Here is a 56689-nt window from a genome sequence, read left to right on the forward strand (position 1 = left end):
CCCGCACGCGGGTGCCCAGCCGCGGCCCCGCCCCCCCCCCCCCCCCGCCCCCCCCCCCCCCCACCCCCCCCCCCCCCCCCCCCCCCCCCCCAACCAACCCCCCCCCCCCCCCCCCCCCCGCGGCGCCCCCCCCCCGCTTCTGCCATCTCGCGGGAGATGGGAGGGGGAGGGGGAGGTGGGGGTGGAGAGGGAAGAGGGAAGGAGGAAGGCTAGGAAATGACGCCGTCCACAATGGCCTTGGCTTCGGCCTGCACCTGGTGCAGGTGTTCCAGGCCCTTGAAGGACTCCGCGTAGATCTTGTAGACGTCCTCGGTGCCGGAGGGCCGTGCGGCAAACCAGGCATTCTCCGTGGTGACCTTCAGCCCGCCGATGGGAGCGCCGTTGCCCGGCGCTTCGGTCAGCCGTGCCGTGATGTCCTCGCCGGCCAGGGTGGTGGCGGTGACGTCCGACGGCGAAAGCTTGGCCAGCGCGGCCTTCTGCTCCCGGGTGGCCGGCGCATCCACACGGGCGTATTCAGGGTCGCCGAACTGCGACGTCAGTTCCCGGTACCGCTGCGAGGGAGTCTTCCCCGTGACCGCGGTGATTTCCGAGGCCAGCAGGGCCAGCAGGATGCCGTCCTTGTCAGTGGTCCAGGCCTTGCCGTCCAGGCGCAGGAACGAGGCACCGGCGGATTCCTCGCCGCCAAAGGCAGCTTCACCGGAAAGCAGCCCCGGAACAAACCACTTGAAGCCCACCGGAACCTCCATCAGGGTCCGGCCCAGGTCCCCGGTCACACGGTCGATCATGGAGGAGGACACCAGGGTCTTGCCCACCATGGCGTCCTTCGGCCAGCCAGCCCGGTTCCGGTACAGGTAATCAATGGCGACAGCGAGGTAGTGGTTCGGGTTCATCAGCCCGGCGTCGGGGGTGACAATTCCGTGGCGGTCGGCGTCGGCGTCATTGCCCGTGGCAATGTCATACTCGCCGGCGCGCGCGATCAGCGAGGCCATGGCGAACGGGGAGGAGCAGTCCATGCGGATCTTCTCATCCCAGTCCAGTGTCATGAAGGCCCACTGCGGATCCACGTTCGGGTTGACCACGGTCAGGTTCAGCTTGTGCTGTTCCGCGATGGCGCCCCAGTAGTCCACGGATGCTCCACCCAGCGGATCGGCGCCGATGTGCAGACCGGACTCACGGATGGCGTCCAGGTTCAGGACCGAGGGCAGGTCCTGAACGTAGTTCTGCAGGAAATCGTAGGTCCCCACGGAATCGGCCAGCCGGGCTTCACCCAGCGGAATGCGCTTCACTCCCCGCAGTCCGTCTTCGAGCAGCTCATTGGCGCGGTTGGCGATCCAGTTGGTGGCCTCGGAACCTGCCGGTCCGCCGGTGGGCGGGTTGTATTTGAAGCCACCGTCCGCCGGCGGGTTGTGCGAGGGGGTGATGATGATTCCGTCGGCCTCCTCGGTGCGGCCGGCATTGTGTTTCAGGATGGCGTGGCTCAGGGCCGGTGTGGGGGTGAACCCGTTCCGCGCGTCGATGAGCACGTTCACCTTGTTGCCGGCGAGCACCTCCAGAGCGGTGTTCTGCGCAGGCTCGGACAGTGCATGGGTGTCCTTGCCCATGAACAGCGGGCCCGTGATGCCCTGCCCGTTGCGGTACTCGACGATCGCCTGGGTGATCGCAGCGATGTGGGGCTCGTTGAAGGCGCCGTTCAGCGAGGAGCCGCGGTGCCCGGACGTCCCGAAGACCACTCGTTGTGAGGGGTTGTTCATGTCCGGTGAGATGTCAAAGTAGGCATCCAGGAGCGCGGTCAGATCAACGAGGTCGGTGGGTTGGGCAACTGTGCCGGCACGATTAGACATACCCCTAAGCATGCCAAATAAAAGCCGTCGACGGCAGAACGTGCGCCGCGAGGTATCCGCGGTGCGGACAAAGCGGGTACCTCCGGTCCGGTTTTTGTGCCGGCCGGCAGGGCTTAAACGCCGAACGACGACGGCGGGAAACCGCCGTCGTCGTCGTGGGCCCCGCGGAGGGCCCGTGGTGGGAGGTACTTAGCGCACGTCGCCCATCAGCTTCTTGATGGCGGGCGTGGCCGCGGCCAGGGCGACACCCAGGACGATGGCGGTGATGCCGCTGAACGCGAAGTAGGTGACTTCGCTCTCGGGATTGTAGAACTGTGCCAGCCAGCCGGCCATGGTGGTGCCCAAGGAAACGGACAGGAAGAACAGGGCCACCATCTGGGTCCGGAACACTGTCGGGGCCAGCTTCGTTGCCACGGATAGGCCGATCGGGGACAGGAACAGCTCGGCGAACGTGAACAACAGCAGGATTCCGGCCAGAGCCAGCAGCGGGGTGCTGCCCGGACCGCCGCCGGAGAACGGAATGAAGGCCAGGAATGCCAGGCCCATCACGGTCAGGCCCATGGCGAACTTCAGCGGCGAGGACGGCTGCTTGTCGCCCATCTTGGTCCACACGGTGGCGAACACTGCGGCGAAAACGATGATGAACACGGGGTTGATGGACTGCACAAAGCTCGGCGGCATTTCCCAGCCGAACAGATTGCGGTCCAGGGACGTGTCGGCGTAGATGGCCACCACGGTGAACTGCTGCTGGAACAGGGCCCAGAAGGCGGCGCTGGCCACGAACAGCGGCATGAAGGAGTAGACCCGGCGGCGCTCAACCTTGTTGACCTTCTTGCTGGACAGGATCACCACGAAGTACCCGACGGAGGCCAGGATGGCCAGGGTGGCCATGACCGGAGCCAGGTTGTCTGCGGTCAGCAGGCCAAAGACCACTGCCAGGACAATCACTACAAGGGCGGCGAGGGTCAGCAGGCTGACCTTCATGAACTGGCTGCGGGGAAGCGGGTTGCTGACTTCATGGGCGGCCTCGGGCAGGTACTTGCGGGTCAGGCCGTACTGGGTGAGGCCGATGGCCATACCCACCGCGGCAAGGCCGAAGCCCACGTGGAAACCGAATTCGTTCCAGGCCAGGCCGGTGAGGATGGGGCCCACCAGGGCGCCGAGGTTGATGCCCATGTAGAAGATCGAGAAACCGGCGTCGCGCCGTTCATCCTTCTCCGAGTACAGGGTGCCCACCAGCGACGTTGCATTTGCCTTGAGTCCGCCGGAACCAAGGGCGATCAGGATCAGGCCGACGGCCAGGCCCACAGCGCCGGGAAGCACCGCAAGCGAGATGTGGCCCAACACAATGATGATGGCCGCGTAGAAAAGCACCCGTTCGGAGCCCAGCAAACGGTCCGCAACCCAGGCACCAAGGATGGTGGAAAGGTAGACGCCACCGCCGTAAGCGCCCACCAGGCCGGTGGCAACGGCGAGGTCGATGCCGAGGCCGCCGTCGCTAACGCTGTAGTACATGTAGTACAGCAGGATGCCTTGCATGCCATAGAACGAGAACCGTTCCCACAGTTCAACGCTGAAGAGGTTCGCGAGCATGCGCGGATGGCCAAAGAAGGACTTGCGGGCCGGCAGAGCGGCTGAGGTGCTGGGATTAGAACTCACAATTGCATGTTCGCACCGGAATATGTGTGTGCCCAAGGGCCTAAGCATGGAATTCAGTGGATTTTCGCGGAAGGCGGCCCCCGTGACGTGTTAAACGTCACGCGCGTTTCGGTCGAAACGTGCACTGTTACGGGGTAAAGCGGGGAACATCCGGAACCGGTGCAGTAGACTTACCGGTCACTTTCCGAGCTGGGCGGCCACGGCGAGCAGCTGGGCTTCCGCACCGGGGCGCCCGATCAGCTGGATTCCCATGGCCAGCCCGGCCTCGGTCATCAGGGTTGGAAAGGTGATGGCCGGCAGTCCGCACACGTTGACCATGGAGGTGAAGGGGGAGTAGCGGCACTGGCGGTCGTAATCCTCCAGGCCGCTTGCATCCCCCTCCGGATTGCTGTCCCAGTACCAGCCCACGGGGCGCGGTGTCATACCCAGCACGGGGGTCAGGATCATGTCATAGGCGCCGTAGGCGCGGATGGTGTCCTCCTCGAAACGGCGCAGGATGTCCATCGCGGAAACCAGCTCCGCTGCGGAGCGCCGGCGGGCGCCGCGGCGGACTGCGGCGGTAATCGGCACGAGCCGCTCTTCGCCGCCGGGCGGCAGCTCAAGTGTGGACAAGCCCGCGGTCCATACGGTTTGGAAGGCCTCCGGGTAGCGCTCGTCGTAGCTCAGCTGCGTGTCCACAACATCGTGGCCGGCCGAAGTTAGGGCATGGATGCCGGCATCCAGTGCATCCACAGCCTCGCGATCCAGGGTGATCTCCAGACGGGAGGAGAACGGTGAGAGGGTGCTTACACCAATTCTGAAGCGGCCCTCGGCGCGTTGGGCGGCGGCCAGAAAGCTCTCCCGGACCGGAGCTGCAGAGGTTGCATGGTAGTTGGGTTCGGCCACCATGGCGTCCAGCAGCAGGGCTGCGTCCGCGGCTGTGCGGGCCAGCGGACCCGCCACCACAAACTGCCCCAGGTCGGTCTGCCCGGACCCGGAGGGAATGCGTCCGCGGTTGGGCTTGAGGCCAACGAGGCCGGTGGCAGCGGCCGGAATGCGCACTGATCCGCCGCCGTCGGTTCCCGGCGCGAAGGGCAGCATGCCTGCGGCCACGGCCGCGGCACTGCCGCCGCTGGAGCCGCCGGGGCTCAGGCTGGTATCCAGCGGGTTGCGGGCGGGAGGGCCGATCAGGTTTTCGCTGTAGCTGCTCAGCCCGAATTCCGGCACCTGGGTCTTGCCCAGGCTAATCGCACCGGCCCGCCGCAGCACGGCGGGCAGCGGGCTGTCCGTGGCCGGAGTGTAGGGCGGCAGCGCCGCGGTTCCCAAAGTGGTGGGGACGCCGGCAACATCGGTCAGGTCCTTGTGGGCCAGCGGCATCCCGTGGAGCAGTTCCAGCGGCTCGCCGCGGGTAAACCGCTGATCCGCTGCTGCGGCTTCCGCCAGTGCTGTTTCGGAGGTGACCAGCAGGAACGCACCCAGTGCCGGATTCAGCTCCTCGATACGGGCCAGGAAATGTGCGGTGACCTCCCGGGCGCTGAGCTCACCGGCGGCAAGCAGGTTCCGCAGCTGCAGGGCCGTGGCCTCGTGAAGGGCGGGCGATGGTGCTGGTGCCGGAACGGATGGCGGGTGAGCGGACATGTGACCTCCGGGAGGGGGAATTATTTTCCGGGCAGGGCTCCCACTATAGGCTGGGAGGAAGTTGAACCCGGGGACAGCGTCCGACAGACCGCCGGAGCCCCCAACAACGCAAGGACAGGAACCGGAAAAATGGAAAACGTATCGGTTGACGCCATCAGTGAGGACGCCAAAATTCTGGATGTGCGTGAAGACTATGAATGGGAAGCGGGCCATATTGACGGCGCCCTCCACATTCCGCTGGATGCACTTCCCGAGCGCCTCGATGCTCTTGATCCGGACCAGGACCTGGCCGTCATCTGCCGCACGGGCGGACGCAGCGCACGGGCCACTGCCTGGCTGGAGTCCCACGGCTATTCGGCAGTGAACGTCAACGGCGGCATGGGTGCCTGGCTGGAGGCCGGAAAGCCGATGGTTGCGGACAACGGACAGGATCCCACCGTCGTATGAGTGCCTCGCAGCGTGCGGCCACCGCCGGCAGGACTGCCGGGGCCATGACCTACACCTATCTGGGCCCCGAAGGCACGTTCACCGAAGCCGCCCTGCTGCAGGTACCCGGCGCGGAAGCCTCTGATCGACTTCCGGCAACCAGTGTCAGTGCCGCTTTGGAGCTGGTGCGGACGGGACGGGCGGATGCCGCCGTCGTCCCCATTGAGAACTCGGTGGAAGGCGGCGTCAGTGCCACGCTGGACGCAATCTCCGCCGGGGAACCGCTGCGGATCCTGCGTGAAATCATGGTTCCCATCACATTTGTCCTGGCCGCCCGCCCGGGGCTGGCCTCGGCCGAGATTCGCACTGTTTCCACTCATTCGCATGCCTGGGCGCAGTGCCGAAACTGGGCTGATAAAAATATTCCGCAGGCGGAATATCTTCCGGCGTCCTCCACGGCTGCCGCGGCTGTGGGGCTGCAGGAGGCTGACCCGGCCTATGACGCCGCCATCTGCTCGCCGCTGGTGGCCCAGCGTCTGGGCCTGTCAGTGGTGGCAGCCGACATCGGAGACATCGCCGACGCCGTCACCCGCTTTGTGCTGCTGAGCCTGCCGACTTCCCTGCCGGCGCCCACGGGGGCGGACAAGACCACCCTGGTGGTGCCGCTGCCGGAAGACCACCCGGGCGCTCTGATGGAAATCCTGGATCAGTTCTCGGCCCGGGGAGTGAACCTGAGTCGGATCGAATCCCGACCCACCGGAATGTTCCTGGGGGATTACTTTTTCAGCATTGACGCCGACGGGCATATCTCAGATGCGCGGATGGCGGACGCACTGAAGGGGTTGCACCGGATCAGCCCGAACCTGCGGTTCCTGGGTTCCTATCCGCGGGCGGACCACCGTGAGCCGGAGGTTCCGCGGCACAACACCGACGAAGCGTTCCGCTCTGCGGACCTCTGGCTTGAGGGACTCCTCGGGGGCTAACCTCACCGGCTCCGCTTTCGAGACCCGCTTTTCTCGTTCCGGTGTTCATAAGTATGCTGATGGTATGCGTGCGGCGTTTTCCGTACAGAAGGTGCAGGGCCGACTACGGGTCCTGTTTCAACGTTCAGGAAGGTAAGCGAATGTCTGAGTACCCCAATGAGGAAGAACAGCTGACCGACCCCAAGCCCAGCGGCCAGTCCACCGGCGATGACAACCTGCGCGGAGATGCCGGCGACCAGGGCAACGACATCCGGTTTGCCGAAGAAGAGGCGCTGATCCGAGAGCAGGCCTCACCGGCGTCCCTGAACCGGGACGAGGAAGGCGAATACACAGACCGTGACGACGCCGACGGCGGACGGCCCGCCAAGGACGAAGGCGGATACACGGACTCCGAGGGCACGCAGGACTAGTTTCACCCTCCAGCCCCGGCCGCGGACCCCGCCGCATGCTGCGGTGTCTGCGGCTGGGGCTGCTGGCTGTCCGGTGACGGCGCCCGGACCAGCAGGGCTGCGGGATTCACCTCCACGCGGACGGTGGTGGCCGCTCCCGCCAGGTCCCCGTCCAGCTGGGTCTGCGTGGGCTGGGCGACGCGGATCTCCACCGTCCGCGCACGGCGGTAGTCGATCACCGGGATCTTCCGCGGGTTCTTGGTGACCACCTTGCCGGCAACCCACAGCCACCCGGCCAGGCTGCGCGGAGACATGATCACCACGTCCAGCAGACCATCGTCCATCCTGGCCTCGGGAATGAAATCGATGCCGGCGGGCAGCCGGCCCAAGTTGGCGATCAGGACGCTGCGCACCTTGCGGATCTTCGGCGCTTCACCGTCCAGGGAAATGCTCATCCGGGTCCGGCGCCCCGGCAGCAGCCGCACTCCGGCCTCGCTGTAGGCCAGCCAGCCAACCCGCTTTTTCAGGTCGTCGCGGGTGGCGGCAATCACCTCGGCGTCAAAGCCTATTCCCCCCATGACGAGGAAGGTGCTGCTGCGCAGTTCGCCGGTGTCAGCGTCTTGAAGGCTGATTTTCCCCATATCGATGCGCCGCTGGTCGCCGTGCAGCGCGGCGCGGATCGAGGCCGGCAGATCCGCCACCGGCAGGCCAAGGTTCCTCGCCAGCAGGTTTCCCGTTCCCAGCGGCAGCAGTCCCAGTGCGGCCGGGGTGTTGGCCAGGGCGCGGGCCACCTCCCGCACCGTTCCGTCCCCGCCGCCGGCGAGGACGACGTCGGCCCCCAGCTGCACAGCCCGGCGCGCCTGTTCGTAACCGGGGGATTGCCGTGTTGTTTCCAGGATCAGCGGAGGGTCCCAGCCGGCCAGCTCGCAGGCCTCGGCCAGCAGTGCCCGCGCCGCCGGAGCATGCGCTTTGACGGGGTTGATGACCATGGCAACGCGTTGGTCACCGGGGGCAAGGGTCTTGATGATCGTCCGCCTCGCGGCCAGCCGCCGTCGTCGTTGAATGACCAGCCACGTTGCAAGGGCCGCCAGGGCAGCAGCCAGCAGTACAAGAAGGACGATCAGCGGCGCGGACATAGTGGTTCCCAGCCTAACCCGGGCCGGCCCCGGTTCCTGCCTGTGCCGGTGCCCGTGGCCGCCCGGGTTTTGGGTACTCTTGAATCGTGATCGATGTAAATGAGCTCCGCGAAAACCCTGAAAAATTCCGAGCCTCCCAGCGCGCCCGCCAAGCGGACGAGTCCCTGGTGGATGCGATCATTGCTGCCGATGCCGCACGCCGTGACTCGCGCACCCGCTTTGAGAGCCTGCGTGCCGAGCAGAATGCCTTCGGCAAGCGCGTCGCCAAGGCCAAGGGGGAGGAAAAACAGGCTCTCTTAGCCGAGGTCAAGGAACTGGCCGGAGCCGTCAAGGCCGCCGGTGTAGAAGCGGACGCTGCCCAGGCCGAGTCCGATGCGCTGCTGCGCCGGATCCCTAACCTGGTGCAGGACGGTGTTCCCGCCGGCGGCGAGGATGACTTTGAGGTCATCAAGACGGTCGGCACGCCCCGCGACTTTGAAGCCGAAGGCTTCACGCCCCGCGATCACCTGGAGATCGGTGAACTTCTGGGTGCCATCGACATGGAACGCGGCGCCAAGGTTTCCGGCTCGCGGTTCTACTTCCTGCGCGGCGTCGGTGCCCGCCTGGAGCTGGCACTGCTGAACATGGCCATGGACCAGGCCGTGCAGGCCGGCTTCGTTCCGATGATCACCCCCACCCTGGTGCGGCCCGAGACGATGGCCGGCACCGGTTTTGACGTGGCGCACGACGCCGAGATCTACCGCCTGGCCGAGGACGACCTGTATCTGGTGGGCACCTCCGAGGTGCCGCTGGCCGGTTACCACGCCGATGAGATCCTGGATCTGAACGGCGGACCCATCCGTTTTGCCGGCTGGTCCTCCTGCTACCGCCGGGAAGCCGGCTCGCACGGCAAGGACACCCGCGGCATCATCCGCGTCCACCAATTCAACAAGGTGGAAATGTTCATCTACACCAAGCCCGAAGACGCCGCGGCCGAGCACCAGCGGCTGCTGGCCTGGGAAGAGGAAATGCTGGCAAAGGTGGAGCTGCCCTACCGGGTCATCGACACCGCTGCAGGCGATCTGGGTATGTCCGCGGCCCGGAAGTTCGACTGCGAGGCGTGGGTTCCCACCCAGAACGCGTACCGCGAGCTGACCTCCACGTCCAACTGCACCACGTTCCAGGCCCGGCGCCTGAATATCCGCGAACGCCAGGACGGCGACGGCAAGGGAACCCGCGCCGTCGCTACCCTCAACGGGACCCTGGCCACCACCCGATGGATCGTGGCCATCCTCGAGCACCACCAGAACCCGGACGGTTCGGTCACCGTGCCGGCTGCACTGCGTCCGTACCTTGGCGGCCTTGAGGTTCTGCCGGTGCTGTAATCCGCGGCTCGTCGCGGCCTCGGCCCTGCGGCTGCCCCGGTCGCTGCCCCGGTCCTCGTTCAGTGTGAGGACCGGGAATGCTCATTTCCACCCTGCAAGCCCGCTGCTTCTTCCACTGTCCGGGAACGCTCATATGTGAGCCGCGTCCTTTCCGGATTTGCAGCCATCTGTTTAAATGAGGCGATGACTACTTTGACTAGTGCCGGCATCGAAGACCGGCAAGATCCTGACCGTAATGCCCATCTGGTAGCCCTGGACGTGGACGGCACCCTGGTTGACCACGACGGACACATGTCCGCAGGAGTCCGTGAAGCCGCTGAGGCTGCGATTGCCGCCGGCCATCACCTGGTGATAGCCACGGGACGCTCCTACGGAGCTGCCCTGCCGATCCTGGAGCGCATCGGCATCACCAAGGGCTACTGTGTGGCCTCCAACGGCGGCGTCACCCTGCGCGTGGATACGTCCCTGCCGGACGGATACGAAGTGCTGGACCGGGTGGTTTTTGATCCCCGAACGGCTTTGGATGCTTTGCGCATCAAGCTGCCCACCGCCAAGTTCGCCCTGGAGGATTCGCACGGCAACTTCCTTTCCACCGAACGCTTCCAGGACGCCAGCTTTGGCGTGGAGGCCCAGGCTGTGGACTTTGAGCGGCTGCGCAGTGCCGAGGCGGTGCGCGTGGTGGTCTTCAGTGTTGACTCCACGGCCGAGGAATTCGGCGAAGCCGTCCGGGCCATCGGTCTGCACGGCGTGACCTATTCCGTGGGCTGGACCGCCTGGCTGGACATCGCCGCCGAAGGCGTCACCAAGGCCAGCGCACTGGAAAAGGTCCGCAGCAGGCTGGGCATTGAGCGCAAACACACCCTGGCCATGGGCGACGGCCGCAATGACATTGAAATGCTGGGCTGGGCCGCCCGCGGGGTGGCCATGGGCCAGGCTCCGCAGGAAGTGCTGGAGGCGGCCACCGAAGTCACCGGCACTGTCTATGAAGACGGCGCCGCCACGATTCTGCGCAGCCTGAGCGCCAGCAGCGCCGGCACGGTTTAGTCAGCCAGCGTCTAGTAAGCCAGCGCGGCTGGCGGCAGGGACACGGGGCCGTAGCAGAGCGAGAGCAGGCGTGCCGCGGCGGGCCTGGTGGCCCACTCCTCCTGCCAATGGGAGCGCACCACTGCCTTGCTGACGGCCTGCGTGGTGATGCCCAGGATCTCGGCAACGTACCTCTGCTGTCCGCGGGCGCCCGGCGTCATCAGATCCAGCACCTTCCATTCGGCATCCGTGCGGCTGGCCACGATCTGCCCCAGAAGCCGCAGGACCGCCTGGGCTTCTGCTGCTATATCCGCGTCGGGGCCGTCCACAGCCAGCGGAATCCGTTCGCCCGTTTTTTGTGCCCGGTCCACGGCCCGGCGGGCATAGACCAGGCCAAAACCGTCATTGTCCAAGATGGTTTGCGTCAGTGGCAGGCGCAGTTCGCCGACGCCGATCCCCACGTTCCAGCGTCGCTGCCGGATAGCAGCCAGTGCGGCGTCTACCGCGGTTGAAGCCTCGGACAGCACGCCCTGCGCTTCGTCGCCCACCGAGCGCTGAAACGGAACGGCAGCCGGCACATGGCGCAGTGAGCGGATGAGCTCCGGAACCAGGTCCCCTGACTCACGTGAATCCCGCTGGTTGATGGTCAGCACAAAATGCATGGCCCCAGCATTGCAGACAGGCTGGTAAAACAACCGAATCCGGTTGCGGCGCGCCTCGGGCTCTTGACCTGGGCTCATCTTGGGCGGGCCCGCCTAATCGAGTGCCGCGATAATGCCGGATTGGGCCCCGCCTCCTTCGTCGAGTGTGGGGATAATGCCGGAATGCGTCGGTGTTAGCGGCATCGTCCCGACACTCGGCGAGGGAAAGCGGCGTTGTCCCGACACTCGAGTTGCCTCCGGCGTATCGACGGTTGTCCTTCCCCAAGCAGCTCCACCCTTTCCGCCTCTCCCAGCCGGGGCGGCAGGTGAGCCTGTCGAGTGTGGGGATAATGCCGGAATGCGTCGGTGGAAGCGGCGTTGTCCCGACACTCGACGAGGGAAAGCGGCGTTGTCCCGACACTCGACGAGGGAAAGCGGCGTTGTCCCGGACAACGCAGGACCACCATCCCAAAAATGACGACGGCAACCAGCCCAAGAACGACGACGGCGGCCGTCCCCGGAAAGGGAACAGCCGCCGTCGGGCGCCTGAATGATCCGAGCCCTGCGCCGGGCCCGGGAACGGACTAGTTGTTCGTGGGGTCGGCGTCCACGTCGCGGCCCTGCGGCTCGTCTTCTTCGCGGTCTTCGCCGAGCGCTTCGAAGCGCTTCAGGGAGGCCTTCACCTCGGCCTCGGCATCTGCGACGCCGGCCCAGTCAGCGGCTTCAACCCACTTGCCCGGCTCCAGGTCCTTGTACTTCGTGAAGAAGTGCTTGATCTCGTCGAGCAGGAAGTCGGAGACGTCCGAGATGTCCTGGATGTGGTCAAAACGCGGATCCACGGGGACACAGAGAACCTTGGCGTCTCCGCCGCCGTCGTCCACCATGTTGAAGACGCCAATCGGGCGGGACTCCACCAGGACGCCGGGCATCAGGTCAAAGTCCTGCAGCATGACCAGGGCGTCCAAGGGATCGCCGTCTTCGCCGAGCGTGTTCTCGAAGTAGCCGTAGTGCGTGGGGTAGGCCATGGACGTGAAGAGAATGCGGTCCAGGCGCAGGCGGTGGGTTTCGTGGTCAATTTCGTACTTGACCCGGGATCCCTTGGGGATCTCAATGGTGACGTCGAGCTTCATGGATACTCCTCTGGCGTGGCACCCGGCGGGCACCACAAAACGGTTCAGGCCGCGGCGGTCAGGAATAACTCGTTGCCGTGAACCTAGGCTGATAAACGCTCCAACAGCCGCAACTTTGTCCGCGTCATAGCGGGCGGCGGCGCCGGTCTAGTCTTAAAGATATATGTCTTGGTCTGTTATCACTGTTTTACCGCAGTGCGGGGCCTCTAGCGGAAAGCAGATGGTGAGGCCATGGCACGGGTATTCTCCGGCCTTCTGTTGACCCTTGCCCTGGCCGTGCTGGTGGTTCCGCTGGCCCTTTACGCCGGACCGCCGGTGCTGGCCGCGTTTGGTGCGCAGCAGCCCCAGCGTCAACTGGTGATCCCGTCCTACCAGGAGGCGCCCTCTTCGCTGGCAGCGCGGGAAACCGAGTTCCCGGTGCCGGCCAACCTGGAATCTCCCCTACCGGATAAGGATGAACTGGCGGTCCTGTTGGACGCCGAGCTGGCGGTTTCCGGCAGCGGGGACTTCCACGGTGCCGTCCTTGATGCGCTGACCGGAGACATCATCTACGACCTCGACGGCGAGGCGGCCGTGACGCCTGCCTCCAGCCTGAAAATACTCACAGCAACCGCTGCTCTTTCCGTCCTCGGCTCGGAAACCCGGTTCGAAACCGCGGTGTACCAGGGCGCCGATCCGGACACCATTGTGCTGGCCGGCGGCGGGGACGTCCTCCTGGGGTCCGGAGAATCCGACCCGGACACCGTGGTGGGGCGGGCGGGGCTCCAGAGTCTGGCCGAGGAAACTGCGGACGCACTGGCTGACCGCGGCACCGGCAAAACGGTGAGCATTGTTGTTGATGACACCCTGTTCACGGGTGCGACCGTCTCGCCGGCCTGGAATGACGAGGACGTGGAAGCGGGGGAGGCCGCCGCCGTATATCCGCTGGCCATTAATTCGGCCTGGGCAGTCGAAGGGCAGCAGTCCGGTCCGCGGGCCGAGGACGCGGCGCTCTCGGCAGGGGAAAGCTTCGCCGCAGCCCTGGACGCGGCTGCCGACAAGCAGGGCTTTGACGTGGATTCCGAGGTCACGCGCGGCACAGCGGACGACGGCGGCGCCCTCCTGGCGTCCGCGTCCTCGGCAACGGTGGCCGAACAGGTGCAGCAGATGCTGCTGACCTCAGACAACTACCTGGCCGAAACGCTGGGCCGGATGACGGCACGTGCAGCCGGCGGCGAAGGCTCCTTTGAGGGTGCGGTATCCGCCGTCGTTTCGGCTGTTTCCGGACTCGGGGTGGACACCGACGGCTTGGTGCTCGCCGACGTTTCAGGCCTGGGCGGCGGAACAGAGATCAGCGCGGTGCAGCTGGCCGGCACCGTTCAGGCGGCGCTCACGTCCACAGACAACAGCGTCCGCGAGCTGGCTTATTCGCTGCCGGTGGCCGGGTTGAGCGGCACCTTGGCCTCCCGGTTCACCCCCGACCCGGCAGGGCCCATCCCCCGCGCGACCGAGACCCGCAACACCGAGACCGGCGACAATCCGGCGGCCGGACTCGTCCGGGCCAAGACCGGCACCCTGTTTGCGGTGACGTCCCTCAGCGGCTTCGTGACCGATGCGGACGGCAGGCTCCTGTCCTTTGCTTTCGTGGCCAACTCCCTGGACGGCAACACGGCGGCCGCCCGCGCAGCAGTTGACGCCGCAGCGGCGGTCCTCGCCGGCTGCGGGTGCCGCTGAGAGTGTTCGGCGTTCAGCGAACCACCCTCCAATTCAGGAAGCCGTGTGTTCTGATGGACGAATGGAGAGCTATCAGCAGCACCGTGCCCCGGCCGCCCCAGACCTGGTGAATTGGGATCTGGCAGCAGGAACCGCGGCCACCCTGGTGTCCGCCGGACCCAAAATGTCCGCGGGCGAGATCCGCAGAGCGGTAGCGGATCTCCGGTCGCTGGCTGATGAAGCAGTCACTCACGTGCACCGGATCACCGGGCTGGAGGCCGCGCGGGACCTGCGCGATTCCCAGGTTCTGGTGGTGGACCGCGCATCGTGGGCCAAAGCCAATTCCCGTAGCTTCGCCGCTCTGATGAACCCTGCCCTCGAGAATCTTGCACGCACGCATCCGGAACAGCTCAGAGGCGCCAATGCGGCGCTCAGCGGTACCCTGACCGGTGCCCAGCTCGGCGCGGTCCTGGCCTTCCTTTCCTCGAAGGTGCTCGGCCAGTACGATCCCTTCGCGGCCCAGACCCCCGGTGGCCCTGCCGGCGGCCGGCTGCTGCTGGTCGCGCCGAACATCATCACCTTGGAACGCGAGCTGAACGTGGATCCCGCGGACTTTCGGCTCTGGGTTTGCCTGCATGAGCAGACCCACCGGGTGCAGTTCGCGGCCGCACCCTGGCTGCGCGGGCACATGGTGGAACAGATCGGCCTGCTCACCAACGGCCTGATGGACAAGGCCCAAACCCTGTCCGAGCGCCTGGGCCAGGCCGCCAAAACCCTCACGTCCCCGGAAGGGCGCGGAGCCGTGACAGGCGGAAACGACGACGACGGCGTCCCCAAGCGTCCGCTGGACGTCATGTCCCTGCTCCAGGACCCTGAGGACAAGGAACGGATGTCCCACCTGACCGCTGTCATGTCGCTGCTGGAAGGGCACGCCAATGTGGTGATGGACGCGGTGGACGCCAGCATCGTTCCCAGCGTCAAGACCATCCGGCAGCGGTTCAACGCCCGCGGCAAGAGTCACGGCTGGCTGGACCGCTTCTTCCGGCAGATCATGGGCATGGACGCGAAGATGCGCCAGTACAAGGACGGGTCGAAATTTGTTCAGTCAGTGGTGAACCGTGGTGGAATGGAAGGGTTCAACCGGGTCTGGGAAGGCCCGGATAACCTGCCCACCGAAGCCGAAATCCATAACCCTGCGCTTTGGATGACCCGGATGGGACTGTAAACCGCACGTGCACATGGACACCGATTCTGATTTTTCTGCTTCAACTTCTACTCCCACCCCGCCCGGCAGGCCGCGCAAACGCCTGAATCCGACGCTCGGTAAGGCCCGAAACATGCTCCGGGACGCCCTGAGTGACGCCAGACTTCAGCCGCGCGGCACAGCATCTTCACCGCCGCCCCTGCTGCTGGTTGCCTGCAGCGGCGGACCCGACTCCCTGGCCCTGGCCGAAGCGGCGTCCTTCTTTGCCCGGCGCGGCGATTACCGGGTGGGCGCTGTGGTCGTGGACCACGCCCTGCAGCCCGGCTCCGCTGAGGTTGCCGCGGAGGCAGCATTAAAACTGAGGAGGATGGGGCTGGATCCGGTCCAGGTCCGCACCGTAACCGTGCCGGCTTCCGGCATGGGACCCGAGGCCGCGGCACGGACAGTCCGTTACGCGGCGCTGGACGCGGCCGTGGAGGAGACGGCAGCCGATGCCGTGCTGCTGGGCCACACCCTCGACGACCAGGCCGAGCAGGTCCTGCTGGGGCTGGCCCGCGGGTCCGGCACCCGATCCCTGGCCGGCATGCGGCCGGTCCGCGGCAAATACCTGCGCCCGCTGCTCGCACTGCGGCGGAGCGAGACCGAGGAAATCTGCTCCAGCGAGGACCTGGACCCGTGGTTTGATCCCAGCAACGCGGATCCGGCCTTCGCCCGGTCACGGGTGCGGGCCGAAGTCCTGCCCTTCCTGGAGGACAAACTGGGTCCGGGAATTGCCGAAGCACTGTTCCGTTCCTCACGTATCCTTGCCAATGACGCCGATTATCTCGACGCAGTGAGTGCCGACACCTTTGCCCGGCTGCGCACGCCGCAGGGGAGAGCTGGCGACACCCAGGGTGCGGATCCGAACACTATCCTGCTGCCCGAAGCGCCGCTTCGCGAGCTCGCTCCGGCGGTGCGCCAGCGCGTGCTGGCCCTCGCCGCCGTCGAACTCGGTGGAGCCCAGCCCAGCTACGAGCGGCTGCGTTCGGTTGAAGCCCTGCTGCGCCGCATTGGCTCGGCCGGGCCGGTGGAACTAGTCGGAAAAGTCAGCGTGTACCGGCAGGTGCGCACTAATCCGGTTCCCCAAGGCCCCTCCGGCTATGGCAATCTTGTCTTTAGGAAAAAGAGCAGCACCTAAAATCCAGCTGCAACATCTCGTACCCGGGAGCCATTCGTGGATTCACACGACGTCCAGTCAGACCTCAAGCACGTTCTCTACACCAAAGAGCAGATCCAAACACGGGTTAACGAACTCGCGGCAGAGATTGACCGTGACTACGCCGGACGCGATGTCCTGCTGGTAGGCGTGCTCAAGGGCGCCGTCATGATCATGGCCGATCTGTCCCGTGCCCTGCACAGCCACGTCACGATGGACTGGATGGCTGTGTCCTCCTACGGCTCCGGCACTCAGTCCTCGGGCGTGGTCCGCATCCTCAAGGACCTCGAAACCGACCTCCTGGGTAAGCATGTGCTGATTGTCGAAGACATTATCGACTCCGGCCTGACCCTGTCCTGGCTGCGCACCAACCTGCAGTCCCGCGGCCCGGCCAGCGTGGAGATCTGCACGCTGCTGCGCAAGCCCACTGCCGCAAAGGTTGAAATCGACGTCAAATATGTCGGCTACGACATTCCCAACGAGTTTGTTGTTGGTTACGGCCTGGACTTTGCGGAGAAGTACCGCAATCTGGACTTCATCGGAACCCTGGCTCCGCACGTGTACGAATAAGCACCACCCGCAGCAGTGGGCACCGGACGACGGCCAGCAGGCCGCCGTCCGGTTCCACATCTGCGATCAGTGTCACGCCGGGCGGCTACGCCCAGAGGGAACTTTCCGGCTATTCCGGACGTGATCCTTCAGAGGACGGTGTATAGCTGGTTGAAGTTATATTTCCGCGCAGTATCAGCGTTGTTGATCAGGAGGGACGGGGCGTCAGCCCTGACGACGAATGAAATCTAAGAACTTCTTCAAGGGGCCGGGCATTTGGATTGTCCTGGCATTGGCCCTTCTTGTGCTCATTCTTCCCACCCTTTCCCCCAACGGGGCCACACAGGTGGATACGAGCAAAGGCCTGGAGCTGCTCAAAAACGGTGATGTAGAGCAGGCCAAGATTTACGACGGTGAACAGCGCGTCGACCTGACGCTGCGGGGCGATGACCCGGATCCGGCCAAGAACGTCCAGTTCTACTTCGGCACGGCCCGCGGCGAGGACATTGTCGACGCCGTTAATGAGTCCGGCGCCAACGGATTCACCGACCAGCCGGTGCAGACCAACTGGTTCACCAGCTTCCTGGGCCTTTTCCTCCCCTTCATCATCCTGGGCGTCATCTTCTGGTTCCTGCTCTCCCGCATGCAGGGCGGCGGCTCGCAGGTGATGAAGTTTGGTAAGTCCAAGGCCAAGCTGACCAACAAGGACATGCCGCAGGTGACGTTCGCGGACGTTGCCGGAGCCGACGAGGCTGTGGAGGAACTGCACGAAATCAAGGAGTTCCTGCAGGACCCGGCCAAGTTCCAGGCGGTGGGCGCCAAGATCCCCAAGGGCGTGCTGCTCTACGGTCCTCCCGGCACGGGTAAGACCCTCCTCGCCCGCGCCGTCGCGGGTGAAGCCGGAGTGCCGTTCTACTCCATTTCCGGTTCTGACTTCGTGGAGATGTTCGTTGGTGTGGGTGCATCCCGCGTCCGCGACCTCTTTGAGCAGGCCAAGGCCAACTCCCCGGCCATCATCTTCGTGGACGAGATCGACGCCGTCGGCCGTCACCGCGGGGCCGGCGTGGGCGGCGGCAACGACGAGCGCGAGCAGACCCTGAACCAGCTGCTGGTCGAGATGGACGGCTTTGACGGCAATACGAACGTCATCCTGATTGCGGCGACCAACCGTCCTGACGTGCTGGACCCCGCGCTGCTGCGCCCGGGCCGCTTCGACCGCCAGATTGGTGTGGAGGCACCGGACATGCAGGGGCGTCTGCACATCCTGCAGGTCCACGCCAAGGGCAAGCCGATGGCCGAGGGCGTTGACCTGGAAACCGTGGCCCGCAAGACTCCGGGCTTCACCGGCGCAGACCTGGCCAACGTTCTGAACGAGGCGGCTCTGCTGACCGCCCGCTCCAACGCCCAGCTCATCGATGACCGGGCACTGGATGAAGCCATTGACCGCGTGATCGCCGGCCCGCAGAAGCGCAGCCGCGTCATGAAGGAACTGGAGCGCAAGATCACCGCGTACCACGAGGGCGGACACGCCCTGGTGGCGGCCGCCCTGCGCAACACGGATCCGGTGACCAAGGTGACCATCCTGCCGCGCGGCCGGGCTCTGGGTTACACCATGGTGCTGCCGCAGGATGACAAGTACTCCATTACGCGCAATGAACTGCTGGACCAGCTGGCCTACGCCATGGGCGGCCGCGTCGCCGAGGAGATCGTGTTCCACGATCCCTCCACCGGGGCTTCCAATGACATTGAGAAGGCCACCTCCACGGCCCGGAAGATGGTGACCCAGTACGGTATGAGCGAGCGGATCGGTTCCGTGAAGCTCGGCTCCGGCGGCGGCGAGCCGTTCCTGGGCCGCGACATGGGCCAGGAACGCAACTACTCCGATCAGGTGGCCTATGTGGTCGATGAGGAAATCCGGCGCCTGCTGGACAACGCGCATGACGAGGCGTACCAGATCCTGACCGAAAACCGGGACGTACTGGACCGGCTGGCCCTGGAACTGCTCGAGCGCGAGACCCTGAACCAGGCCGAAATCGCCGAGGTCTTCCACGACGTGCGCAAGCGGGACGCCCGCGAAGTGTGGCTGTCCAAGCCCACCCGCCAGGTTCACAGCCTGCCGCCCGTCGTATCGGCCAAGGAGCGCCGTGAGGCCGCAGCCAACGGGCAGCCGGATCCGGACACTGTGTCCCCGCAGGACCAGATCGCCGACGCTGACCTGCCTCAGGACTTCGATGTGTCCAGCAACGGGCTCCCGCAGCCCGAGGGCAGCGGATCCGGGCATCCGGGACAGGGCGGCCACTCCGGTTCCGGCGGAACCGCCGGCCGAACTGAGGGCACCGATAACTCCGACCAGAACAACCGATAACCGCAGACGGCGGCCCGGCACGAAAGTGCCGGGCCGCCGTCGTTTGGACCAGTCACGGTAGGATCAAGCAGTGACGGATTTCGACGATGAACTGACTGCGGAGGATCTCTCCGTTTCCCTGGCTCCCGTAGACCAGCCCCGAATCGAAAAGGCGGTCCGCGAGATACTCCTGGCCATCGGTGAGGACCCTGACCGTGACGGGCTGCAGGACACCCCAAAACGGGTGGCAAAATCCTATGCGGAGATTTTCTCCGGCCTGCATCAGGATCCGGCGGACCTGCTGGCCACCACTTTCGCCATCGACCATGAAGAGATGGTCCTGGTGAAGGACATAACCTTCTTCTCCACCTGCGAGCATCATCTGGTGCCTTTCCACGGGACCGCCCATATTGGCTATATTCCGTCCAAGGACGGCAAGGTGACCGGGCTGAGTAAGCTCGCCCGGCTGGTGGAGGTTTACGCCCGCCGACCCCAGGTACAGGAACGGTTGACCACTCAGATCGTGGACGCCCTGATGGAGAACCTGGATCCGCGCGGTGCCATAGTTGTTATCGAATGCGAACATCTGTGCATGTCGATGCGCGGGGTGCGCAAGCCCGGAGCCAAGACCGTCACCTCCGCAGTGCGGGGACAGCTCCGCGAGACCGCTACCCGTGCAGAGGCAATGAGCCTCATTCTCGGACGTTAGGACGCCTGCCCCTCATGGATTCACTTGCCGCCGCACCCGGAACCGGCCCCTCCACCTCACCGCTGAGACTGGTGCGCCCCGCCCGGGCGCCCCGACGTTTCGAGGACCTGCCGGCCGACCGCACGCTGGTGATGGGAATACTGAACGTCACTCCCGATTCCTTCAGCGACGGGGGCCGTTTTGAGGAAACCGGCGCAGCCATTGAAGCCGGCCTAAAAATGCACTACGACGGCGCCGACATCATTGATGTGGGCGGCGAGTCCACCAGGCCCGACTCTGTACGGGTGAGCCCCGAGGAGGAACAGGAACGCATCCTGCCCGTGGTGGCCGCCCTGGTAAAAGCCGGGGTCCTGGTCAGCGTGGACACCATGAACGTGTCTACCGCGGAAAAGGCCGTCGCTGCCGGGGCGTCGCTGATCAACGATGTCTCCGGAATGGCGGTGGACCCCGCGATGCCGGAGCTGGTGGCCCGCACCGGTGTCCATTACGTGCTGATGCACAGCCGCGGCGCCGTCCGCAGCTCCGACCCGCACGCCAGGTACGACGCGGTGGCGGACGAGGTTCTTTCCGAACTCACCCAGCTCAGGGAAACGTTCTACGCGGCCGGAGTATCTTCCGAACAGATCATCATTGATCCCGGGCTGGGTTTTTCCAAAGACGGCAGTGCCAACTGGGAGCTGCTGCGCTCCATGGACCGCCTGACCGCACTGGGACACCGGGTGCTGATCGGTGCCTCACGGAAGCGTTTCCTGGGCTCCCTGCTGACCACCTCCGGCAAAGCGGCTCCGCCGCTGGAACGCGACGACGCCACCGTGGCGGTGACAACCCTGGCCGCATTCCACAATGCGTGGGGTGTGCGCGTACACAACGTTCGCCCCAACGTGGATGCCGTCAAAACCACTGCTGCCTGGAAAGGCTGACACCATGACAGCGAACGACTCCGCCCTCCGCACGGAACTGCGGGACACCATTAAGCTGACGGGCATCACAGCCCAGGGCTTCCACGGCGTGTTTGAGGATGAACGCCGCAACGGCCAGCCGTTTGTGGTGGACGTGGCGCTGCACACCGATCTGCGGCCCGCCGGCATCAGCGACGACCTGACTCAGACCGCCCACTACGGCGAACTGGCCGAGCAAGTGGCGGCGATCATTGCCGGGGAACCGCTGAACCTGATTGAGGCCCTTGCCGAACGCATTGCCGGCGCCGTGCTGGCCAGCTTCCCAGGAGTCGGCGCGGTGGACGTCACCGTGCACAAGCCGCAGGCGCCCATCACAGTGCCCTTCGGCGACGTGGCCGTCACGATCCGCCGGGACCGCTCGTGAACGCGCCCGCCGCAGTTGCCGCCGTCCTGGCCCTGGGCAGCAACCTCGGAGAAAGCCGGGACACGCTCTCCCAGGCCGTGGCCGAGCTGGCTGACCATCCCGGTGTCCGCCTGCAGGCTGTTTCACCGGTGGTGCGGAGCCGCCCGGTGGGCGGGCCCGACCAGCCGGACTACCTGAACCTGGTGGTTTCCGTGGAGACTGATCTTGCGCCGCATGAGCTGCTGGCGCACTGCCAGTCCGTGGAGAACCGGCACCACCGCACCCGCGAGGTGCGCTGGGGGCCGCGGACGCTCGACGTCGACATCATCACCTACGGGGATACGGTGCTCGACGACGAAACCCTCACCCTTCCCCATCCGCGCGCCCACACCCGTGCCTTCGTGCTGCAGCCCTGGGCCTGGATGGATCCGGACGCCGTGCTCTCGGGAACTCCCGTTGCCGACCTAGCCGCCCGGGCCGAGGATCTTCCCGGCCTGGAAATCTTCGAAGGGGACTGATCCTCACTGTGGGAAGCATCCGATACCGCTGGCTGGCACTGATCACCGTTGCATCCGGTGTGATTGGCTGGCTGGTCAACAACTGGGCCACCCGCAACTCCCTGCCCGCACCCGTCCTGAGCGTCTTCGGCCTGTTGACAGTCCTGCTCATTTCCGGTGCCACCCTTTTCCTGGGCCTGAGGGTCCGGCGCTGGCAGCAGGGCAACCGTGACCGCCAACTGGACCCGATCGCTGCCGCCCGGACACTGGTCCTGGCCCAGGCCACCGCCTACGCGGGATCACTCCTGCTCGGCTGGCACGCTGGGATTTTCCTTGAGCAGCTGCCGCTGTGGTCCCTGCGCCCGGGGCATGCCGCCACCTGGGGATCCTTGGCTATGATCGCCGGAGGAGTCCTCATGATCGGCGTCGGCCTTCTGGTGGAACGTTTCTGCCGCCTTCCGCCGGACGACTCCAACGGGAGCGGCGGCACGGCTGCCCGCCCCAATTCCAGAGATGAACCGGGAGACGGAGAATATGCCTAGCGAAGCCATTGACCCGGACGGTATCCGCTGGGAGCACATCTCGCCCCGGTACCTCACAGTCCGCCTCATCGGCTGGGCGGTGGAAACGGTGCTCACCTTGGCCGTGGCCTGCCTTCCGCTGATCCTTCGATCCTTCGGTGTCTGGCCCGGATTCCCGCAGTGGCTGGCCTGGGGACTGCCCGCACTGGTGGCCGCGGCCTACCTGTGGCGCGGAGTGCTGCTGCCGCGGCAGGTGCGCGCCGTCTGTTACGCCGAACGCAATGAGGACTTCCTGCTGCGGCGAGGCATTTTCTTCCAGCGCACCCTCGTGGTTCCCTACGGCCGGATGCAGTATGTGGATGTGACCGTGGGACCCCTGGAACGCGCGTTCGGCCTGTGTTCACTGAAACTGCATACAGCAGCCCCCGGAACCAACGCCGTGCTGCCGGGCCTGCCCGCCTCCGAGGGCGCCCGTCTGCGGGAGCATCTCTCCGAACGCGGCGAAACGCAGCTGGCCGGGCTGTGAGCGTCCCGCAGAGCGGGGACTGGGCCCGCGTCCACCCGGTGTCACCGCTGGTCCGAGGCTGGATTGCGCTCGCCGCCATAGCCTTTGTGGTGGGCCGGAACTGGGTGGAGGACGTCATCGGTGTTGGCGGCAACGACGGCGGCGGCGGCAATCCGCCCGACCGCACCGCGCTGCTGATCGGTGCGGCCATCCTCGCCGCAGTCCTGCTGGTCCTTGCCGGCATCTTCTTCCTCTCCTGGTGGTTTACCCGGTACCAGGTCACCGAAAACCACGTGCGGGTCCACTCCGGTGTGGTGTTCCGCCAGCAGCGCCAGGCGCGGCTGGACCGGGTGCAGGCCATCGACATTGTCCAGCCGCTGCTGGCACGGCTCTTTGGGCTGGCCGAACTACGCTTCGAAGTTGCCGACGCCGGCGAATCCGCCGTCCAGCTGGCGTACCTGAAGCTGGACGAGGCCCGGCAGCTGCGTGCCGTGCTTCTCCAACGGGCTTCCGGAGCCGGCTCCGGAAGCGCCGCCGAGACTAACGCCGCCGAGACTAACGCCCCCGAACGGAAGACCCGCGACGGGGCACCGGTGGAGTCGGGAACAGAGGCGGAACCGGGGACAGGGACGGGAACCGGATCACTGTCCGGCGTTGCCGAAGCCCCTGAGCAGCCCATCCTGGAGCTGCGCCCCGGTCGGGTGATCGCCTCCACCCTGCTCTCCGGAACCACACTGTTCCTGCTCATCGGCATCATTGTGGTCCTGATCATCACGGGGATCACCGGCGAGGCAGTGAGCCTGGCCATTCTGCTGCCGATCGTCTTCGGTACCGTCGGAGGATATTGGACCGAGTTCTCCACGTCCTTCAACTTCCGGGCCGCTGTGTCCCGGGACGGTATCCGGGTGCGGTACGGACTGCTGGACACCCGTACCCAGACGGTTCCCCCGGGCAGGATTCAGGCGGTGTCCGTGACGCAGTCACCGCTCTGGCGGCTGACCGGATGGTACCGGGTTTCGGTCAATGTGGCCGGCTACGGGGCCGGCAACAACTCCGAGGCGCAGGCACGCACCAAGCTCCTGCCCGCAGGCCCGCTTGCCGAAGTTTTCGCCGTCCTGGCCCTGGTGCTGCCCGAGCCGGGCACCGACCGGCCGGTGGATGTCTTCACTGCCGGAATCACCGGGCGGGACAGCGCTGGCGGTTTTACCACAACGCCGCGCCGTGCCCGCTGGATCGCGCCGCTGGCCTGGCGGCGCAACGGGTTCGCCCTGACGGACACGGCCCTGCTGGTCCGCAGCGGGGCGTTGTGGCGTGTCCTTTCCGTGGTGCCGCATGAACGCACCCAGTCCATTTCATTTGAACAGGGCCCGCTGCGCCGGCGCTTCGCCACCAGCGACGTGATCCTGCATTCCACCCCCGGCCCGGTTCGTCCGCATGTGCGCAAGCTGGACAACGACGACGCCCGCCGGCTCTTCCTTGAACAGGCTGGGCGGGCGCGCGAGGCACGGCGCCGGGACCGCACCGGCCGGTGGAGCAGCCCTGCGGGCACGTCCCCTGCACCATCCATCCCCAGAGATTCGGTTTCCGAGGAGTTTCCCCATGAACAGCGCTGAGATGAGCACGGCCGACAAGAGGCGGCGCGGCCGGCTGGGCATCGGCGTGATCGGGGCCGGCCGCGTGGGCGCAGTCCTGGGTGCGGCTCTTCGCGCCGCCGATCACGCCGTCGTCGGCGTTTCCGCCGTGAGTGAGGAAAGCCGCGAACGCGCCGCCAATCTGCTCCCTGACGTCCCCATCCTGGATATTCCGGAAATTGTGGAGCGCTCCGAACTGGTGCTCCTGGCGGTGCCGGATGACGCCCTGGGGCCGCTCGTTGCCGGGCTGGCAGCCACCAACGCCTGGCAGGCCGGACAGCTGGTGGCCCACACCTCCGGCCGCTTCGGCACCGACATCCTTGAGCCCGCCCGCCGCGCGGGAGCCATCCCGCTGGCCCTGCACCCTGCCATGACCTTCACCGGGATGAGCCTTGACCTGGCCCGGCTGGCCGATTGCTCCTTTGGCGTGACAGCCCCCACCGCCGTGCTGCCCATCGCCCAGGCACTGGTCGTTGAAATGGGTGCCGAGCCTGTGGTCATCGACGAGGCGGACCGGGTCAACTACCACTTGGCGCTTGCCCATGCTTCCAACCACCTGGTGACCATCACGGCCCAGTCCACCCAGCTGCTCAAAGACATCGGCGTGGAGAACCCCGACCGCCTGCTGGGCCCGCTCATGCGGGCCTCGCTGGAAAATGCGCTGGCCTCCGGCGAGCACGCGCTCACCGGCCCCGTGGCCAGAGGGGATGCCGGCACCGTGACGGCGCACCTGCAGGAAATGGCGGCGCAGGACAGTGCGGACCTGCGGAACACCTACCGTGCCCTATCGCTGGCCACCGCTCGACGCGCCATCGACCGCGGGCTGCTGAGCGAAGCACGCGGCCAGGCCGTCATTGACGCCCTTGCCCATGATGCGGAAGGCCGGCAGTGACCACTCCCCGGGTACTGCACACGGCAGCGGACCTGAAGGCCGCCATCGCTGAAGCCCTGGCCGCCAAGGGAGGTGCCGCCAAAAACGGTGCGCTGAGTCTGGGCCTGGTGCCCACCATGGGTGCCCTGCACCAGGGCCATCGGGCCTTGATGGACGCCGCCCGGGCGGAGAACGACGTTGTTGTTGCCTCGGTGTTCGTGAACCCCCTGCAGTTCAATGATCCCCAAGACCTGGACCGCTATCCGCGCACCCTCGAGGCAGACCTGCAGCTGCTCGGCGACGCCGGAGTTGATCTGGTGTTCGCCCCCGATGAGGCCGAGGTCTATCCGGGCGGGGCTCCGCTGGTGCGGATCAGCGCGGGTGAGTTGGGCTCCCGCTACGAGGGAGCGTCGCGCCCCGGGCACTTTGACGGCGTCCTGACCGTGGTGGCCAAGCTGCTGCACTACGCATCCCCCACCGCATCCCCCACCGCATCCCCCACCGCATCCCCCACCGCCGCACCCCCGGGGCCGGTCCGCTACCGGGCGTACTTTGGGCAGAAGGACGCCCAGCAACTGGCCCTGATCCGCCGGATGGCGGCGGATCTGAGCTTTAACGCCGAAATTGTTGGGGTCGCCGTGGTCCGTGCCCCCGACGGACTGGCCGAATCCAGCCGCAACATCTTCCTGGACCCGGAACACCGCCGGGCTGCAACGGTCCTGTCCCGGGCATTGTTTTTCCTGGCGGAACAGGTCTCCGCCGGCGCGCCCCCGGATCTCGCCGCCGCCATCGCCCTCGTGGGGGAGGAACCCCTGGTGGAGCTGGACTACTTTGACATTGTGGATCCCTGGACGCTGCAGCCACTGGACACTGTGGAGCGGCCATTGGAAAAACCTGCGCTGGCCCTGCTGGCGGCCCGCGTGGGGCCGGTGCGGCTCATCGACAATCTGCCTCTGGAGCCGGCCGCAGCCGCTGGCTAGCTGATGAGACTGTGCGCCCGCCGCGAACAAGCTGGGCGCCGGCCGTAAGGCCGTGCCGCCCGGCTCTGTAAACTTAAGCGTGTGACCACATCAAACTCTGTTCCGGAATCCACCTCTGTTCCCGGAACCAACTCCGTTCCCGAAGCAGCCGACACCTCCGAGCAGATGCGCATCCGCGCCGAAAAACGGGCGCGGCTTATCGCCCGGGGCAGCGAGGCCTACCCGGTGGGTGTGGAACGCACGCACTCGCTCAAAGAGATTCGGGAAAAGTTTGGGCACCTGAAAGCGGATGAAACCAGCGGCGAGACCGTGGGCGTTACCGGCCGCGTTGTATTTATCCGCAACACCGGCAAGCTGTGCTTCGCCACCCTCCAGGAGGGAAACGGCACCCGCGTACAGGCCATGCTGAGCCTGGCCGTGGTTGGTGAGGAGTCCCTGGCGGACTGGAAGGCGCTGGTTGACCTCGGCGACCACGTGTTTGTCCGGGGCGAAGTCATCTCCTCCCGCCGCGGCGAGCTCTCGGTCATGGCCGACTCCTGGTCCATGGCCTCCAAGGCCCTGCGGCCGCTGCCCGTGCTGCACGCCGGGCTGAACGAAGAGACGCGCGTCCGCCAGCGCTACGTGGACCTGATGGTCCGCGAGGAAGCGCGGGACATGGTGTACAAGCGCGCCGCCATTATCCGCGGCGTCCGGGATACGCTGCACAACCACGGTTACGTGGAAGTGGAAACTCCCATACTGCAGCTGGTTCACGGCGGAGCCGCCGCGCGCCCGTTCGAAACGCACCTGAATGCGTTCGACCAGAAGATGACCCTGCGGATCGCCACCGAGCTGTATCTCAAGCGGGCGGTTGTGGGCGGCATTGAGCGGGTCTTCGAGCTGGGGCGCATCTTCCGCAATGAGGGCGTGGACTCCACGCACAGCCCGGAATTCACCACACTGGAATGCTACGAGGCGTATGCGGACCAGTATGTGATGGCCGACCGCATTAAGGAGATCATCCTGCACTGTGCCGATCTGGTGGGCAGCCGCCAGATCGAGACCGAAGCCGGAACCATCGATCTGGATGGCGAGTGGAAGTGGATGTCCGTTTACCCCGGACTATCCGAGGCCGTGGGAACAGAGATCACTCCGGAAACTGATCTTCAGACGCTGCGCGGTATTGCTGAAAAGCATTCCGTCAAGGTGGACCCGAAGTGGGATGCGGAGAAGCTGGTTGTTGAACTGTTTGGTGAAATTGTTGAACCCACGCTGATCCAGCCCACGTTCGTGTACGACTACCCGCCGTCGGCTCAGCCGCTCGCCCGTCCGAACCGCAACGACCCGCGCCTCATTGAGGCCTGGGATCTCATCATTGGCGGCATGGAGCGGGGCACTGCCTTCTCGGAGCTCATTGACCCGGTGATCCAGCGAGAGCGTCTCACCGCACAGTCCCTGATGGCTGCCGGCGGCGACGACGAAGCCATGGCTCTTGACGAGGACTTCCTGCGTGCTCTTGAATACGGAGCACCGCCCATGGGCGGCATTGGGCTGGGAATTGACCGTCTTGTGATGCTTTTCACGAACACGGGTATCCGGGAAACAATATTGTTCCCCCTCTTAAAGCCGGAAATGGGATAGAACCATGGAATATATTGAAGTCCTACTGCCCTCAGTCTGTGTTGCGGGTCTCTTTTATTTTGTGATGAAGGCGCTGCTGAATGTGGACCGTTCGGAACGAAAGGCTCTGGCGGAAGCGGAACGAGAAGCCGCCCTGGCCGCAGATCGGGATACAAGTAGTGACGCCCCGGAAAAAGAAAGTAATTAAATCTCTGACTACGCTTTGACGGGGCATTCAAAATTGCGTCATACTCTAAGTGGTCTCATTCTCGTTTTTTTCGGATTAACTGCTTAGGAGCCTGTCGTGGCGCAAAAGGTAAATATCATTCTGGTCGATGACCTCGATGCTGGAAGTGCGGATGAGACCGTACGGTTCGGTCTGGATGGATCCCAGTACGAGATCGACCTGTCCAAAGACAATGCAAAGAATCTCCGTGCGGCCCTGAAGCCTTACCTTGACGCGGGCCGCAAAGTGGGCGGCCGTACCGGCCGTCCCCGCGCCGCAGGTTCTGCGCGCAGCAATGAGGCGGCACAAATCCGCGAATGGGCCCGCAACAACGGGTACACCGTTTCGGAACGTGGACGCGTGAACAGTGAAATCATCGAGGCTTACCGGGCTGCCCAGGGCTAAGGCCCGGGCAGGGGGGGCCGGATCCAATCCGGAGCCGGCTCTCACGCCTACGGCGAACACGCTCCTTAAGCACGCGCAGGACACGTAGCATCGAATTACGCGTTAGCTAGGAGTGTGCCTCATGTTTGAAAGATTTACCGACCGTGCCCGTCGCGTTGTCGTGCTTGCCCAAGAAGAGGCTCGCATGCTCAACCACAACTACATCGGCACCGAGCACATCCTGCTCGGGCTCATTCATGAGGGCGAAGGTGTCGCAGCTAAGGCCCTTGAATCCCTGAGTATTTCACTCGGTGCCGTGCGTGAGCAGGTGCAGGAGATCATCGGGCAGGGCCAGCAGGCCCCGTCCGGTCACATCCCCTTCACCCCCCGCGCCAAGAAGGTCCTGGAACTTTCCCTCCGGGAGGCTCTGCAGCTTGGCCACAACTACATCGGCACCGAGCACATTCTGCTCGGCCTGATCCGTGAAGGCGAAGGCGTGGCCGCTCAGGTCCTCGTCAAGCTTGGGGCGGACCTTAACCGGGTGCGCCAGCAGGTTATCCAGCTGCTCTCCGGTTACCAGGGCAAGGAGCCGGTCAGTTCCGGCGGCCAGCAGCAGGAAGGCCAGCCGGCCGGCTCGGTGGTCCTGGACCAGTTTGGGCGCAACCTGACACAGGCTGCACGTGAATCCAAGCTGGATCCCGTCATCGGGCGAGAGCATGAGATGGAACGGGTCATGCAGGTCCTGTCCCGCCGCACCAAGAACAACCCTGTTCTCATTGGTGAGCCCGGTGTCGGCAAGACCGCAGTCGTTGAAGGGCTGGCCCAGGCCATTGTCCGCGGCGATGTTCCGGAAACGATCCGCGACAAGCAGCTGTACACCCTTGATCTGGGTTCACTAGTCGCCGGCTCCCGTTACCGTGGTGACTTCGAGGAACGGCTAAAAAAGGTCCTCAAGGAAATCCGCACCCGCGGCGACATCATCCTCTTCATCGATGAGATCCACACCCTTGTGGGCGCCGGTGCCGCCGAAGGTGCCATCGACGCAGCTTCCATCCTGAAGCCGATGCTGGCCCGCGGAGAACTGCAGACCATCGGTGCCACCACCCTGGATGAGTACCGCAAGCACATCGAGAAGGATGCAGCCCTGGAGCGGCGTTTCCAGCCGATCCAGGTGAAGGAGCCTTCCGTTGCACACTCCATCGAGATCCTGAAGGGCCTCCGGGACCGCTACGAAGCACACCACCGCGTGTCCATCACGGACGCCGCGCTGACCTCGGCCGCCACCCTGGCCGAGCGTTACATCAGCGACCGCTTCCTCCCGGACAAGGCCATTGACCTGATCGATGAAGCCGGTGCCCGGCTACGGATCCGGCGTATGACTGCGCCGCCGGAGCTCAAGGAAATCGACGAGCGGATCTCTGCGCTGAAGCTGGAAAAGGAATCGGCCATCGATTCCCAGGACTTCGAAGGCGCCGCCAACCTGCGGGACAAGGAGCAGAAGCTCCATGACCAGCGGGCCGAAAAGGAACGCCAGTGGAAGTCCGGGGGACTGGATGACATCGCCGAGGTTGATGAGGAGCTCATCGCCGAGGTGCTGGCCAATTCCACCGGGATTCCCGTGGTCAAGCTCAACGAAGAAGAATCCACGCGCCTGCTCAAGATGGAAGACGAGCTGCACAAGCGCGTCATCGGTCAGGACCAGGCCATCAAGTCCATCTCGCAGGCCATGCGCCGTACGCGTGCCGGGCTTAAGGACCCCAAGCGTCCGGGCGGTTCCTTCATCTTTGCCGGCCCCACCGGCGTGGGTAAGACGGAGCTCGCCAAGGCGCTGGCGGAATTCCTCTTCGGAGACGAAGAGGCACTGATCACCCTGGATATGTCCGAATACTCCGAGAAGCACACTGTTTCCCGGCTCTTCGGTGCCCCTCCGGGCTACGTTGGCTACGAAGAAGGCGGGCAGCTGACCGAGAAGGTCCGCCGCCGTCCGTTCTCCGTGGTGCTGTTCGACGAGGTGGAAAAGGCCCACGCGGACCTGTTCAACTCGCTGCTGCAGATCCTGGAAGACGGCCGCCTGACGGACAGCCAGGGCCGGGTGGTGGACTTCAAGAACACCATCATCATCATGACCACCAACCTGGGTACCAGGGACATTTCCAAGAGTGTCTCCACCGGCTTCCAGTCCGGCACGGACACCAAGACCGGCTACGACCGGATGCGGGCCCGGGTCACGGAGGAACTGCGCCAGCACTTCCGTCCCGAGTTCCTGAACCGTGTTGATGACACGGTGGTCTTCCCGCAGCTCACACAGGATGAGATTGTCCAGATCGTGGACCTGTTCCTGGAACGACTGGGCAAGCGCCTGGCAGACAAGGGCATGACCATCGAGCTGACCCCCGCGGCCAAGGTTCTCCTGGCCACCCGGGGCTACGATCCCGCCATGGGCGCCCGGCCGCTGCGCCGGACCATCCAGCGCGAGATCGAGGATCAGCTTTCCGAGAAGATCCTGTTCGGGGATCTGAAGCCCGGCGAGCTGGTGTCCGTGGATGTGGAGGGCGAAGGAGACGACGCCGTCTTCACGTTCGTGGGTCACGGTGCGCCAAAGGCCATCGAGGAAGCTCCCTCGGCGATTGAGGCCGGCGTCGGCGACTAACCGCCACACTGCTTGAAGGAAGGACCCGGCGGGCATGCAGCCCGCCGGGTCCTTTCGCCTTTCAGGGATCGCTCCTGCGTCATCCGGGGGAACGGTATTTTCCGCCCGGGGACCTGGCGGTCCTAGACTGGGCCGGTGACTTCCGCGACCACCATCACTGTCCGCCGTGCCCGTACCTCCGATGTGCCACTGATCAGGTCCCTCGTGGCACCGCTGGCCGACGAGCGCATCCTGGTGGCTAAGGAGGCGGTTGCCTACTACGAAGGGCTGCAGGAGTTCCGCATCGCCGAAGGTCCCGAGGGTCAGGTGGTTGGCTGCGGCGCCCTGCACGTAATGTGGGAAGACCTCGCCGAGGTACGGACCCTGGCCACGGACAGCCGGTGGCGCGGACGGGGAGTCGGCCACACGCTGCTGGAGGCCCTGCTGGCAGATGCTTCCGATATCGGCGTGAAGCGGGTCTTCTGCCTGACCTTCGAAGTGGAGTTCTTCCGCCGCCACGGTTTTGGCGTGATGGCCAACCAGTCGGCTGTGGATCCGGAGGTCTACTCCGAGCTGCTGCGCTCCCACGACGAGGGCGTGGCGGAGTTCCTGGACCTGGCCCGGGTCAAGCCCAATACGCTGGGCAATACGCGAATGATCCGGACGCTCTAGCGTTTCCCGGGCTACAAAGCCGGCCGCCGTGTTCGCGAATAGGTGAACAGCGCGCATCGACTGGCCTTTTGCCACTTCACATGGATAAGCTCAGTGTACTTAGCATCATCCACGGTTCGGAGCCCCGGCAGTGCATCTGCCGGCCGGACCACGATCAGAAAGCGGGATCCACTTATGGGCGCAGATGACAAGGTGCAGAATTCAGCCGAGAAGCTTGGCGGCAAGGTCAAGGAAGGCCTCGGAAAAGCCACCGGCAACGAGAGCATGGAAGCCGAAGGACACGGCGACCAGGCCAAGGGTAGTGCCAAGCAGGCCGGCGAGAACATCAAGGATGCTTTCAAGGGCAAGTAAGACTCAAGGGCAGTAAGTCCTGAGAAGCTGAGGGAGGGGCATGCTGCCCCTCCCTCAGCTGTTTAATGCGGGCCCCTCAGCGCGGCCTGTCCAGCGGACCCGGACGGGGGTAGGGTCAGAGGCGAATCGCAAACATCGTCTGATCCATGTTCCGGCCCGGCAGCCGCACTGCGCCTGCGGGGGCCCGTTGCGCTGAAGGAGCTGCTCAAAGATGAAGAAGCTTATCAATGACCCGCGCAGGGTTGTCTCCGAGTCCCTCGCCGGGTTCGGGATGGCCCACCAGCAACTGGTTCGTGTGCATACCGATCCTGACCTCGTGCTGCGGCGGGAACCATCGCGGGGCAAAGTGTCCCTGGTGTCCGGCGGCGGCAGCGGCCACGAACCGCTGCACGGCGGATACGTGGGGTACGGCATGCTGGACGCCGCGGTGCCCGGGGCGGTGTTCACTTCTCCCACACCGGATCAGATCCTCCCGGCCATTACTGAAACCGATACCGGAGCCGGGGTGCTGCTGATCGTCAAGAATTACACCGGGGACATCCTGAACTTCGAGACCGCGGCTGAACTGGCACAGGCAGAAGGCATCAACGTTGCCACGGTGGTGGTGAACGACGACGTCGCGGTGGAGGATTCGCTGTATACGGCGGGCCGCCGAGGAGTGGCCGGGACTGTCCTTCTTGAGCGGATTGCCGGCGGCGCAGCGGAACGGGGCGACACCCTGGAGCAGGTGGCCGCGGTGGCTGAAAAGGTCAACGCTCATGTGCGATCCATGGGAGTGGCGCTGGCGCCGTGCACGGTTCCGCACGCCGGAGAACCAAGCTTTACCCTGGCGGACAATGAGATCGAGCTGGGCGTGGGGATCCACGGCGAACCCGGCCGGCGCCGGATGCCCATGGCTACTGCGGACAGCATCACTGACCAGCTGCTGGAGCCGGTGTTGAAGGATCTGGGCGATTTGTCTGAGGAGCCGGTGCTTTTGTTCGTCAACGGCATGGGCGGAACCCCGCTGAGCGAGCTCTACATTATGTACCGCCGGGCTGCCGAGGTGTTGGCCGAACGCGGCATCCGCGTGGAACGGTCGCTGGTGGGAAACTACATCACCGCCCTGGACATGCAGGGCGCTTCGGTCACGGTTCTGCGGCTGGATGAGGAAATGACTGAGCTCTGGGACTCGCCGGTGAACACGCCGGCCCTGCGATGGGGAGTATGAGCATGGCTTTGGATGCAGCATGGGCAGCTGACTGGATGCGGGCCAGCGCCGCCGCCATGGCGGAAAACCGGCAGCGCCTGATTGACCTGGACCGGGACATCGGCGACGCAGACCACGGCGAGAACATGGACCGGGGCTTCTCGGCAGTGGTTCAGAAGCTGGATACGGACGGAATCCCCCAGACTCCGAGCGACGTCCTGAAGCTTGCCGCCATGACCCTGATGTCGAAGGTGGGCGGCGCGGCCGGGCCGCTGTACGGAACGGCTTTCCTGCGGGCCTCTACCGCCGCAGGGCCGGCACCGGAGCTGGACCCTGCAGCTGTGGTGGCTGTCCTCACGGCGGCGCGGGACGGGATTGTGGCGCGCGGCAAAGCGGAAATCGGCGACAAGACCATGGTGGATGCCTGGACGCCGGCGGTTGAGGCCGCAGCCACGGCTGCGGCGGCGCAGGCTGGGCCGGCCGAGGTGCTGGCTGCAGCGGCCAACGGCGCCGACGCGGGGCTGGCGGGCACCGAACCGCTGATCGCCCGCAAGGGCAGGGCCAGCTATCTCGGTGAGCGCAGCGCCGGGCACCTGGATCCGGGCGCAGCCTCCACCGTCCTGATCCTGCAGGCCGCAGCACAAACGGCGAAAGCAGACGCATGAGTGTTGGATTGGTAATTGTTTCCCACAGCGCCAAGTTGGCGGAAGGGGTCCGGGAGCTGGCCGCACAGATGGCCCGCGACGTGAGGATCGTGCCGGCCGGCGGCACCGACGACGGCGGCATCGGAACCAGCCTGGAGAAGATCTCCGCCGCCATTGCCGAAGCCGACTCCGGCGAGGGCGCACTGTTGCTCGCTGATCTTGGCTCTGCCGTGATGACCGCCGAAACCGCCGTGGAATTCCTCGATGACGAGCAGCGTGCCCGCGTTCGGCTGGCGGATGCGCCGCTGGTCGAAGGGGCAGTGGCCGCGGCCGTTGCCGCCCAGAGCGGCAGGGCATTGGTGGCCGTGCTGCAGGAAGCCGAGGCGGCCGGGCACCTTCCGGCTCCGGCCGGCGCTGCTGCGTCAGCGGAGGCGGCGGGAGATTCCGATGACGGGATGGAGGATGACCTCGATCCCGCCGACGACGGGGTCCACACCGGCTCGTGGGAGCTGATCAACCCGGCTGGACTGCATGCCCGCCCCGCCGCCGCCGTGGCACAGGCAATGTCCGATCTGGACGCAGAGATCCGCATCAACGGAGTGGACGCCAAATCCGTCATGATGCTGATGACGCTGGGCCTGGGGCAGGGCCAGACCTTGACCCTGACGGCACGCGGCCCCGACGCTGCCCGTGCAGTGGAGATGATGGCCCTGGAAGTCCGCAACGGTTTCGGGGAGATCTAGCGGCAACCCCCTCAGGCTGGAAGCTGCAGGCCGCCGTCGTTCTCCTCGGCGAGTTTGTCCGCCAGCAGCCCGGCCAGCGCCCGTTCAAGCTGCGCCGCGGGTGCCTGCAGAGCGTGCAGCTTGGCCAGCGCGGCCAGATCCGGATCTTGATCCGCGTCGGCTGCCACAAAATCCGAAGGACCCAACAGGAGACTGCGGAGCACCGGCCCCCGGGAATGGCGCAGCACGGCCATGACCGCGCCGCGAACCTGACGGTCTGTGCCGGCCCAGGCCTGGCCCTTGGGCACATACTCGGGAGCGGGCTTCCCGGCGGCCACCCAGGCGCAGCGCCGGCGCACGGGGCAGGCTTCGCATTTGGGGGAGCGCGCCGTGCAGACCAGGGCGCCCAGTTCCATCACGGAGGCGTTCCAGGCAACGGAGGCGGCGTCGTCGTCCGGCAACAGCGCTACCGCCAGGCGCATCTCGGCGGCATTCAGGGCCGGTGCCGGCAGGGCCTTCCCGCTCAGGGCGCGCGCGTGGACCCGGCGGATGTTGGTGTCCACCACCGTTTCCCGGCGGCCGAAGGCAAAGGAAGCCACCGCGGCTGCGGTGTAGTTACCCACGCCGGGAAGAGTCAGGAGCTCGGCGTGGGTGCCGGGAACGGAGCCGTCAAAATGGGCGGTCATGGCCGTTGCCGCCGCGTGCAGCCGCAGCGCCCGCCGGGGATATCCCAGCCGCCCCCAGGCCCGCACCGCCTCGCCGCTGGGCTCGGCGGCCAGCGCGGCGGGAGTGGGCCAGCGCTGCATCCACTCTTCCCACACCGGCAGGACCCGGACCACCGGCGTCTGCTGCAGCATGATTTCGCTGACGAACACTCCCCACGGGCTGCATTCGCGCTGCCGCCACGGAAGATCACGCGCGTTGTCCGTGAACCAGCTGATGATCTCCGTATGCAGCTGTGCTGCCTGCTGCAGGTCCGGTTCCATGCAATCTCCCTCGTTATGACCAGCAATACTCTACTGACCGGCGTGGTGCGGCAGGTAATCCGGAGCCGGGTACCTAGCCTTAAGACATGGTTGGGAATGGATCATCGAATCGGGCACCAGGGCGCCCCAGTCCTGCTGTTTACCGGCGACGCAGAATTGTTGCCGGAGTCCTTGCGCTGCTGGTTGTGATCGGTGTTATCGCGGGCATTGTGTCCGTGGCGAACTGGCTTCGGGGCGAGGATGCCGCCGCCTCCGACACCGGAACGGAAGCCACCATTCCCGGGCCGGACAGCAAGGTGCCCGGCGCGGAGAACGCCACCGGTAAGGACCCTGCTGCAGATCCCGCTCCTCAGGCTTCCGCACCCGGGGCAACAGCCAAACCCGACGATGGGTCTGCTGCGGCTCCTGCTCTGTGCCCCGCCGGATCGGTGGGAGTCAGCGCCACCACTGATTCGCTGAGCTACACGGCCGGGATTACGCCGGTGCTGACGCTGACGGTCACTAATACCGGAACTGAGCCCTGCGACGTCAACGTGGGGACCAGCCAAATGGAGTTCATCGTGACCAGCGGCTCAGACCGCATCTTTTCCTCAGCTGACTGCCAGCAGGCAGGTGAGGACCTGCTGAAGACCATCAAGCCCAATAGCGTCGAGACGGCCAAGTTCACCTGGGAGCGTCAGCGTTCGGCGCCCGGCTGCGCCGAGGTCCCCAGCAACCCGAACCCGGGAACCTATATGTTTACTGCCCGGCTGGGAGATATCAGCAGTGAGCGAACCACCTTCGAGCTTGAGTAGCGGAACAGGCAGTTACCTGCAGCCGCTTACATAAAGCGGTCAAGGAGGCTGGTCTCCGCGATGCGGGACAGTCCTTCACGCACCGTGCGGGCACGCTGCTCGCCGATGCCGTCCACCGTCATCAGGTCATCGATATTGGCGGCCATCAGGTTCTGCAGCCCGCCAAAGTGGTCCACCAGACGGTTGGAGACCGCCGGCGGGACGGACTTGATGTTACTCAGCAGCCGGTAGCCGCGCGGCTGGACCACGGCTTCCAGGGAGTCCTGGCCCGGCTGGAATCCCACAACCGCGGCAATCTTCCCCAGGTCGACCATGTCCGAGGCGCTGAGGTTCTGCAGCGTGGCCACCTGGTCCTCGGGCCGCTGGCTTCCGTCCTGGAGATCTGCGTAGTCCCGGACGATCATCTCGCTGCCCGGGCCCAGCCCGGCAGTGAGTTCCTCAAGCTGCAGGGACAGCAGCCGGCCATCCACGCCGAGCTCGAGAACGTACTGCGAGATCTCTTCTGAGATGCGGCGGACCATCTCCTGGCGCTGCAGTGTGACGGCCACATCGCGGACGGTGACCATGGCTTCGATTTCCAGGGCGGACAGGGAATTGGTGACCTGGTCCAGACGCGCCCGGTAGCGTTCCAGGGTGGCCAGTGCCTGGTTGGCGCGGGCCAGTACGGGCTCGGATCCTTCCAGGACGTGGCGCAGGCCGCCTACGTACAGCTGGATAATCTGCATGGACTGGCTGACCGAGATGACGGGAAAGCCCGTTTCTATGGCTACGCGTTCCGCCGTGCGGTGCCGGGTGCCGGATTCATGCGTCTCGATGGTGTGGTCCGGAACCAGCTGCACCGCGGCCCGCAGAATGGACTTGGCATCCTTGTCGCAGACAATGGCACCGTCCATCTTGGCCAACTCCCGCAGGCGCGTGGGAGAGAAATCAATACCGATGTCGAACCCGCCGGAGCAGATGGAATCCACGGTGCGGTCGAAGCCCAGGACAATCAGGGCGCCGGTCCGGCCGCGCAGGATGCGTTCCAGGCCGTCGCGGAGCTCCGTTCCGGGGGCTACCCGGGCCAGGGTGGCCTTCAGGGAATCTTCTGGACTGCGTGCCATGGTCATTTCCTTCCGGCCATCGGGCCCACGGGCGTTCTGGGCGGGCGATGCACAGACACTTTCCCTATAGTAGTGGTCCGGCAGGGCACAATGGCCACTTTTGTGGTGCCCGAAGCCCAGATTGGTGCCGTGTGCGGCGGCGTTCCGTGCCGTTGGAACGACGCGCTAAGACCCCTGACTCAGCCGGACTCTCAGAACAGGAGCTCCAGGGCCTCCGTCAGGGTGGACACCTCCCGGACCCGGAAACCGGCCGGAACCGCCACTGGGCCATTGGGGGACGCCGGAACCACCGCGTGCGTGAAGCCGAGCCGCTCCGCCTCCTGGATGCGCCGGGCGATGCCGGGGATCGGCCGGACCTCTCCGGCCAGGCCGACTTCGCCGAAGGCAATGAGCTGCGCAGGGAGCGGCTTGTTCATTTTGGCGGAGGCCACGGCAAGGGCTACAGCCAGGTCGGTGGCCGGTTCGCTGAGCTTGACCCCGCCAACGGTGGCAACGTAGCTGTCATCCTTGGCCAGGTTCATAGACGCCCGCTGCTGCAGCACGGCCAGCAGCATGGCAACCCGGGAGGAATCCAGTCCGCTGGTGGCACGCCGGGCCTGGGCATTATTGGTTTCGGCCAGCAGGGCCTGCACTTCGGCGACCAGCGGCCGTTTTCCTTCCAAGGTGACCGTTATGCAAGTTCCTGACACCGGTTCCTTGGTCCGGGACATAAACAGTCCGGACGGATCCGCGAGGCCCTCGATTCCCTCTTCGGTCAGGTCGAAGCAGCCCACTTCGTCAGTGGGGCCGTAGCGGTTCTTCACGGCCCGCAGCAGGCGCAGCCTGGAGTGGCGGTCGCCGTCGAACTGGCAGACCACGTCCACAAGGTGTTCCAGCAGCCGCGGGCCGGCAATGGAACCGTCCTTGGTGACATGTCCCACCAGCAGCGTGGTCATGTTCCGGCTTTTCGCGGCGGCGATCAGGGAGGCTGCCACCTCCCGCACCTGGCTGACTCCGCCAGCGCTTCCGTCCACCGCCGAGCTGCTCAGCGTCTGCACCGAATCGACAATGAGGAGTGCGGGTTTGACCTGCTCCACCTGGCCCAGGGCCTGGCCCAGGTCCGTCTCCGCGCTCAGGTACAGGAAATCCGACACCGCGCCGATGCGCTCGGCACGCAGTTTCACCTGCGCTGTGGATTCCTCACCGGTGACGTACAGGACCTCCCGGCCAAGGTTTCCCACCTTGGCGGCCACGTCCAGCAGCAGCGTGGACTTGCCGACGCCGGGTTCCCCGGCGAGCAGGATGACCGCCCCCGGAACCAATCCGCCGCCCAGGACTCGGTCCAGCTCATTCACGCCGGTGGGCTGGTAAGCGGCCGTGGTGGCATCGACGTCGGCGATGCGCTGGGCCGGACGGGCCACAGTGGCTGCAGCGGTGGTGCGGGCAATGACCTCGCCCGCTTCCTCCACGGTGCCCCAGGCCTGGCACTCGCCGCAGCGGCCCACCCATTTGGCTGTGGTCCAGCCGCACTCGGCGCAGCGGTAGTTGGCGGTTTTTGCGCGGGTAGTCTTGGTGGCCATGAAAACAGGCTATCCCGCCGCGCCGACACTCCCGCGCTGAGGCAGACTGGCCGGGGCTACAAATCCGAGAGGTAGCTCACGGCTTCCTCATGGGAAAGGCCGGTGGACTCGAGCAGGTCCACCACCAGGGGCCGGAAAAGCATAATCAGGGCATCGCCCTGAATATCGGTGATACCCAGCGCGCCGGGGTTCAGCTGTTCGCCGACCAGAGCCAGCTCTTTGCGGGCCTGCCGCAGGTGTTTTTCGCGGGTTCCGGCAGATTCCCCGCCGGCCAGGGCGCGGGCGAGGATGTCCACGGCATCCGCAGTGTCGTTCACAACTTCGGTGACGCGCTCAATGGCGGTGTCTTCCAGCGATGCGTGGTTGATGACAGAGGTGGTGCGACGGGCGAAAACCCGGCTGTTGCGCACGGCCAGGTCCAGATAGCCGATGGATCCGCGCAGGTCCCCGAGTTCGGCCAGGTGACGCCGGTATGCAGGGGAAATTCGGGCGATCTCCCGGGCGTCCCGCACGCTGCGGGTCAGCAAATCAAGCTGGGGCTGCGTATTGCGCGCCCGCACCAGGGCGTGCCACGCAATGGTGGAATCGCTCTTGGCCACCGCTTCGGCACACTGGCGCAGCACTGCGGACAGCTCATGCAGCAGGTCGCGGACATTGGACTTGGGTTCCCGGCGCGGGTCCCGCGGCGCAAGCATGGTCACCAGCAGCGCAAAGAGTCCGCCCACAATGGCATCGACGCTGCGGGTGAACACCCCGCCGTCGGGCGCCGGCAGCAGGACCACCAGCAGTGACTGCAGGCCCAGCTGGGTAGTGAAAATGACACCCCGGTCCAAAAAGCGCGCCAGCATCACGGATAGAAAGAGGACGACGGCGGCCTGCCACAGACCGGTGCCCAGCACATGCAGCAGGATTTCGCCCACGGTGATGCCCAGGGTGCAGCCGATGCCCACCTCCAGCACCCGGCGGGTGCGGGGTTCCCGGGAGAATCCCAGCGAGATCAGCGCGGCGGTGGCGGCGAAGAGCGGGCCCTGATGGCCCAGGACGTACTCGGCAAAGCCATACGCGCCCACAGCGCAGATGGTCATCTGCAGGGCGGGGAAGATGGAATCGCGGCTGCGGCGCAGCCCCACCCTGACCCGGTTGCGCAGGAAACCCCGGCTTCGGGCTAGGCGGTCGCGTGGGGGCATGCCAACAGTCTAGGTGCCCCGTGCCCCGCCTCTCCATCCGGGGGAGTCTGTGACGCCCGTTTGATGTCCACAACCGGGCAGCGGTCCGGGGACCTGCGCAGATATCCAGAGTTTTCTCCGGCGCTCTGCACCGTTCACCTTTCGTTAACCTTCCCCGGCCACCATCTGTGAAGGGACGCAAAGACGCCCCGGCAAACCGGATGAGTGCCGGTTCGCCTGCTCCACGGAATTCGAGCCCTTGAAAGGGGCCACACGTGTCGGTAATTCGTATAGTCCGTTCAGCCGCCCTGCTGTCAGTCGCCGCGCTCGCCTTGTCGGCGTGCGGCAGCGACAGCGCAACCACTCCGGCCGGCGGCAGCACGCCGTCGTCAGCGGAGAGCACCCTCACGGGCACGCTTTCCGGGTCCGGCGCCTCATCCCAGGACTCGGCCATGCAGGCCTGGATTGCCGGTTTCACCGCGGCCAACCCGGACACAGCCGTCCAGTACTCCCCGGACGGGTCCGGGGCCGGACGGAAGGCACTGCTGGCCGGAGGTGTCCAGTTCGCCGGGTCCGACTCGTATCTGGATGATGAGGAAGCCGCCGCTGCAGCGGAAACCTGCGGCCCGGACGGAGCACTTCATATCCCGGCCTATATTTCCCCCATCGCCGTGGCCTTCAACCTGCCCGGGGTGGACAGCCTGAATATGGATGCCGCAACCATCGCGAAGATTTTCCGCGGCGAGATTACCGCCTGGAACGATCCCGCCATCGCCGGGGCGAACCCGGACGCGGAGCTGCCCGATTCCGCGATCACCGTTGTGCACCGCGGCGACGAGTCCGGCACCACCAAGAATTTCACCGAGTACCTCTCAGCCGTGGTTCCCGAGGTCTGGACGGAGAAGGCCTCCGGCGAATGGCCGGCTACCATCGGCAACGGAGAAAACGCCTCCGGCACCGGCGGAGTGGTTTCCCTGGTCACCTCCACCGAAGGTGCCATCACCTACGCCGACGCTTCGGCTGCGGGAGACCTGGGCACGGTCAGGGTCAAGGTGGGTGAGGACTATGTGCCGCTCAGCGCGGAAGCTGCAGCCAAGGCTGTGGAAGCATCCACACCGGTCACCGGCGAAGGCAGGCCGGCCGGTGACCTGGCCATGGACCTGGACCGGGATACCGCCGAGTCAGGCGCCTACCCGCTGGTCCTGGTTTCCTACCACGTCTGGTGCACCACCTATGAAGACCAGGAAACCGTTGACCTGGTACGGGCTTTCGGCGACTACGTGGTCAGTGAGGAAGGCCAGGCAACCGCCGCGGAGGCTGCGGGCAGCGCTCCGCTTTCCGAGGCGCTTCGCGGCAAAGCAGTGACCGCGCTGGAGGGCATCAGCGTCTCGAAGTAGGCGCATGCGTGTGTTCGGCACGGCAGGACCCGGGGCGGCGTAGTCCCGGATGGCCGAGCCGAACGCACCCCAGGTCTGCTCGCAGCCCGCGCGGGGGCGTGGGACAGTGGGAACGGGGAACTGCGGGGCGGGCCGGTCCATCCCGCACGGGGGATCCACTCAGGGTCAGTAAAGTGTTTAAGTAGATGCCAGTGAAGAACCGAAGGGTTGTGTAGTGTCCAGCAAGTCCATAGAAGGCACCGGTGGTGCCGGCCGTGCAGGAGACAAGGTGTTCTCCGGGATCACGCTCCTGGCCGGTTGCCTCATCCTTCTCGTCCTGTTTTCCGTGGCGGTGTTCCTGCTCTGGCAGGCGCTGCCCACGTTCACCGCGGACTCCGCGGACATCAGCGGCGGCGAGGGCTTCTTCACCTACATTTGGCCGCTGGTCATTGGCACCGTCATTGCAGCGGCCATCGCCCTGCTGATTGCCACGCCGGTGGGCATCGGCGTCGCGCTCTTCATCTCGCACTACGCGCCGCGCCGCATCGCCCAGAGCCTGGGCTACCTCATTGACCTGCTGGCGGCCATCCCCTCGGTGGTCTACGGAGCCTGGGGCATGATGGTGCTCGCACCGGCCCTGGTGGGCCCCTATAACTGGCTGGCTGAACACGCCGGCTGGATCCCGATCTTCGCCGGACCGGCCAGCCAGACCGGGAAGACCATGCTCACAGCAGGGATTGTCCTCTCAGTCATGGTGCTGCCCATCATCACCTCCCTGACCCGGGAAATCTTCCTTCAGACCCCGAAGCTGCACGAGGAAGCTGCCCTGGCCATGGGTGCCACCCGCTGGGAGATGATCAAGATGGCGGTGTTCCCCTTTGCCCGCCCTGGCGTCATCAGCGCGGTCATGCTGGGCCTGGGACGCGCACTGGGCGAAACCATGGCCGTAGCCCTGGTGCTTTCCTCCGGCGGCCTGATCGCCAGCCTGATCCGTCCGGGCAACCAGACGATCGCCGCGGAAATTGCCCTGAACTTCCCCGAAGCGTACGGGCTGCGCCTGTCCGAGCTGATTGCCGCCGGTCTGGTGCTGTTCCTGATCACCCTGGCCGTGAACGTGATTGCGCGCTGGATCATCAGCCGCCATAAAGAATTCTCCGGAGCCAACTGATGCAGACGCAAACGCAAACCCTCAGCCGCCGGCCGGCAACCCTGACCAAAAACCGCCTCCCGCGTTACGCGGTGTGGGTGGTTCTGGCCGCGGCACTCATTCTGGGTGCGGCTTTATCCGCGCTGATCGGCTTTGGCATCGCGAGCTTCACCATTTTCACCGCAGTGATTTTTGTGCTTGGAGCCACCGCACTGACCGGAATCGTTGAAGGCCAGCGGCGCGCAGCGGACCGGCTGGCCACCTATCTGATCTGTGGCTCCTTCCTGCTGGCGCTGGTTCCCCTGGTCTCGGTGATCTTCACCGTGCTGTCCAAGGGTCTGGCCGGCCTGAGCCCCGATTTCCTGTTCACGTCCATGGGCGGGATGACCGGCGCCGTGGACAACAACAGTGTGGAGACCGGCGGGCCGGTGCTGGGCGGGGCCTACCACGGCATTGTGGGTACTCTGCTGATCACCCTGTGGGCCACCATCATTTCCGTACCGATTGGCCTGCTAACCGCCGTCTACCTCGTCGAATACAGCAACGGCGGGCCGCTGTCCCGGGCCATCACCTTCTTTGTGGACGTCATGACCGGCATCCCCTCGATTGTTGCCGGCCTGTTCGCGGCCGCCTTCTTCGCCCTGGTCTTTGGGCCGGGGGTGCGCACCGGCTTTGTGGCCGCCGTCGCCCTCTCCGTCCTCATGATCCCGGTGGTGGTGCGCTCCACGGAGGAGATGCTCAAAATCGTGCCGAATGAGCTGCGGGAGGCCGCCTACGCGCTGGGCGTGCGCAAGTGGCGCACCATCCTCAAGGTGGTGGTGCCGACGGCGATCTCCGGCATTGCCTCGGGCGTCACCCTGGCCATTGCCCGCGTGATCGGCGAGACCGCGCCGCTGCTGGTGACCGCAGGCTTTGTCAATACGATCAACATGAACGTGTTTGCGGGCTGGATGACCACCCTGCCCACCTACATTTACCGGCAGCTCATGAGCCCCACCTCGCCCACCAACACCGATCCCAGCACGCAGCGTGCCTGGGCCGCGGCGCTGCTGCTGATCATCATGGTGATGCTGCTGAACCTCGGTGCCCGCCTGATCGCCCGACTCTTTGCGCCCAAGACCGGACGCTGACCAGCGTCGCCCCTCCGCTGCCGGTCCACGCGACCGCAGCGCCCCCAAACCTCCAAACAAAAGGAAACACATGTCCAAGCGAATCGACGTCAAGGACCTCAACGTCTACTACGGCGACTTCCTGGCCGTTGAGAACGTCAACATCAACATTGAGGCACGCTCCGTCACGGCGTTCATCGGACCGTCGGGCTGCGGAAAGTCCACGTTCCTGCGGACGCTGAACCGGATGCATGAAGTCCTGCCCGGTGCCCGCGTGGAAGGCGAAGTGCTGCTGGACGGCGAGAACCTCTACGGTCCCGGCGTGGACCCCGTCACCGTGCGCAGCCACATCGGCATGGTGTTCCAGCGCCCCAACCCGTTCCCCACCATGTCCATCCGGGACAACGTGCTGGCCGGCGTGAAGCTGAACAACAAGCGCATCTCCAAGTCCGACGCCGATGACCTGGTGGAGAAATCTCTGACCGGTGCCAATCTGTGGAAGGAAGTCCGGGACCGCCTGGACAAGCCCGGCTCCGGTCTTTCCGGCGGCCAGCAGCAGCGCCTGTGCATCGCCAGGGCCATTGCGGTCTCTCCCGAAGTGATCCTCATGGACGAGCCCTGCTCCGCACTGGACCCCATCTCCACCCTTGCCATTGAGGACCTTATTGAAGAACTCAAAAGCGACTACACGGTGGTGATCGTGACGCACAACATGCAGCAGGCGGCACGGGTGTCGGATAAGACGGCATTCTTCAACATTGCCGGGACCGGCAAGCCCGGAAAGCTGATCGAGTACGCGGACACCCCGGTCATCTTCAGCAACCCGTCCCAGAAGGCCACCGAGGATTACGTCTCCGGCCGCTTCGGGTAGCCGCGCCGGATAAAAGGTCCGGGCAATAGGTCCGGGTAGGACCGGCAGGTCAGAGCAGCGGGCTGATCGCCAGGAAGAGGATGCCGCCCAGCAGGGCGGTCACCGGCGCCGTGGTTAGCCAGGTGACCAGGATTTCCCGCAGCGGAATGAACCGGACGGTGGAAAAGCGCTGGTTGGCGCCCGCACCCACAATGGCCGAGGTCATGGTCTGCGTGCTGGAAAGCGGGATCTGCAGCCAGAGGGCTCCCATGAAAAGCATCGAGGAACTGACCGCCGTGGCGCTCATCCCGCGCAGCGGATCGATGCGCACCAGCCGGCTGCCAAGTGTGTGGCTGATCCGCCACCCGCCGAACAGGCTTCCAACGGCCAGCGCAGTGCCGGAAAAGAGCTGGACCCAGAGCGGAATGCCGGCAGCATCCGCGGAATATCCGGCGGCCGCCAACGCCAGCACTATGACCGCCATGGTGCGCTGGCCGTCCTGCATTCCGTGGCCCAGCGAAAACGCTGCCGTGAACACGGATTGGGCTATCCGATTTCCTGCGTCGCCGCGCCGGGGAGCGCTGTAGCGCATGAGCCAGGTGGTGGGAAAGACCAGCAAATAGGCCAGCACAAAGGCGACAACGGGTGAGAGCAGCAGCGGCAGGACAATCTGCTGCAGCAGCACCTGATACGACTCGGCGATATTGGGCCCGCCCACCAGGGTAGACGCGGCACCCGAGCCCACGATTCCGCCCACAAGCGCGTGGGTGGAGGAGGAAGGCATCCGGCGCCACCAGGTCCACAGCCCCCACCCGCACGCGGCCAGCAGGCCGGCAATCAGAATGCCGAGCCCCGGGGTGCCTTCCGGCAGCTGAATGAACCGGTCAGCCAGCACCAGGGCCAGAGCCGTGCTCAGCAGGGCTCCGGTCAGGTTGAAAACGGAGGCGAGGACGACGGCGGCCGTTGGCGTCAGCGCCCGGGTGCGCACCGAGGTGGCCACCGAGTTCGAGACGTCGTGGAAGCCGTTGATAAAGGCGTACGCCCCGGCGAAAAGCACGACGCCGGCCAGCAGGAACGGCTCCACCTAGGATTCCCGGACCAGGATGCCGCCCACAGCAGTGGCACACCGGCGCAGCGCCGTGGTGGTGGCAGCCAGCTGGTCGGCGAGGTCCCGGTGCCGTGCATAAGTGAGGGGTTTGTGGTCGCGCAGGAGTTCGGACACCCAGATCCGGTGGGTTCGCTCTGCCCGCTTGGCGAGCCGGAGCATTTCTATCCAGTAATCATCGAGGTCTTCCAGCGAGGCGAGGCGGCGCATGGCGCCTACCGTCAGTTCGGCCTGCCGTCCAATGACCTCAAGCTGTTCCGCGGCGCGCCCGGAGATGCCCGTCAGGCGGTACAGCGAGATGACCTCCGCTGCGGCGTCCAGGGTTTCCATTGCTGCCATCAGGGTTTGGGACAGCCCGTACAGGTCCTCGCGCGGGAGTGGATTGATGAAGCTGGACCTCATCTGCGTCATGAGCGCAAAATGCAGATCAGTGGACTCTGCCTCCAGCTGGTGCATCTGCTCCGCGAGGCGTTCATATTCGTCCGGTTCGGCGCCTAAAACTTCGGAGAGCGTGCCCGAACCGCGGACCAGGACGTGTCCCATTCTGGAAAGAAGCTCAAGCCCCGCATTCTCCTGGGGGAAAAGCCGCAGCTTCACGGGAGAACCCGGAACTGCACGGTGGAGTGGGGGCCCTGCACGAAGTAGGTCACGAGCCTAAGATTATAGGCTGCACGGAAAGATCCAAAAGCGGTGCCGGACCGGGAGCGCCTCTCGGCGGAAGGCCGCTCGAAGCGGCTCTAAGTTGAAGCCCGGGGGTTCCGCAGTCCGACACCAATTTCAGTTTTCTACGCTTCGCCGAGGATGTCAACATGAGCTCCGAAGGGCGTCTAATCCAGCTCTCCCCGGCGCCACGCGGCGGCTGAATGCTCCAGATCCTCGGCCGTCCGCACCAATTGGCGCGCGTTGCGGGTCAGTTGGGTCGCTTTTTCGGTACTGCTGGCTTCCAGCGCGTCCGCGTGGTGGGTCTGGCCCAGAGCCACCACCCGGCAGAACGCCGCGAAGCGCTCCAGGGCTACGTCAAACTCTCCTTCAAAGGCTCCGGAGAGGATGGTATCCGCCATGACTTTGACTTCATCAGCGCCCAGCGGTTCAGCCACCCCCGCCACCACCTTGGATACCTGCGCAACGTCCTTGCCGGCCGCGTAGTAGGCAGCAACGCGCTCAGGGTTTTGCTGCGTGGCGGCACGGAGGGCATAGAGGCGCCACAGGGCCCCGGGAAGCGAACGGGCGGGGCTCTCCGCCCACATTTCCGCAATAGATTCCAGGCCCTGCCGGTCCGCGAGTTTCACCAGACGGCGGGTGATCTCCGGATCGGAACTTTCCCGGCCGTGGTGGACCAGAGCCTGGGCAGCCAGATGGGCTGCTTCGGATACTCGGGCCGGATCCGCGCCTCCGGGGAAGTTGGCGAAGTCCAGCGGAGCGTACAGCTTGGGCTTGTGATGCCGTGCCGGCATTTCATTGGACTCACTCATAATCCGAGAATACTCCGCTGCAGGAAGGGGCGTCGAGGAGGACCGCCGGGGCCGGTGTGCGGGCATCACGAGTGGTGCGCTGTGAACAAATAGGAAAGACAGGGGTCCTTTGTTTCGTGAGATGTGTCCCCTGTGCGATAAAGTGGAGAAGTCGATTCGTCGACGGCTTCGATTGCAGGGGAAACCCGGCAGGAATTGCCGTCCCGATACGGCGGGGGGCCTTTAGCTCAGTTGGTAGAGCATCGGACTTTTAATCCGTGGGTCGTGGGTTCGAGCCCCACAGGGCCCACCAGAAGATGGGCCGGCTCGCCGTTTGCGGTGAGCCGGGACGTCGGCAGCACCCCGGTCTTCGGACCGGGGTGCTTTTTCTTTTCCGTGACGCTTTAGGCGGGGCCGCCGCCGGTGTTTGCTTCCTGGCCGCGTTCGACGACGGCGGGTGGCACCGGCCTACGCCGGGTGGTGTCAAACTTCATCAGCTTGTGCGTTCCGTCGCAATAGGGCTTGATGGCAGATCCGCCGCACCTGCACAGGGCCACCGTGCCCCGGTCACGGGGGATGGGAACACCGTCCGGGGTGACCAGCTCAAAGTCCCCGCGCACCAGCAGGGGACCATCGGGGCAGGCCACCACGGACGCCGCCGCCGGCCGTTCCGTCGTGGTCGGGGCTGCCGTCTCCGCTGATTCTTCTTCCACTGATTCCACGGCCGCACCCGACGCCGGGCACCCGGGGCACCGGGCGTCGGCACCGGAAGTCACGGAGTTACCCCGGCGGACAGGGCCATACCGTCCAGTGCACCGGCTGCGGCCCCTGTTGAAGCCGGTTCCCGGAGGGCGGAGCGGTCCTGCTGCCAGGCGGAAAGCTGGTCCTCACCCATCAGGGCATCCAGCGTGAATACCGTTGCAGCACCGAATAACACGTCAGCCAGCAGCGCCGGATCCGATTCGGCGAGCCCCCCGGCCAGATCCCGCGCGGCAATCTGCTCATGGACGGCGTCTGCCTCCACATGTTCGTCAAAGTAGTACGTCACATCATCACCAAAGCCCAGCCGCCGGAAACCCCGCGCATAAAAGGAATTGGGAATGGACGAGGTCATTTCAAAGGCAGCCAGATGCCCGGCAATGGCACCGCGCAGCCGTCTATTCAAGCCGAACAGGGACATGGCATTGGAGGAGGCCAGGGTCAGCGCAGGCACAAAGTCCAGGTACCAGCCGTACTCGGTTTCCAGGTCCAGGCCTTTCATGGTGACCGCAAAGAGGTGGGAGTGCATCCGTTCGGGGCGCCCGCCGCCGTACTCGTCGGCCTGGATTTCAATCAGGGCTGCCTTGGCCCGGCCCACCGGCAGCCGGGGAATGGCCCAGCTGTGGGGATCGGCTTCCTTCAATTGATAGACCGAGCGCAGGACCAGGAACTCCTGCAGCTGTTCGCGGGTTGCCTTGGAGGCGACGTAGCGCGAGACGCTGGGCCCGTCGTCGTCGGCGGCCATCCGGAACAGCTCCGCGGCAACCGCCTCAGAGGTGGGTTCCGGCAGCGCGGGAACGGCAACGATGCGGCGCAGGGCCGCCTCAAAAACAGCTTCCAGATCCAGTCGCAGCGCCACCAGGCCGGGATTCCATTCCAGGGCGTCCGGCACCGTGGCCAGTCCGCTGTAGTGCAGTTCGTAGAGACAGAAAAGTGTCAGCTGCAGGTCTTCGTCACGAAGAATGTCCGCAGTGGCGCCGGCTGCGAGGCGCACAGATTCGGAGAGCTCGGCAAGCGCCGGAGCAGTCGGAGCTGCCGGGGCGGACAACAGGTCAAAGAGGGCGGCGCTGAGTGGTCCGCGCGGTGCGGGGATTTTCATTCTTATCCTTTGTACTCCGGTGGAGGGGGCCGGGCAGTAGCTCTGGGCGGGCCAGAGAGGCGGGGCGGCCGGTCGTGACGGCAAGTCGGGACAGTAAATCCAGGACATCAGCATACTTGGTATTTTCGTCCGGTTCAGTACACGCGGGCACTCCGTCCGTAATCCGCGATGAGCCGGGGCAGGGTGGGGCGGCATTTTGTCCGGGCGGGTGACGGGCAGGGCGGACCGTCCCGCGGACATTGACCTTTTTGTCCATTGCGCGTGAGATGGGAGGACGCGACAAGTAAAGCATTTCGAAAGAGGGACGCTCATGCCGCTGGAGGATACAGGAGCACCAGTACTCATTCCTGCCCTGCTGTTGCTGGCCACCGCAATGGCTGTCACTGCTGCCAGGGTTGATGCGGCCCTGCGTCGCGGCGACGGCGAAAACCTGTTTTGGATTGCCTTGACGGGGCTGCTGACTGTCCTGCTGGCCATCGTCTGGGCTGTTGCCGGCAGCCCCGGAAGCGGGCCGTGGGTTGGGCTGGCTGCCGTGGCTGGAACCGCGGGTGCCGGGGGATGGCTGCGGATGCGCCACCGGCGGCGCATCCAGGCCCGCCGGCAGGCGGCGCGGCGGGCCCGGATCGCGGAAATCGAACACCGGCACGACGCGGTGCTGCTGAGCTGGAGTTCGTATGAGCTGGACGCGTGGAAGGCCTTGGAGAAGCCAGGCTTGGGTGACACCTCAAAACCCGAAACCAAGACCCTCATGCGCGCCATGAAGGCCGCTGCAGTACTACGACCGGCGGAGGAGCTCCCGGAAGCGCTGGATGAGCAGCGGATCAGGGAGTACGGGGCCGCCGTCGAGGGCTTAGAGAAGGCTTGGGAACGCGCAGAGGCCTCGGCAGGAGGCGGCCGGGCGGCCTAGCCCGAGACGGAAATTCATCCGAAAGGGCGCAGTCCGGCGCCAGCCAGGATGGTCTGGACGAATTGCCGCTTCGGTGTCAGGCTCAGGGGCATGAACGGGCGAACCAGGGATGACGTTGAGGTCTCCCATAACCATGACCACAACCGCTACGAGCTTTGGGTGGGGGGTGAGTTGGCGGGCACCGCTGAATATGAGGAAGAACCAGACTCTGTTGCCCTGACCCACACGGTGGTTCGGGGGCAGTTCCGACACCAGGGGTATTCCTCCATGCTGGTGAAGTTTGCGGCGGAAGACATCATTGCCTCCGGGCGGCGGATCAAACCGTATTGCTCTTACGCGGCTGCCTACCTGGGCAAGCATCGGGAGTTGAGTCATCATGTCTCGTGGCCGCAGGAGGCGCGGTGATCGGCCCGCGGGAAACCCGGGCAGGCAGCTGGCTAAAGGAGCCTGCGCCTTAATTGAAGCTGACTCCCCGCTCTGCATATGGGGGGAACGCAGAAGGGGGAGCCAGTGAAAATAGTATAGTTGCAACCGTTCGGAGAAACCAATTGGGGGTGTGCCTGTGGCCGTGTCGGCCAAAGCTTTTCAAAGCTGGCGCTCCATGATGGCCCCCCGCGAGTCCACGGCGGATCTTTGCCGCATGGCCGGTATCAAGCGTTCAACCCTCGCACAGCAGCTGGTCCGCGGAAAGGTGTCTGAAAGCACCGTTGTCCGCGTGGCCAGAGCCTGCGACCAGGACCCGGTGGCAGCGCTTTCCTACTTCGACGGGTACCGCGATCTGCAGGCCGGTTCCCGTCCGCCCTCCGACTGTGAGCTGATCAGCCAGGTTTCCTATGTCTGCATCCTGCAGCTCCTGGTGGCGCGGAGCCTGGATCCATATCCCGCACCCGCAGACCTGCCGGCCCTGTGCCCCTTTCCGCACCGCAACTCCGTGCGGGCCTGGTTTGAGGCCGTCGATCAGGGAGACTTGCGGCAGCGGCTCAGTGCCAAGAGCGGGGTTGCGCCACAAAACCTTTCCGCGCAGCTCACCGCCGGACGGCTTGCCACCGACCTGGCAGTTGAAGCGGCCCGGCTGGCCGGGGTCTCGTTGACCAGCGGACTCGTGGCCACGGGACTGCTGACTCCGGATGAATGCGGATGGCCGTTGGGAGGACGTGAGCGGGCACTCGCAGAGCTTTCCGACGCTGACCTGGTGCTTCTAGCAAGAGACCGGCTGGATACGCTGGGTAAGGTACTTAAAAAGCTCGAAACCGATGAAAAAAACAACTCAGCGCTATTGGAGCAATTGGGATGACGTTGCAGTGGATTGCTTTTGGAGTCACTGTTTTTTTCGGTCTGCTGCGGCTGCCCGGCGCCATCCGCGGCGAGAACAGGGGACTTTTCTGTGCACTGATTATCCTGGCCGTGGTTATGGCGCTGAGCATTCCTCCTTTTTACCTTGCGGTGGATTCCGTGCTCGGCGGCGTGAATATTGCGAACCTACTCATTAGATACTGCAGTTTTGCCACTGTTGTGATCTTGGGTGCAAAGGTTGCTGCGGCCTTCAACGCTCCCAGGGTGCAGCGGCTCATTGCCGGGCAGTCGGGACTCACGGTACTGGGCCTGGCCGCGGCTGCCGTGGCAGTACTCTTCTTTGTCAGTGACCTGCCGGAGTCGTCGCCTGCTCTTGCGGCGTATTGGGACCAGGGCACGGTGAATGCCTACGGTGATACGTCGAGGCTTTATCAGGCCTACGTGGCCGCCTGTCTGGTCCCGGCGCTGGCCCTCTGTTCAGCTGACCGGCGACGGCGTAAGGATATCCGCATCAGCGCCGGACTGATGTCGCTGGGCGGTGTCCTCACTGTTGTCCATTCGCTGCTGATCCTGTCTTTGTGGGATATGCAGCTGGTGGTCTTGGACCGTGTGCTTCCCTATACCGCGGTCATCGTCATATCAATCGGACTGGCGCTTATTTGGAACTCGCAGCGCGTGGCAAAAAGGGTGCCGCAAACGGGTTCGCTGGCGCAGGTCAACGGTGCCAGATAAAGAATTGGCAACGCTCGTTCACAATTTCATCATCCTGTGTCAGAATAATGATTATGTAACATCCGCTGCCTGTGGGGGGTCAGCGTGAGGTTACGACCGAAGCCAGCGGATTAACTCCGCTGGCTTCGCTGTGTCCGGACTCTCCTGAAATGGTCCCGGATAAACACAGCGGGAGCCTCACCCCGAAAGGGCAGGCCCCCGCTTCATACCCCGGACGGAGCGGCGGCTATTGCGCGTCGAGATCCGTTTCCAGAATTTTGACCAGGGCGTCGAGGGCGTCGTCGGCGCCGTCGCCCTCGGCCCGCAACACCACAACGTCTCCGTTGGAGGCGCCCAGGCTCATCAGCGACAGCATGCTGGCGGCATCCATCGCCTCGTCGGCGGGCTCGCCCTCCATGGCGATGGTGACGTCAACGGGCTGGGCTGCTGCCGCCTCGGCGAAGATGGAGGCAGGGCGCGCGTGCAGTCCCACCCGGCTGGCGATGGTCGCTTTGCGTTCTGGCATGGTGTTGTTTCCTTCCGGTTGTTCTCAGGTTAGGGACGGGAGCGGGAAACGGCTCACAGGGCCAGCTCCTCGAGAATGGGCAGCCGGCTGCGAACTGACGTCCGGGCTTCCGCTGCGGTGCTAGCATCCAGGGCGAGCGAGGCCAGATCCTGCGCCTGGGCGAGGGAAACAGTGGCCAGCACCGCTCCCACGGAAGTCAGGGCCCGCGGCGTCATGGACAAGGTGTTGACGCCCATCCCGGCAAGCACCACAGCAAGGGCCGGATCCGCGGCTGCCTCCCCGCAGACCCCCACATTCTTGGCCGCTGCCGCCGACGGGTCCGGCTCCGCAGCCGCTTCGGCGGCCCGTGCACCGTCGACAGTGCGCTTGATCAGCTGCAGGACAGCGGGCTGCCAGGGATCGTTCAGGGTGGCCAGGGTTCCCAGCTGCCGGTCTGCGGCCATGGTGTACTGCGTGAGGTCGTTGGTTCCCAGGGACGCGAAGCGAACCTTGGACAGGACAGCCTGGGCCATGATCGCGGCGGCGGGAACTTCGATCATTACGCCGGGGATGGCCAGTCCGACGCCGGTGCATTTGACCGCGAAATCTGCGGCTTCCTCGGCTGTGGAAATCATGGGAGCCATGACCCATACATCGGCCTCGTGAGCGCCGGCGGCGGCGGCGATCGCTTCCAGCTGGCGGCCGAGCACGCCGGGGGAGGAACGATCTGTGCGGTAGCCCCGGACGCCGAGGGCAGGATTGGGCTCCGAGGCGTCCGTGAGGAACGGCAACGGCTTGTCCGCTCCGGCATCCAATGTACGGACCACCACTTTCCGCCCGGGGAAGGCCTCAAAGACCGCCCCGTACGCCGCGACCTGCTCCTCCAGGCCGGGCTCGGAGTCACGGCCCAGAAAGCAGAACTCGGTGCGCAGCAGCCCAACGCCTTCGGCTCCGGCCGCCGCGGCGGCCTGGGCATCCTTGCCGGAACCCACATTGGCGAGCAGCGGAACGCGGTACCCGTCCGACGTCGTGCCGGTGCCGCTGAAGGGTGGCAGGGATACTCGTGAGGCGTACTTTTGCGCAGCTTCCCGTTCAGCCGCTCCGGGGTCCACCACCACGGTGCCCGTTGCGCCGTCGAGATACAGATCGGCACCTTCGGCGATGGAATCGGCGCCCACGGCACCCACCACGGCGGGAAGGCCCAGGGAGCGGGCCAAAATCGCTGTGTGGGACTGTGGCCCGCCGCCTGAAGTGACCAGGCCAATCACTTTGGCGGGGTCAAGCGTGGCGGTGTCCGCCGGGGCAAGCTCCTCTGCGGTCAGAATGAACGGAACATCGGAAGCCGGGATTCCCGGCGCAGGCAGCCCGTCCAGCTGGGCCACGATGCGCGCGCGGACATCCAGAACGTCCTGGGTACGCTCGGCCATATAGCCGCCCAGGCTCTGCAGCATGGCGGCCACCTCCAGCCCGGCCTCCCAGACGGCCCGGTCCGCCGCCATGCCGGCATTGATGTGCTTGCCGGCAGCTTTAAGCAGCATCGGATCGGTGGCCATCATGGCGGTGGCATCCAGTACAGCCTTAGCGTCTCCGCTGGACGTCTCCGCCCGATGGCGCAGATCCGCCCGGACTTCTTCCGCGGCGTCCTTCAGGCGGGCCTTCTCGCCATCCACTGTGCTGTCCGCGTTAAATCTGGCGTCAGCGGCGGGCTCGGGCACCGGGGGCGGCATCCGCAGTGAGGGGCCAAGTACCCGCCCGGCGCTGACTCCGATTCCCTTGATGGTCCGCATCAGTAGGCCTCTCTGTGGGTGGTGGCTGGTTTAGGCAATGACGGGCTCCTCTGCGCGTTTGGGCGCCGTCCACCGCTTGAGTGCAACATAGATCAATCCTGAGGCCACCATTCCCGCGAGGATAGCCACAATGAACATCAGCAGGTTGCCGATGGCGAAGAACACGAAAATCCCGCCGTGCGGCGCCTGGGAGGTGACGCCGGTCCCCATGCAGATGGCGCCGGCGAGGGCACCTCCAATCATGCTGGATGGAATCACCCGCAGGGGGTCCGCCGCGGCAAAAGGAATGGCGCCCTCGGAGATGAAGGCGGCACCGAGCAACCAGGCAGCCTTGCCGTTCTCCCGCAGGGCCATGGTGAACTGCTGTTTGTCCAGCACGGTTGCCAGGGCCATGCCCAGCGGCGGCACCATGCCTGCGGCCATGACTGCGGCCATGATCTGCCAGGGAGCCTGGTTTTCGAAACTTCCCTCGCCAAGCCCGGCCACGGCAAACGCATACGCCACCTTGTTGATGGGGCCGCCGAGGTCTGATCCCATCATGAGTCCCAGAATGACACCCAGTGCGATAGCGGTCACGCCGGACAGGCCGTACAGCCAATCATTCAGGGCCAGCGTCAGGGCGGCTATGGGTCCGCCCAGAACCAAAATCATGAGTCCGGAGGCTATCAAAGACGTCACCAGAGGAATGATGACCACCGGCATCAGGCCGCGCAACCAGCTGGGTACAGTCCAGCTGCCCACCCACCGGGCGACATAGCCGGCCAGCAGGCCGCCAATCAGGCCGCCAATGAAACCGGCGTCCATAAAGAGGGCCACCGCGCCGGCCGTGAAGCCCGGTGCGATGCCGGGGCGGTCGGCCAGAGCGTAGGCAATGTAACCGGCCAGTGCGGGTACCAGGAAGGCCATCGACAGGTTGCCGATCTTCCAGAACACAGCACCCAAATATATGCGCAGGCTCTCGTCGCCGAGGTTGAACAGCGTGCTTCCGTCCAGGATCGTGTCGCCGTTCAGGGTACCTGTGTCATCTGACAGTGAGAGTTCATAGCCTCCGAGCAGGAAGCCCAGGGCAATGAGCAGACCGCCGCCGGCCACGAAGGGGATCATGTAGCTGACACCCGTGAGCAGTGCCCGTTTGAGTTGTCCGCCGAAGCCTTCGCCGCCGCCGCTGCCCTGGGGATCGCGTTCCTCGCCGCCGCCGCCCCCGCCGGCCACACGCCGGGCGTTGGGGTTCTTGGCTGCGGCGAGGGCCTCGTCGATCATGACGCCGGGTTCGTCAATTCCCCGCTTCACCGGGCCAGCAACCACGGGCAGGCCCGCGAACCGGCTTTTATTCCGGACGTCGACGTCGGTGGCGAAAATGACAGCCTCAGCGTTGCGGATGACGGCGGGGTCCAGGGGAGTGGAGCCCGCAGAGCCCTGCGTTTCCACCTGTAGGTCAATCCCCCGCTCGGCGGCTACTGCGGCCAGGGAATCTGCGGCCATGTATGTGTGGGCAATGCCCGTGGGACACGCGGTGACGGCCACGAGGTGGTGAACTGTTCCGCCGTCGCCGGATCCGCTTCCGCCGTCGCCGTCAGTTCCACCGGGGGCGGGGTCGCCAGCGCTGTGGGCACCGCCGGACCCGGTGGAACCGCCGCTTTCAGTGCCGGAAGTTCTGGCGCCGGTGGAACCGCCGCTTTCAGTGCCGGAAGTTCCGGTGCCTGTGCCGGCGGCGCTGGCTCCTGTGGCCCCAGCGGCATTAGTGGTGCCCGACGGCGCCGCGCCCGTCTGCGACTCCGGAACAGGACCCAGCCCCAGGGCGCCGTCTACCAGCTCAACAATGTCCTCGGGCGACCGGGCCGTCCGCAGCGCACCGGTGAAGTTCTTCTTGATCAGTGAGCGCGCCAGCTTGGCCAGCAGCTGGAGGTGCTCCTGGTCTGCACCCTCCGGCGCGGCGATGAAGAAGACGATGTCCGCGGGGCCGTCCTTGGCTCCCCAGTCCACCGGGGGTTCGATCCGAGCCATGGCCAGCGTGGCCTTGGTGACGGCGGAGGAACGGCAGTGCGGAATGGCAATCCCGCCGGGAACGCCAGTTGCGGTCTTGGACTCGCGGGCCATGGCATCCGAATACAGCTCGTCGAAGCTGGTGGCCCGGTCTGTGGAGACGACCTTTTGGACGAGGTGGCGGATCACCTCGGACCGTTCGCTTCCCAGGTTCTGGTCCAGGGTGACCAGCTCCGGTGTGATGAGATCAGACATTAGTCTTCCTCCTTAGTGGATGCGGTCCGAGTGGCGCCGGTGCCGGGAACGGCAGGGGGGCCTTCTAGCTCCGCCACGGTCACGGCACCGGGATCGGTCTGCGCGAGCGTGGGAACGGT

General features: G+C 65.4%; 56 protein-coding genes and 1 tRNA gene (1 of these 57 cut by a window edge). 38 read left to right on the plus strand and 19 right to left on the minus strand.

Annotation, left to right across the window (positions count from 1 at the left end; translation table 11 throughout):
- Positions 1–209: 209 nt before the first annotated feature.
- The 3 genes from pgm to ABIB35_RS10560 all read right to left on the minus strand — a co-directional run bounded on the left by pgm (position 210) and on the right by ABIB35_RS10560 (position 5117).
- Complete coding sequence (pgm, locus tag ABIB35_RS10550; RefSeq protein ID WP_354181173.1) at positions 210–1841, minus strand: phosphoglucomutase (alpha-D-glucose-1,6-bisphosphate-dependent); 1632 nt, start codon at positions 1839–1841, stop codon at positions 210–212.
- Between the two features lie 189 nt (positions 1842–2030).
- Entirely contained in the window at positions 2031–3548 is a 1518-nt protein-coding gene (locus ABIB35_RS10555) for a peptide MFS transporter (protein WP_354181174.1), read from the minus strand.
- 129 nt (positions 3549–3677) lie between these two features.
- Complete coding sequence (locus tag ABIB35_RS10560; protein ID WP_354181175.1) at positions 3678–5117, minus strand: amidase; 1440 nt, start codon at positions 5115–5117, stop codon at positions 3678–3680.
- Positions 5118–5246: 129 nt separating this feature from the next.
- On the opposite strand from ABIB35_RS10560, the gene ABIB35_RS10565 reads away from it, so the two are divergent.
- The 3 genes from ABIB35_RS10565 to ABIB35_RS10575 all read left to right on the plus strand — a co-directional run bounded on the left by ABIB35_RS10565 (position 5247) and on the right by ABIB35_RS10575 (position 6936).
- Positions 5247–5564, plus strand: a complete 318-nt coding sequence (locus ABIB35_RS10565) for a rhodanese-like domain-containing protein (RefSeq protein WP_354181177.1) — start codon at positions 5247–5249, stop codon at positions 5562–5564.
- Positions 5561–6526 carry a prephenate dehydratase gene (gene pheA, locus ABIB35_RS10570; RefSeq protein ID WP_354181178.1) on the plus strand — a complete coding sequence of 322 codons (966 nt, stop codon included), beginning with the start codon at positions 5561–5563 and terminating at the stop codon, positions 6524–6526. The genes ABIB35_RS10565 and pheA overlap by 4 nt, the downstream gene beginning before the upstream one ends.
- Before the next feature lie 140 nt (positions 6527–6666).
- Positions 6667–6936 carry a hypothetical protein gene (locus ABIB35_RS10575; RefSeq protein ID WP_354181180.1) on the plus strand — a complete coding sequence of 90 codons (270 nt, stop codon included), beginning with the start codon at positions 6667–6669 and terminating at the stop codon, positions 6934–6936.
- Positions 6937–6938: 2 nt separating this feature from the next.
- On the opposite strand, the gene ABIB35_RS10580 is transcribed toward ABIB35_RS10575, so the two are convergent.
- Positions 6939–8051 carry a diacylglycerol/lipid kinase family protein gene (locus tag ABIB35_RS10580; RefSeq protein ID WP_354181183.1) on the minus strand — a complete coding sequence of 371 codons (1113 nt, stop codon included), beginning with the start codon at positions 8049–8051 and terminating at the stop codon, positions 6939–6941.
- An 86-nt stretch (positions 8052–8137) separates the two neighbouring features.
- On the opposite strand from ABIB35_RS10580, the gene serS reads away from it, so the two are divergent.
- Both serS and ABIB35_RS10590 read left to right on the plus strand, forming a co-directional pair.
- Positions 8138–9415, plus strand: a complete 1278-nt coding sequence (gene serS / locus ABIB35_RS10585) for a serine--tRNA ligase (RefSeq protein ID WP_354181185.1) — start codon at positions 8138–8140, stop codon at positions 9413–9415.
- 183 nt (positions 9416–9598) lie between these two features.
- Positions 9599–10459, plus strand: a complete 861-nt coding sequence (locus ABIB35_RS10590; protein WP_354181187.1) for an HAD family hydrolase — start codon at positions 9599–9601, stop codon at positions 10457–10459.
- Positions 10460–10470: 11 nt separating this feature from the next.
- Here ABIB35_RS10590 and ABIB35_RS10595 read toward each other — a convergent pair whose 3' ends face one another.
- Positions 10471–11100: a hypothetical protein gene (locus ABIB35_RS10595; protein WP_354181189.1), complete on the minus strand. Its 630-nt coding sequence runs from the start codon at positions 11098–11100 to the stop codon at positions 10471–10473.
- Between the two features lie 563 nt (positions 11101–11663).
- Positions 11664–12209, minus strand: a complete 546-nt coding sequence (locus tag ABIB35_RS10600) for an inorganic diphosphatase (protein WP_354181190.1) — start codon at positions 12207–12209, stop codon at positions 11664–11666.
- Between the two features lie 231 nt (positions 12210–12440).
- Between ABIB35_RS10600 and dacB the strand changes: the two genes are divergently transcribed.
- The 23 genes from dacB (at position 12441) to dhaM (ending at position 34646) form a co-directional block, all read left to right on the plus strand.
- Entirely contained in the window at positions 12441–13922 is a 1482-nt protein-coding gene (gene dacB / locus ABIB35_RS10605) for a D-alanyl-D-alanine carboxypeptidase/D-alanyl-D-alanine endopeptidase (protein WP_354181192.1), read from the plus strand.
- Positions 13923–13983: 61 nt separating this feature from the next.
- On the plus strand, positions 13984–15126 hold the full coding sequence (locus ABIB35_RS10610) for an Rv3626c family coenzyme F420 biosynthesis-associated protein (protein WP_354181194.1): 1143 nt from the start codon (positions 13984–13986) through the stop codon (positions 15124–15126).
- Between the two features lie 13 nt (positions 15127–15139).
- Positions 15140–16282, plus strand: coding sequence for a tRNA lysidine(34) synthetase TilS (tilS, locus tag ABIB35_RS10615; protein ID WP_354181195.1), 1143 nt, complete (start codon positions 15140–15142; stop codon positions 16280–16282).
- A gap of 36 nt (positions 16283–16318) precedes the next feature.
- A complete protein-coding gene (gene hpt, locus ABIB35_RS10620) occupies positions 16319–16870 on the plus strand; it encodes a hypoxanthine phosphoribosyltransferase (RefSeq protein ID WP_104053551.1) in 552 nt (183 codons plus the stop codon).
- Between the two features lie 220 nt (positions 16871–17090).
- Positions 17091–19214, plus strand: coding sequence for an ATP-dependent zinc metalloprotease FtsH (gene ftsH / locus ABIB35_RS10625; protein WP_354181196.1), 2124 nt, complete (start codon positions 17091–17093; stop codon positions 19212–19214).
- Positions 19215–19284: 70 nt separating this feature from the next.
- Complete coding sequence (gene folE / locus ABIB35_RS10630; RefSeq protein WP_354181197.1) at positions 19285–19902, plus strand: GTP cyclohydrolase I FolE; 618 nt, start codon at positions 19285–19287, stop codon at positions 19900–19902.
- 14 nt (positions 19903–19916) lie between these two features.
- Positions 19917–20822: a dihydropteroate synthase gene (folP, locus tag ABIB35_RS10635; RefSeq protein ID WP_354181199.1), complete on the plus strand. Its 906-nt coding sequence runs from the start codon at positions 19917–19919 to the stop codon at positions 20820–20822.
- Between the two features lie 4 nt (positions 20823–20826).
- Positions 20827–21225, plus strand: a complete 399-nt coding sequence (folB, locus tag ABIB35_RS10640) for a dihydroneopterin aldolase (protein ID WP_354181200.1) — start codon at positions 20827–20829, stop codon at positions 21223–21225.
- Entirely contained in the window at positions 21222–21722 is a 501-nt protein-coding gene (gene folK, locus ABIB35_RS10645) for a 2-amino-4-hydroxy-6-hydroxymethyldihydropteridine diphosphokinase (RefSeq protein ID WP_354181201.1), read from the plus strand. Before folB ends, folK begins: the two co-directional genes overlap by 4 nt.
- Positions 21723–21730: 8 nt before the next feature.
- Entirely contained in the window at positions 21731–22243 is a 513-nt protein-coding gene (locus ABIB35_RS10650) for a DUF3180 domain-containing protein (RefSeq protein ID WP_354181203.1), read from the plus strand.
- Positions 22236–22748 (plus strand): PH domain-containing protein, encoded by a 513-nt coding sequence (locus ABIB35_RS10655; RefSeq protein WP_354181205.1) that lies wholly within the window; start codon positions 22236–22238, stop codon positions 22746–22748. The genes ABIB35_RS10650 and ABIB35_RS10655 overlap by 8 nt, the downstream gene beginning before the upstream one ends.
- Complete coding sequence (locus ABIB35_RS10660) at positions 22745–24340, plus strand: PH domain-containing protein (RefSeq protein WP_354181207.1); 1596 nt, start codon at positions 22745–22747, stop codon at positions 24338–24340. The genes ABIB35_RS10655 and ABIB35_RS10660 overlap by 4 nt, the downstream gene beginning before the upstream one ends.
- Entirely contained in the window at positions 24327–25250 is a 924-nt protein-coding gene (locus tag ABIB35_RS10665; RefSeq protein ID WP_354181209.1) for a Rossmann-like and DUF2520 domain-containing protein, read from the plus strand. Before ABIB35_RS10660 ends, ABIB35_RS10665 begins: the two co-directional genes overlap by 14 nt.
- On the plus strand, positions 25247–26209 hold the full coding sequence (locus ABIB35_RS10670; RefSeq protein WP_354181211.1) for a 4-phosphopantoate--beta-alanine ligase: 963 nt from the start codon (positions 25247–25249) through the stop codon (positions 26207–26209). The genes ABIB35_RS10665 and ABIB35_RS10670 overlap by 4 nt, the downstream gene beginning before the upstream one ends.
- A gap of 165 nt (positions 26210–26374) precedes the next feature.
- A complete protein-coding gene (gene lysS, locus ABIB35_RS10675) occupies positions 26375–27829 on the plus strand; it encodes a lysine--tRNA ligase (protein ID WP_354181407.1) in 1455 nt (484 codons plus the stop codon).
- A gap of 4 nt (positions 27830–27833) precedes the next feature.
- Entirely contained in the window at positions 27834–28016 is a 183-nt protein-coding gene (locus ABIB35_RS10680) for a hypothetical protein (RefSeq protein ID WP_354181213.1), read from the plus strand.
- A gap of 96 nt (positions 28017–28112) precedes the next feature.
- Entirely contained in the window at positions 28113–28439 is a 327-nt protein-coding gene (locus ABIB35_RS10685; protein ID WP_354181215.1) for a histone-like nucleoid-structuring protein Lsr2, read from the plus strand.
- Between the two features lie 121 nt (positions 28440–28560).
- Positions 28561–31068 (plus strand): ATP-dependent Clp protease ATP-binding subunit, encoded by a 2508-nt coding sequence (locus tag ABIB35_RS10690; RefSeq protein ID WP_354181217.1) that lies wholly within the window; start codon positions 28561–28563, stop codon positions 31066–31068.
- Positions 31069–31203: 135 nt separating this feature from the next.
- Entirely contained in the window at positions 31204–31719 is a 516-nt protein-coding gene (locus tag ABIB35_RS10695; protein WP_354181218.1) for an amino-acid N-acetyltransferase, read from the plus strand.
- A 174-nt stretch (positions 31720–31893) separates the two neighbouring features.
- Complete coding sequence (locus ABIB35_RS10700) at positions 31894–32070, plus strand: CsbD family protein (protein ID WP_104159952.1); 177 nt, start codon at positions 31894–31896, stop codon at positions 32068–32070.
- 211 nt (positions 32071–32281) lie between these two features.
- Positions 32282–33280 (plus strand): dihydroxyacetone kinase subunit DhaK, encoded by a 999-nt coding sequence (dhaK, locus tag ABIB35_RS10705; protein ID WP_354181219.1) that lies wholly within the window; start codon positions 32282–32284, stop codon positions 33278–33280.
- A gap of 2 nt (positions 33281–33282) precedes the next feature.
- Complete coding sequence (gene dhaL, locus ABIB35_RS10710; protein WP_354181221.1) at positions 33283–33924, plus strand: dihydroxyacetone kinase subunit DhaL; 642 nt, start codon at positions 33283–33285, stop codon at positions 33922–33924.
- Positions 33921–34646: a dihydroxyacetone kinase phosphoryl donor subunit DhaM gene (dhaM, locus tag ABIB35_RS10715; protein ID WP_354181223.1), complete on the plus strand. Its 726-nt coding sequence runs from the start codon at positions 33921–33923 to the stop codon at positions 34644–34646. The genes dhaL and dhaM overlap by 4 nt, the downstream gene beginning before the upstream one ends.
- 11 nt (positions 34647–34657) lie before the next feature.
- Here the strand turns inward: dhaM and ABIB35_RS10720 are convergent, their stop codons facing one another.
- A complete protein-coding gene (locus ABIB35_RS10720; RefSeq protein WP_354181225.1) occupies positions 34658–35611 on the minus strand; it encodes an iron-sulfur binding domain-containing protein in 954 nt (317 codons plus the stop codon).
- 185 nt (positions 35612–35796) lie between these two features.
- Between ABIB35_RS10720 and ABIB35_RS10725 the strand changes: the two genes are divergently transcribed.
- The gene (locus tag ABIB35_RS10725) at positions 35797–36405 is read left to right on the plus strand and encodes a hypothetical protein (RefSeq protein ID WP_354181227.1); all 609 of its coding nucleotides are present in this window, start codon (positions 35797–35799) and stop codon (positions 36403–36405) included.
- A 26-nt stretch (positions 36406–36431) separates the two neighbouring features.
- Here ABIB35_RS10725 and disA read toward each other — a convergent pair whose 3' ends face one another.
- The 3 genes from disA to ABIB35_RS10740 all read right to left on the minus strand — a co-directional run bounded on the left by disA (position 36432) and on the right by ABIB35_RS10740 (position 40254).
- A complete protein-coding gene (gene disA, locus ABIB35_RS10730) occupies positions 36432–37508 on the minus strand; it encodes a DNA integrity scanning diadenylate cyclase DisA (RefSeq protein ID WP_354181229.1) in 1077 nt (358 codons plus the stop codon).
- 191 nt (positions 37509–37699) lie between these two features.
- Positions 37700–39067 carry a DNA repair protein RadA gene (gene radA, locus ABIB35_RS10735; RefSeq protein WP_354181231.1) on the minus strand — a complete coding sequence of 456 codons (1368 nt, stop codon included), beginning with the start codon at positions 39065–39067 and terminating at the stop codon, positions 37700–37702.
- A gap of 56 nt (positions 39068–39123) precedes the next feature.
- Positions 39124–40254, minus strand: a complete 1131-nt coding sequence (locus ABIB35_RS10740) for an FUSC family protein (RefSeq protein WP_354181233.1) — start codon at positions 40252–40254, stop codon at positions 39124–39126.
- Positions 40255–40508: 254 nt separating this feature from the next.
- On the opposite strand from ABIB35_RS10740, the gene pstS reads away from it, so the two are divergent.
- The 4 genes from pstS (at position 40509) to pstB (ending at position 44736) form a co-directional block, all read left to right on the plus strand.
- Entirely contained in the window at positions 40509–41630 is a 1122-nt protein-coding gene (gene pstS, locus ABIB35_RS10745; RefSeq protein ID WP_354181235.1) for a phosphate ABC transporter substrate-binding protein PstS, read from the plus strand.
- A gap of 214 nt (positions 41631–41844) precedes the next feature.
- Positions 41845–42777, plus strand: a complete 933-nt coding sequence (gene pstC / locus ABIB35_RS10750) for a phosphate ABC transporter permease subunit PstC (protein WP_354181236.1) — start codon at positions 41845–41847, stop codon at positions 42775–42777.
- Entirely contained in the window at positions 42777–43886 is a 1110-nt protein-coding gene (gene pstA / locus ABIB35_RS10755; protein WP_354181238.1) for a phosphate ABC transporter permease PstA, read from the plus strand. Before pstC ends, pstA begins: the two co-directional genes overlap by 1 nt.
- 70 nt (positions 43887–43956) lie before the next feature.
- On the plus strand, positions 43957–44736 hold the full coding sequence (gene pstB, locus ABIB35_RS10760) for a phosphate ABC transporter ATP-binding protein PstB (RefSeq protein ID WP_354181240.1): 780 nt from the start codon (positions 43957–43959) through the stop codon (positions 44734–44736).
- 49 nt (positions 44737–44785) lie between these two features.
- Here the strand turns inward: pstB and ABIB35_RS10765 are convergent, their stop codons facing one another.
- The 3 genes from ABIB35_RS10765 to ABIB35_RS10775 all read right to left on the minus strand — a co-directional run bounded on the left by ABIB35_RS10765 (position 44786) and on the right by ABIB35_RS10775 (position 47292).
- Complete coding sequence (locus ABIB35_RS10765) at positions 44786–45799, minus strand: inorganic phosphate transporter (RefSeq protein ID WP_354181242.1); 1014 nt, start codon at positions 45797–45799, stop codon at positions 44786–44788.
- Positions 45800–46417: a DUF47 domain-containing protein gene (locus ABIB35_RS10770; RefSeq protein WP_354181244.1), complete on the minus strand. Its 618-nt coding sequence runs from the start codon at positions 46415–46417 to the stop codon at positions 45800–45802.
- 230 nt (positions 46418–46647) lie between these two features.
- Positions 46648–47292: a hypothetical protein gene (locus tag ABIB35_RS10775; protein ID WP_354181245.1), complete on the minus strand. Its 645-nt coding sequence runs from the start codon at positions 47290–47292 to the stop codon at positions 46648–46650.
- Positions 47293–47508: 216 nt separating this feature from the next.
- On the opposite strand from ABIB35_RS10775, the gene ABIB35_RS10780 reads away from it, so the two are divergent.
- Positions 47509–47584: transfer RNA gene (locus tag ABIB35_RS10780), tRNA-Lys, on the plus strand.
- Positions 47585–47675: 91 nt separating this feature from the next.
- Here ABIB35_RS10780 and ABIB35_RS10785 read toward each other — a convergent pair.
- Together ABIB35_RS10785 and ABIB35_RS10790 are read right to left on the minus strand one after the other, a co-directional pair.
- Complete coding sequence (locus ABIB35_RS10785) at positions 47676–47993, minus strand: CDGSH iron-sulfur domain-containing protein (protein ID WP_502915772.1); 318 nt, start codon at positions 47991–47993, stop codon at positions 47676–47678.
- 50 nt (positions 47994–48043) lie between these two features.
- Complete coding sequence (locus ABIB35_RS10790; RefSeq protein ID WP_354181246.1) at positions 48044–49129, minus strand: iron-containing redox enzyme family protein; 1086 nt, start codon at positions 49127–49129, stop codon at positions 48044–48046.
- Positions 49130–49439: 310 nt separating this feature from the next.
- Between ABIB35_RS10790 and ABIB35_RS10795 the strand changes: the two genes are divergently transcribed.
- From ABIB35_RS10795 to ABIB35_RS10810, 4 genes are all read left to right on the plus strand, one after another.
- On the plus strand, positions 49440–50036 hold the full coding sequence (locus ABIB35_RS10795) for a hypothetical protein (RefSeq protein WP_354181248.1): 597 nt from the start codon (positions 49440–49442) through the stop codon (positions 50034–50036).
- 90 nt (positions 50037–50126) lie between these two features.
- The gene (locus ABIB35_RS10800) at positions 50127–50441 is read left to right on the plus strand and encodes a GNAT family N-acetyltransferase (RefSeq protein WP_354181250.1); all 315 of its coding nucleotides are present in this window, start codon (positions 50127–50129) and stop codon (positions 50439–50441) included.
- A 196-nt stretch (positions 50442–50637) separates the two neighbouring features.
- Positions 50638–51330, plus strand: coding sequence for a hypothetical protein (locus ABIB35_RS10805; protein ID WP_354181252.1), 693 nt, complete (start codon positions 50638–50640; stop codon positions 51328–51330).
- Complete coding sequence (locus ABIB35_RS10810) at positions 51327–52061, plus strand: hypothetical protein (protein ID WP_354181254.1); 735 nt, start codon at positions 51327–51329, stop codon at positions 52059–52061. The genes ABIB35_RS10805 and ABIB35_RS10810 overlap by 4 nt, the downstream gene beginning before the upstream one ends.
- Positions 52062–52287: 226 nt before the next feature.
- Here the strand turns inward: ABIB35_RS10810 and ABIB35_RS10815 are convergent, their stop codons facing one another.
- The 4 genes in view from ABIB35_RS10815 to ABIB35_RS10830 are tightly spaced (at most 53 nt apart) and all read right to left on the minus strand, a layout consistent with a single transcriptional unit that may run on beyond the window.
- On the minus strand, positions 52288–52566 hold the full coding sequence (locus ABIB35_RS10815; protein ID WP_354181256.1) for an HPr family phosphocarrier protein: 279 nt from the start codon (positions 52564–52566) through the stop codon (positions 52288–52290).
- 53 nt (positions 52567–52619) lie between these two features.
- On the minus strand, positions 52620–54332 hold the full coding sequence (ptsP, locus tag ABIB35_RS10820; RefSeq protein ID WP_354181258.1) for a phosphoenolpyruvate--protein phosphotransferase: 1713 nt from the start codon (positions 54330–54332) through the stop codon (positions 52620–52622).
- A 30-nt stretch (positions 54333–54362) separates the two neighbouring features.
- A complete protein-coding gene (locus tag ABIB35_RS10825) occupies positions 54363–56570 on the minus strand; it encodes a PTS fructose transporter subunit IIABC (protein WP_354181260.1) in 2208 nt (735 codons plus the stop codon).
- On the minus strand, positions 56570–56689 hold the end of the coding sequence (locus ABIB35_RS10830) for a 1-phosphofructokinase family hexose kinase (protein ID WP_354181262.1). It continues 912 nt past the right edge of the window; the window shows 120 of its 1032 coding nt (coding positions 913–1032); its start codon lies off the right edge, out of view — the gene reads right to left on this strand; the stop codon is at positions 56570–56572. The genes ABIB35_RS10825 and ABIB35_RS10830 overlap by 1 nt, the downstream gene beginning before the upstream one ends.

It is taken from the genome of Arthrobacter sp. UYP6, from assembly GCF_040547315.1.
Classification (GTDB): domain Bacteria; phylum Actinomycetota; class Actinomycetes; order Actinomycetales; family Micrococcaceae; genus Arthrobacter_B.

Excerpts from the sequence above, each read along its gene's own strand:
- pstB (WP_354181240.1), top strand. The coding sequence starts at position 43,957 with ATGTCCAAGCGAATCGACGTCAAGGACCTCAACGTCTACTACGGCGAC.
- dhaL (WP_354181221.1), top strand. The coding sequence starts at position 33,283 with ATGGCTTTGGATGCAGCATGGGCAGCTGACTGGATGCGGGCCAGCGCC.
- ABIB35_RS10665 (WP_354181209.1), top strand. The coding sequence starts at position 24,327 with ATGAACAGCGCTGAGATGAGCACGGCCGACAAGAGGCGGCGCGGCCGG.
- ABIB35_RS10610 (WP_354181194.1), top strand. The coding sequence starts at position 13,984 with ATGGAGAGCTATCAGCAGCACCGTGCCCCGGCCGCCCCAGACCTGGTG.
- ABIB35_RS10795 (WP_354181248.1), top strand. The coding sequence starts at position 49,440 with ATGCCGCTGGAGGATACAGGAGCACCAGTACTCATTCCTGCCCTGCTG.
- ABIB35_RS10580 (WP_354181183.1), bottom strand. The coding sequence starts at position 8,051 with ATGTCCGCGCCGCTGATCGTCCTTCTTGTACTGCTGGCTGCTGCCCTG.
- tilS (WP_354181195.1), top strand. The coding sequence starts at position 15,140 with ATGGACACCGATTCTGATTTTTCTGCTTCAACTTCTACTCCCACCCCG.
- radA (WP_354181231.1), bottom strand. The coding sequence starts at position 39,067 with ATGGCCACCAAGACTACCCGCGCAAAAACCGCCAACTACCGCTGCGCC.
- pgm (WP_354181173.1), bottom strand. The coding sequence starts at position 1,841 with ATGTCTAATCGTGCCGGCACAGTTGCCCAACCCACCGACCTCGTTGAT.
- ABIB35_RS10775 (WP_354181245.1), bottom strand. The coding sequence starts at position 47,292 with ATGAGTGAGTCCAATGAAATGCCGGCACGGCATCACAAGCCCAAGCTG.
- ABIB35_RS10595 (WP_354181189.1), bottom strand. The coding sequence starts at position 11,100 with ATGCATTTTGTGCTGACCATCAACCAGCGGGATTCACGTGAGTCAGGG.
- ABIB35_RS10655 (WP_354181205.1), top strand. The coding sequence starts at position 22,236 with ATGCCTAGCGAAGCCATTGACCCGGACGGTATCCGCTGGGAGCACATC.
- ABIB35_RS10565 (WP_354181177.1), top strand. The coding sequence starts at position 5,247 with ATGGAAAACGTATCGGTTGACGCCATCAGTGAGGACGCCAAAATTCTG.
- ABIB35_RS10810 (WP_354181254.1), top strand. The coding sequence starts at position 51,327 with ATGACGTTGCAGTGGATTGCTTTTGGAGTCACTGTTTTTTTCGGTCTG.
- disA (WP_354181229.1), bottom strand. The coding sequence starts at position 37,508 with ATGGCACGCAGTCCAGAAGATTCCCTGAAGGCCACCCTGGCCCGGGTA.
- ABIB35_RS10825 (WP_354181260.1), bottom strand. The coding sequence starts at position 56,570 with ATGTCTGATCTCATCACACCGGAGCTGGTCACCCTGGACCAGAACCTG.
- pheA (WP_354181178.1), top strand. The coding sequence starts at position 5,561 with ATGAGTGCCTCGCAGCGTGCGGCCACCGCCGGCAGGACTGCCGGGGCC.
- dacB (WP_354181192.1), top strand. The coding sequence starts at position 12,441 with ATGGCACGGGTATTCTCCGGCCTTCTGTTGACCCTTGCCCTGGCCGTG.
- ABIB35_RS10590 (WP_354181187.1), top strand. The coding sequence starts at position 9,599 with ATGACTACTTTGACTAGTGCCGGCATCGAAGACCGGCAAGATCCTGAC.
- ABIB35_RS10740 (WP_354181233.1), bottom strand. The coding sequence starts at position 40,254 with ATGCCCCCACGCGACCGCCTAGCCCGAAGCCGGGGTTTCCTGCGCAAC.
- ptsP (WP_354181258.1), bottom strand. The coding sequence starts at position 54,332 with ATGCGGACCATCAAGGGAATCGGAGTCAGCGCCGGGCGGGTACTTGGC.
- dhaK (WP_354181219.1), top strand. The coding sequence starts at position 32,282 with ATGAAGAAGCTTATCAATGACCCGCGCAGGGTTGTCTCCGAGTCCCTC.
- ABIB35_RS10560 (WP_354181175.1), bottom strand. The coding sequence starts at position 5,117 with ATGTCCGCTCACCCGCCATCCGTTCCGGCACCAGCACCATCGCCCGCC.
- ABIB35_RS10800 (WP_354181250.1), top strand. The coding sequence starts at position 50,127 with ATGAACGGGCGAACCAGGGATGACGTTGAGGTCTCCCATAACCATGAC.
- ABIB35_RS10690 (WP_354181217.1), top strand. The coding sequence starts at position 28,561 with ATGTTTGAAAGATTTACCGACCGTGCCCGTCGCGTTGTCGTGCTTGCC.
- folP (WP_354181199.1), top strand. The coding sequence starts at position 19,917 with ATGGATTCACTTGCCGCCGCACCCGGAACCGGCCCCTCCACCTCACCG.
- dhaM (WP_354181223.1), top strand. The coding sequence starts at position 33,921 with ATGAGTGTTGGATTGGTAATTGTTTCCCACAGCGCCAAGTTGGCGGAA.
- pstA (WP_354181238.1), top strand. The coding sequence starts at position 42,777 with ATGCAGACGCAAACGCAAACCCTCAGCCGCCGGCCGGCAACCCTGACC.
- ABIB35_RS10790 (WP_354181246.1), bottom strand. The coding sequence starts at position 49,129 with ATGAAAATCCCCGCACCGCGCGGACCACTCAGCGCCGCCCTCTTTGAC.
- ABIB35_RS10700 (WP_104159952.1), top strand. The coding sequence starts at position 31,894 with ATGGGCGCAGATGACAAGGTGCAGAATTCAGCCGAGAAGCTTGGCGGC.
- ABIB35_RS10720 (WP_354181225.1), bottom strand. The coding sequence starts at position 35,611 with ATGGAACCGGACCTGCAGCAGGCAGCACAGCTGCATACGGAGATCATC.
- ABIB35_RS10680 (WP_354181213.1), top strand. The coding sequence starts at position 27,834 with ATGGAATATATTGAAGTCCTACTGCCCTCAGTCTGTGTTGCGGGTCTC.
- ABIB35_RS10805 (WP_354181252.1), top strand. The coding sequence starts at position 50,638 with ATGATGGCCCCCCGCGAGTCCACGGCGGATCTTTGCCGCATGGCCGGT.
- ABIB35_RS10600 (WP_354181190.1), bottom strand. The coding sequence starts at position 12,209 with ATGAAGCTCGACGTCACCATTGAGATCCCCAAGGGATCCCGGGTCAAG.
- lysS (WP_354181407.1), top strand. The coding sequence starts at position 26,375 with ATGCGCATCCGCGCCGAAAAACGGGCGCGGCTTATCGCCCGGGGCAGC.
- ABIB35_RS10815 (WP_354181256.1), bottom strand. The coding sequence starts at position 52,566 with ATGCCAGAACGCAAAGCGACCATCGCCAGCCGGGTGGGACTGCACGCG.
- ABIB35_RS10555 (WP_354181174.1), bottom strand. The coding sequence starts at position 3,548 with ATGCTTAGGCCCTTGGGCACACACATATTCCGGTGCGAACATGCAATT.
- ABIB35_RS10575 (WP_354181180.1), top strand. The coding sequence starts at position 6,667 with ATGTCTGAGTACCCCAATGAGGAAGAACAGCTGACCGACCCCAAGCCC.
- ftsH (WP_354181196.1), top strand. The coding sequence starts at position 17,091 with ATGAAATCTAAGAACTTCTTCAAGGGGCCGGGCATTTGGATTGTCCTG.
- folB (WP_354181200.1), top strand. The coding sequence starts at position 20,827 with ATGACAGCGAACGACTCCGCCCTCCGCACGGAACTGCGGGACACCATT.